The organism is Haloarcula sp. MBLA0163, from assembly GCF_055632435.1.
The window spans coordinates 1643105-1697759 of the sequence record NZ_CM145745.1; the positions used below are offsets into that span (position 1 = coordinate 1643105).

Below are 54655 nucleotides of genomic sequence, written 5' to 3' on the forward strand. Positions count from 1 at the left end.
GTCGTGCTGCGAAATTTGGTTTCATTACGTTACTTGGTTCGGATGCGAACCTATATATCGCTTCCCGGACATAGGAGATACCAGGTATCACCGATGTCATCGGAAGTGTTCACAGAATCCGCCGAGGTCGAGGAAGAGGGGCCGTGTGCTATCGTCGAGTCGCTCGAACAGATCGGGTCGAAGTGGCGGCTGGTCGTCCTCCACGAGCTCCAGAACGGCGAGCGCCGGTTCAACGAACTCAAACGCGCCACAGACGCCAGTTCGCGGACGCTCTCGCGCGTCCTCGACGACTTGCAGGACATGGGGTTCGTCGAACGACGGCTAGAGGAGGACGCGCCCGTCGCGACGTACTACAAGCTCACGGACAAGGGGGAGTCGCTCTGTCCCGTGTTCGACGAGATCGCCTGCTGGGCCGACGAGTGGCTCGCCGCCTGCGACGACTGAGCCGAGCAGAACACAGGATTTTCCATCCCCTGGGCCGTGACACCAACTAATGGGAGTACGGCCACCTGCCGACGACAGCGACGAACCGGACGTCATCGAGTTCGGCATCGCGGCACTCGACGCCAGACTGAGCGAGATAGCCATCGAGTACCCCGCGGACGCTCGGACGGTCCGTGAGCGTGCCGGCCACGTCGAGGTGCCGTACGACGCCACCGGCCACTCCGTGACGGTCGCGGACGCGCTGGACGAGGCGGACGTCCGCGAGTTCGAGAACGAACAGGAACTGCTCAACGCGCTCCACCCCGTGTTCGAGCGCAAGCGCGAGGCCACGGGCACGAGCCTCCTCTCGCAACTGCGCTCGCTCGTCCCCTTCTAACCCTGCCGGTCGCCCGCGGAGACGGCCGTCTCGGTGTCGCCGTCCCCCCCGGTTCCGTCCTCGTCGCTTTCGCCGAACTCGACCGGCGCCGACGGCTGTTGCTGGCCGCCGAGTCTGTGGGCGATGTCCTCCAGCCGGCGGGTTTGTTCCCGGTTGACGGTGACGATCATGTCCGAGAGGACGCCGAACATCAGCAGCTGGATGCCCAGCACGATGGCGATGCCGCCGACCATCGCGATGACCTCGTGTGAGATGCTGTTGACCACCCAGTCGTAGACGACGAACGCGCCCAACGCGACGCCGAGGCCGATGGACCCGAACCCGACGCTCCCGAAGTAGAACAGCGGGTTGTTCGTCTTCGCCATCCGGTAGAGCGTGACGATGATGGTCCCGCCGTCGCGGAACGGCCGGAGGTTCGTCTCGGACTCGTCGGGCCGCGGCTCGTAGGTGATGGGGACCACCTCGGTCCGGACCCCGTGTTTGACACACTCGACGGCCATCTCCGTCTCGATGCCGAACCCCTCCGAGGAGAGCGAGAGCCGCTGGAACGACTCCCGGGTGAACGCCCTGTACCCGGAGAGGATGTCGGTGAAGTAGTGCCCGTGGATGACGGAGAACGCCCAGTTGATGACCTTGTTCCCCACCTGGTTGAGCCGGGTCATCGCGCCCGGTCGCATGTCGGCGAAGCGGTTGCCGATGACGTGCTCGGCCCGCCCCTCGAACAGGGGTTCGAGCATCCGCTCGGCCTCGTCCGGTCGGTACGTCTCGTCGGCGTCGGCCATCAACACGAACGGGGCGTCGACGTGTCGGGCGACGGCCTCGCGGACGGCCTGCCCCTTGCCGCTGCCCTGCTGTTGGACCACCCGGGCGCCGGCCTCGCGGGCGATGTCGCGCGTCCCGTCGGTCGACCCACCGTCTATCACCAGCACGTTGTCGAACCCCTGCTCACGGAACCCCCCGACGACGCGCTCGATCGTCTCGGCCTCGTCGTAGGCGGGGAGCAACACGCAGACGTCGTCACGGTCGGCCATTACCCGAAGTCTACCACGCTCGCCCAAATAAATACGGGTCCGCGGTCGGCGCCGGTCGGGCGTGGACGGGAGGTTGATAACGCCGTGGGACGAGGTCACACAGTATGAGTTCAGTCACGAGCACTGACACGATACCCATCACGCTCGTCAGCGGACCGCTCGGGGCCGGCAAGACGACGCTCGTCAACCGACTGCTCGACGACCCCGGCGGCCGGCGCATCGCCGTCGTCGTCAACGACATGGGCGAGGTGAACGTCGACGCGGAGCTGCTGGCCGAGGACGCCGAGGAGGGTATCGTCGACCTCTCGAACGGCTGTATCTGCTGTCGGTTGCAGGACGACCTCGTCACCGAGGTGACCCGACTGGCCGAGTCGCGCTCTTTCGATTACCTCGTCGTCGAGGCGTCGGGTATCAGCGAACCGCTCCCCATCGCGCGCACGCTCACCGTCGGCACGGAGGCGGGGAGCCTGCCCGAGCGGTTCCGGCTCGACACGACCGTCTCCGTCGTCGACGCCTACGGCTTCTGGAAGGCGTTCGACCCCGAGGCGTCGCTCCCCGAGGCCGCACCCGACCCCGAGCGGCCGCTGACCGACGTGCTCGTCGACCAGATAGAGTTCTGTGACGTCCTGTTGCTGAACAAGTGCGACATGGTCCCCGACGACGCGCTGGATGACGTCGAGGCGGCGATTCGGGAGCTCCAGCCGCGGGCGACCGTCCACCGGACGACCTACAGCGACGTGACGCCGGACGCCGTCCTCGGCACCGGCCTGTTCGATTTCGAGGCGACGAAGCGAGAACAGGGGTGGAAGCAGGCGCTGGCGGAGTCGGAAGCGGACCGCGAGGACGGGCACGACCACGGGCACCGGTCGGCGGCCGAGGCCCACGGCGTCGGCTCGTTCGTCTACCGCCGCGAGCGGCCGTTCCACCCGGGCCGGTTCGACGCCTTCCTCGACGAGTGGGACGGCCGTATCGTCCGCGCGAAGGGGTTCGCGTGGGTGGCGAGCCGGCCCGAGACGGTGCTGGGCGTCAGTCAGGCCGGACCGTCGGTGCAGGCCGGCCCCATCGGCGAGTGGGGCGACGACGACCCGGCGACGCGTCTCGTCTTCATCGGGCGCGACGTCGACGAGACGGCGCTGACGACGCGTCTCGACGACTGTCTGGCGACGGCAGCAGAACGCGAGGCGGCGTACGATTCGGACCCGTTCCCGCGGGAGTCCTGATTAGGTCCCGTAGCCGACCTCGTCTTTCAGGTCGTCCCAGTCCTCGTGGAAGCCGTAGGTGGACTCCGAAGTGCCACCGACGGCGTTCTGGTACGTCTCGTCGTACTCCAGTAACTGCGTCCAGCCGTCGTGGAACCGGTAGCTACAGTACTGACACATGGCTCGTCGTAGTCCGCAGACCGAGTTAGCGGTGTCGGTGCCACCCGGAGGGTGGGGCCGAGCTACGGCTCCAGCAGGACCTTCGTGACGCCCTCCTCGCGGTCGTCGAACTTCTCGTACATCTCCGGGGCCTGCTCCAGCGGGACCCGATGGGAGACGACCCAACTGGGGTCGGCACGGCCCTCGATGATGAGGTCGCGCAGCTGCCGGTTGTAGGCCTTCACGTTACACTGGCCGGTGCCGAGCTTCTGGCCCTTCTCGAAGAGGAGCCCGAAGTCGATGCCGAGACGGCCCTGCGCGGCCATCTCGTCGGGTGCACCGGGGTCTTCCGGGACGTACAGGCCCGGAATCCCGAGTTCGCCGGTGGGTTTGACCGTCCGGATGAGGTTGTTGAGGACCACAGCCGGGTTCTCCCGGGCGGGGTCGTAGGCGTCGTCGGCCTCCTTCTCCGGGTCGATGGCCTGGTACCCGACGGCGTCGACGCCCTTGTCGACCTCCCCGCCGTGTTCGTCCTTGATCTGCTCGACCGGGTCGCCCTCCTCGAAGTTGATCGCCGTCGCGTCGCAGTGCTGCTCGGCGAGCTCGAGGCGGCTCGGGACGCGGTCGATGGAGTAGATCTCGGCCGCGCCCTTGATTTTCGCGCTGTACGCGGCCATCAGCCCGACCGGCCCCGCCCCGTAGATGGCGACGGAGTCGCCCGGTTCGAGGTTGGCGAGTTCCGTGCCGTGCCACCCCGTCGGGAAGATGTCCGCGAGGAGTGAGAACGCGTCCTCGTGCTGGTCGCCCTCCGGGAGTTGCAGCGCGTTGAAGTCCGCGTACGGGATGCGCAGTTTCTCCGCCTGCCCGCCCTTGTACGGCCCCATCGCGACGTAGCCGTAGGCGCCGCCGGCGAACCCGGGGTTGACGTTCGTACAGAACCCTGTGTAGCCGTTCTCGCAGTTCTCGCAGTGGCCGCAGGCGACGTTGAACGGGGCGACGACGCGGTCACCCTCTTCCAGCGTGCTGACCGCCTCGCCCACCTCGCTGACGATTCCCATGTTCTCGTGTCCGAACACGATCCCGGGTTCCGCCGCCGTCCGCCCCTCGTACATGTGGAGGTCGGACCCACAGATGCAACTCGTCGTGATGTCGACGAGTACGTCGTTCGGGTGCTCTATCTCCGGTTCGTCTACCTCTTCGATGGCAACGTCGTGTGGTCCCTGATACACGACAGCGTCCATGGACATACAGTTGACAGCTCCGGCAGGACTGTCGGACGGAGATTATTTACCAATATTCGTTATACACATAGCGTCGCTCGGAGGCGCGTCTCTGTCGGCGCTGGGTCGGCCTGACTCCGACCGAGCTCGTCCTACTCCTCGCGCCGTTCGCTGATGTGTTCCCAGACCTCTACGCAGCCGCATCCATCGTCGACGTCGGCGAGGTGTTCGTCGTCCCGTTCGGCCGCGACCGACTCTTGGTTACTCACGATGCGAGTAACTAATGGCGTCGGTCTGTATATACTTTCCGGCGACACTCCCGCGCGTTTTACTTATCCGGAGGCGAAGGGAGGGCCATGACCGACGCGTCCGACGTGTTCGACAGCGTTGGGCTGACGGAGTACGAGACGACGGCCCTCGAGGAACTGCTGTCGCTCGGCCGGACCACCGCGCCGAATCTCGCGGAGGCCACCGGCATCCCGAAAGCCCGCATCTACGGCGTTCTCGACGCCCTCGCCGACCGCGGGTTCGTCAAGGTGATTCCCGGCCGGCCGAAGGAGTACCAGCCGAAATCCCCCGAGGAAATTCTGGACCGGGCCGTCGAGAACCGCCGGCAGGCTTTCGAGGGGTTCGCCAGCGACATCGACGCCCACCGCGACGCCTTCCTCGCCGAGTACCGGCCGCGCTACGAGCGTGCCAGCGAGGACATCTCCCCGACGGCCGAACTGTTCCACGTCGTCGACGTGGGCGCACCGAGCGAACGGGAGACCCGTCGCCTCTACGACGACGCCGACGAGACGTTACGGGTCATCACGAACAGCTTCGCATACCTCGACAGCGTGGACAGCGCACTTGCAGACGCTGTCGACCGAGGCGTCGACGTCGCTGTCCTCTTTCTCCACCCCGAGAAGTTACCGGCTGAGAAAGCTGCGGTGCAGGAGGAGGTGGTCGACCGGCTTGCAGAGGAGTTTCCCGAAGTGGGCGTTCGCTTCAGTACGGAGAAGCTGCCGTGGCGCGGGACGCTCGTAGACCCGAGCATGGACTACGAGGGCGGGGAGGCGATTCTACTGGTCGAGGAACCGGACGTCCCGAACCACATGCGACAGGCGGCGCTCACCGAGAACGGGTCGTTCGTCGCAGGGATGAAGCGGTATTTCGACTTGGTGTGGGAGTACGAGAGTGTGTCTCCGTCGGCTACAAAATAACAATGCTTTCGGGCCGTCATCGTGAGCGACAACTGTGGCCCACACGACGCCGCCTGTGGTGATAGTCCGTTTGCTCCATCGGGGGGTGATTGACTTGTGCGCATCGGCTATAAGGCCCTGATACATTTCGGCTCGCAGGTACTCGTCTCGATCACTGGATTCGTGGCAACGTTCGCCATTATCAACCTCGGAAGCACATCGCTTCTGGGCCAGTACTCGACAGCCATCGCGCTGGGGTATTTTTGGCTCGTCTTCCCTGCGATGGCGGTGAAGGCCGGTATCACGAAGCGAGTCAGTGAGGGTGTAGACCAAGGAGCGTACCTTGGTGCTGGCATCCTACTGAACACTGTGATTAGCCTAGCCGCCGTCGCCACCGTAGGCATCCTCGTCGGAGCGATGACGGCTCTGGGCGATGAGATCAGGGTCGCTGGTCGCTCCGTTAGCATTGACGACACGGTATTCGGGCAAGTCGTGGGCGACCACGCAGTCATGCTGGCGGCACTCGGCCTCGCAGCCATTGCGTTCGGGACCGCCATAGCCGGCATCGAGGGGCGAAAACGCGTGGGAACGACGGGGCTACTTGAGGCCGCAGAGCGGACGAGTCGAACCGGGATACAGGTCGCAGCGCTACTTGCCGGGTTTGGCCTTGGGACGCTCTTGCTCGGGCCAATCGTCTCCTTGTTTGCGCTCGCAGCCGTTGGCTTCCTCATCGTCGATGTTCGTCCGAAACGCCCCGACCGAATTCACATCCGACGCATCATCGAATACGTTCGGTACGCGTGGCTGGGTACGCTCCGCTCGCGAGTGTACGGTTGGATGGACACGCTGGTCCTCTCCATGTTCGTCGGCGCGTCGCTCATCGGTATTTACGAGGCTGCGTGGGGAGTCGCCTCCCTTCTGTCGGTTTTCAGCATTTCTATCAAACGGACATTATTCCCGGAGGTCAGCGAACTGGCGACGGACGACGACATCAACCGTATCAAGCACTTTCTTGCTGAGAGTTTGGTCTTCGGCGGCCTTGTCGTCATTCCGGGGCTATTCGGTAGTCTCGTCATCGGCCAGCGGGTCCTCCAATTCTACGACCCAGCCATCAAGCGCGGTGCAGATATCCTCGTCATACTCGTCGGAGCCTACGCCGTTGACGTGTACGCCAGCCAGTTCCTCAACGTTGTCAACGCAGTTGACCGACCTGACATTGCCTACCGCGTCAACGCCGCGTTCATCGGCGTCAACGTCGCCCTGAACGTGGTCTTGGTCTGGCGTTTTGGCTGGTACGGCGCGGCGACGGCGACGGCCATCTCGGCCGCACTCCGGACGGTGCTGGCCTACCGCGGTGTCAGGCAGGCCGTCGGGTCAGTCGGCCTCCCGCTGGCAGACATCGGGCGTCAGGTCACCGCCGCCGCGGTCATGGCAGTGGCGGTGCTTACGGTCAACGCCGCAACACCACGCGGCCGGGTATGGACACTCCTACTCGCCAGCAGCGGCGCAGTGGTGTACTTCGGCCTGCTCGTGATCCTCTCAGAACGCATCCGGCAAAAGACATTCTCGGTTCTCCCGTTCAACTACTCCAGATAGCCGAGGTCTCGGAGGCGCTTCTCTGTCGAGGCGTCCATCGACACCTCCGGCACTGCCTCGTTCGAGGCTCGGAGGTCGTTCAGGTGTTCGACCAGCGTCTCCCGCATCGACCCGGCCCGGTCGGTCGCCTCGTCAACGACATTCTCTATCTCAACGGGGTCGGCGTCAAGGTCGTATAGCTCCGTTTGCTCAGCCTCCCGGTCCCAAATATACTTCCAGCTGTCGGTCCGCAGGGACAGCTTGTACTCCTCGTCCATGTCCGTCTCGCTGATGACGACTGGCTGGTCGCCCGTACCAAGGCGGTCCAGCGCCGAGCGGCCCCGGTAGGTCCTCGGTGGCTCAACACCGGCGAAGTCACAGATAGTGGGACACACGTCAAGCAGCTCGACGGCCTCGGTCTGCATTCCGGCGGATTCGATGTCGACACTCTCGGGCGGTGAAACCACGAAAGGGACGTGTAGCAGTTCGTCATACATAGTCGGGCTGTGGCCGTATGCGCCGTGATCGCCGAATTCCTCGCCGTGGTCAGCGGTCAGCACAACTGCGGTCTCTTCCTCGGTATGGCGCTCAACCGTGTCAAGTAGTCGCTCAATCTCCTGGTCTGTGTAACGGATCTCGGCGTCGTAGAGGTCGAGGATCGTCTGGTGTTCTGCGTCGGTCAGCTCGTCGGGCGATTCCAACATCTTTCTGCGCAAGCGGATGGCCTCCTGCTGGGAGCAGTCGAGGTCAATTCCAAACGAGGCGGCGGCCTCCTTCCGGGGAACGTAGGGGTGGTGGACATCCATGTAGTGGACCCAGCAGAAGAACGGCTCCTCGGCGTCGGCCAGCCAGTCGACGGCCCGGTCGGTGATGACTTCGGCGTCCTGGTAGGTGTTACCAACGTTGACGCCGGCCTTCTCCTCGGTGGTGTCGTAGAGGCGCTGGAGCAATCCATAGACTGCGCTGTCCTGTGGGACGTTGAGCTTCACCCACGACCGGAGGCGGGCGAGCAGCGACGGGTCGGTCTTGGAGTCGTAGAAGTGGTCAAACCCGCGGTCGTAGCCGTAGTCACGCGAGAGCCAGAGGTTGGAGTGGAAGCCGGCGGTATGGTATCCAGACTCGGAGAGCGGTTCGGCGACGACCGAACGGCTCCCCGACATATAGCCGGCTCCGCCGAACTCCAGGGGGTAAGTCCCAGTCAGGATTGCGGGGAAGGAGGCCCGAGTCGCGTGGGCGTTCGCGTACCCGTCGAATTGCAGGCCCTCAGCCGCGAGGGTATCAATGGTTGGCGACGTTTCGCGCTTGTGGCCGTAACAGCCGACGTGGTCGGCCCGGAGCGAGTCAACCGTCACCAGAACGATGTTCGTCATTACCTGTCTCTGGACGGATGGTGTGCTTATAGCTGATGTTTCGGCGGACCCTCAGCGGATGTAGCCTAGTTCCTCGAGGTGGTCCTCGACGTTGGGGGCCAGTCCCTCGTCGCCCTCACCCTCGCCGATTGTCACGGGGTCAAGCGCGTCGAAGGCGGCCGCGAGCCGACTGTCGTCGTCCGTGGCCGTTCGATAGGCGGTCTGTGCGTCCCGGACACGAACCGTGGCCGTCGCGTCCCAATGTGTGACCGACTTCCGGACCCCTTCGCCGCCATCGGTGGCGTCGTACACCGCTTGCCACGGTCCGACGTAGCCGTCCGGGTCGTCAAGGTGGGTGGTGAGGCCGCTGCCTGAGATTTGCCGGAACGTCGATGTGAGCACCGGCCGGTCGGTGCGAAACGCCGGCTCCTCAGTACCCTTGCGGACGGCGTCGACTGCTTCCGGGAACGCCGAGAGCGTCGTTGGGGTGGCGACGCGCTCGCCGTCAGACTGGCCGGGCCGCTTGGCCACAAGCGGGACGTGAGTCAGCGGTTCCGGGACACCATAGCGGTGGCCCACCACCCGGATATCCGGCCGAACGTGGGTCGGTTCGCCGAAACACTCCCCGTGGTCGCTCGTGACGACGAGGAAGGTGTCCTCATACAGGCCCCGCTCCCTCAGGTCGGTGACGAGTCGCTCCATCGCGGCGTCCGCCTGCAAGATACAGCCGTCGTACAGTGCCGTCAGTGCCGCCACCTCCCACCATGGCCTGTCGCCGTTGATGTAGTCCGCTATGTCCGATCCCTCTGGGAAGTCGTCGTGGAGAGCATGCAGGCGGTCGTTGCCCCAATCGTCGTACTCGGCCGCCGGCCGATAAGGGTAGTGGGCGTCCATCAGGTTCACGCAGGCCGCCCATGGGTTTTCCCGGTCGTCAGTCCACTTGAGGAAATCGTCCAGATAGCGGTCCGCTGCCTCTGCCACGGGGTCGTGTTCGGCGTGGCTGCCGAACTTCATCCAGAGACCATTGTACAGCGAGCGGACACGGTCGTCCCGGCCCAGCGCCGCCCTGACAAACGTCGCCGGGTCGGCGTCGTCCACGTCGTCGAGCGTCAACGCGTCTGGGTACGGAACGCTCGCTCGTTTCGGACCAGTGACCTGCTCAAACGACTCCCCGAGGTTAGAGGAGCGGGTGATGACAGCATTTGGCGTGAACAACCCGGTGTCGTAGCCGTCGGCCGCAAGGTCCGCCCAGATCGTCGTTTCGGGGTCCAGCCGCGCCCCGTGCTCGGTGAGGCCGTGCTGGTGTACCTCGTGGCCCGTGAAGATGCTGACGTGGCTAGCGATACTGTGGATGCCCGGCGCACGGGTCTGCTCATAGACTGTGGCCGCCTCGGAGAATTCCTCGAGAAACGGCGTCGTCTCGTTGGCGTGGCCGTACAGCGAGCAGTTCCGTGCACGGACGCTATCGAGGACCACGAGGAGGACATTTGGACGGACCATAGCATCTCACCGTGTTCGAGAATCACCAATAGCTCTTTCGTTCACTCACGAGCCACACTGCGTATCATCCGGTCGTACTCAACGGCCACGTCGTGCCATCCGACTGACCTGGCCCGGTTCCGAAGGTTCTCGCCGTATGTCTCCCTGACCTCTCTGTCGTCCAGCGTAGCCAGCGCTGCGGCAAGTGACTTGCCCGTTGGTTCCGCGACTAACACCTCATCGTCGTTGAACCGTTCACTTAGGTCGCCCTGCTGGACGATAGCGACCAGTCCGGCAGCCCCATACTCTGCTATTTTCAGCGGCTGCTCGGCGTCTTTGAGACAGAAGCCTGCGGTTGCGTTCGCGAGGAATCCCGGCATCAGCCGATAATCAAACGCGCCCGGGAAATAGACGTTAGCTATCGACTCGGCGGCCTCCGCGACAATTTCTCGCTGTGGACCGTCGCCGACGAAGACGAACTCCCAGTCAGATCGACGCTCTGCGGCGTCAATGATGTCTGTGAGGTGGTACGTCTCCTCAATCATTCCTCCGATATAGATGGCGACGGGCCTGCTCGTGTCGACACCTTCGCCTTCAAGGATGTCCCGGGCCTCTGCGACTGCTTCGGAATCAGGGTCTGCGAACAGATCGTAGTCGACGGCATTGGGGAGTTTTTTACCCCCGATACCGCGGCGGTCGGCTTCTTCTTTGGTTTCTTCATACGTAAACGCGCATGCGTCCGAGCGCCTGAGGACGAACCACTCGTACCACTGGAGCACCCGGAACAGCGGCCACGGCAAGTCTTCGAAGTCGCTCAACGGGTCACTCACATCGCCAATAAATGGCTTTCCAAGGAGCCGCGCGAGCGGGTACCCTAAATAGAGACCGATTCGGACGTTTCCGATAATGACATCGTAGTCTCCCTCAACGGCCGTTCTCATGGCCGCAAGCGCATCAAGTCCACTCGTGTCGTGAATCTCGGCTTCGATGCCGCGTTCTGCAAGCTTCTCGGCGATACGAGTCCTACGGACGCTGATGTTGTCACCCATCGACGGGCGGAGCCAGAGGACGCGGTAGTCCGGTTCTGCCTCAGCTTCTATACTGTTGACCCTCCCACCATACTTCATTGCCCCATACAGGTAACCTAAACCGACGACACCCGTAAACACAAACAGCATCAAGAACTGCAGAAGTGCTGACAACGAGGGGCTCCGCAGTAGCTCTTTCATCCGACCAGGCACGAACGAGAGCAGCAGGTCTCGGAGGAAGTCCGACTCCGCACCGGTCGATTCGGGGACGAACACCTCCATCCCACGCTTCGAGTATCCCTGCCAGAACGCGCGGTCGACGAGCCACCCCGGGTCCGTGCGGTAGTCGAATATCTTGTGCGCGACGAGCGCGTCAGGGACGTAGTAGACGCCGGTCCCGTACTCGCTCTGCAACCGGGCACACAGCTCCGTCTCGCCGCCCTGCAGGTTCTTCTCGCCCTGCCGGCCGCCGATGTCGTCCTCGAACCCGCCCAACTCGAGGAACACGTCGCGGCGGAACGAGATGTTCGAGCCGAACGTGTTGCGGACCTCGCCGGCCTCGTCCGGGTCGCCGTCCGGGCCGAACCCGCGGTTGGTGACGCCGACGAGCCAGTAGAACTCCTCGGGGAGGAAGGAGGGCTTGCCGGCGACCCACGCCGGGACCATGCGGCCGCCGACGGCGAGTCGGTCCTCGTCGGCCTCGTAGGCGTCGACGAGCTTCGCGACCCATTCCTCGTCGGCGACGGCGTCGTCGTCGATGAACGCGACGACGTCCCCGGTCGCGACCTCGGCCCCGTTGTTCCGGCTCTCGAGCAAGCCGACGTTCTCGTCGTTGCAGTAGGTCACAACGTCCTCGCGGTCACCGAAGTCCGTCTGGTACCGTTCGTAGACGGCCTCGTCCCCGTCCGAGACGAGGACGAGTTCCACGCGCTCGTACGACTGGTCGAGGACGCTCTCGGCCGCCGCCCGGCAGTCGTCGTAGCGCTCCATCGTGTGCGTACACAGGACGACCGAGACGCGCATGCACGGTGGTCCATCCCGGGTGCTGTTAGGCGTTTCCATCCTGCTGTCGGGGAGAGGTCAAAAGGCTTATGCGCGCGTTAGCAGTGATTCGGACCAATGAGTCAATCGCGGGGCTATCTCGACGACTACCCCGAACTCGAGTCCGCCCTGGACTGGGTACAGGAGTGGTACCACGTCCCCACGCTCCTGGTGCTGCTCGGGTTCATGCTGTGGAACAGAGTCAGGAACTACTCGAACTTCGTCGTCGACGGCGAGGTGCTGTTCAGCGGGCAGGACCCGTGGTACCACTTCCGCTCGACGATGTACGTGGTCGAGAACTGGCCGGCGACCATGCCGTTCGACCCGTGGACGTACTTCCCGTACGGCAACGCGTCCGGGCAGTTCGGGACGCTGATGGACCAGGTGGTCGGGACGATAGCGCTCGTCGTCGGCCTGGGGTCGCCCTCCGAACAGACCGTCGGGATGGTCGCCATCGTCGCCCCCGCGGTGATAGGGACCGCGGCCGCGATTCCGACCTACTACATGGGTCGTCGTCTGAGCGGTCGCCTCGGCGGCGTCACGGCCGTCCTCGTGCTCGCGCTGTCCGCCGGCACCTTCCTCCAGCGAGGGCTCGTCGGGACCTACGACCACCAGGTCGCAGAGGGCCTCCTGCAGGTGACGGCCGTCTTCGCGGTGATGGTGGCCATCAGCGTCGCCGAACGGGACAAACCCGTCTACGAGCAGTTCCTAGAGCGCGACGTCGACGCCCTGCGTGACACCGTCGGCTACTCCCTGCTCGCTGGCGTCGCCATGGCGCTGTATCTCTGGACGTGGCCGCCCGCAGTCCTCCTCCTCGGCATCCTCGGCGTCTTCTTCCTCCTCTGGCTGACTATCGAGTTCGTCCGCGGGAAGAGCCCCGAGCACGTCGGCATCGCGGGCGCCGTGATGATGGGGTCGGTGGCCGTCTTCGAACTCGCGGTGATCAACACGCTGTCGATCACGGCGACCGAACACTCGCTGCTCCAGCCCCTGCTCGCTCTCGCGACCGGCGTCGGCGTCGTGTTCATGGCCTGGCTGGCCCGGTTCATGGAAGCAGAGGACTACGACCGGAACCTCTATCCGGTGACGGTGGGCGGCATCATCGCCGTCGTCGCGGTACTGATGGCGATTCTTACGCCGGATCTCCTGAGCTACTTCGTCGACCAGGTGCTCCGCGTCGTCGGGTTCACCTCAAGTCCGTCCGCGACCCAGACCTCCGTCGGCGAGGCGACGCCGCTCCGGGACCCCGGCGTCCTGTACCGGTACTACGGGCTGGCGCTGTTCGTCGCCATCACCGGCGCGCTGTACATCGCCGGGAAGCAACTCCTGAACAGAGACGCCCCCGCAGAGCAGTTCCTCGTGGTCGTCTGGGGCGCGTTCATCCTCGCCGCGTCGTTCACCCAGATCCGCTTCGGCGTCTATCTGGTGTTCCCGGTCGCCGCACTGACCGCCTTCGTCGTGGGACGGGTCGTCGAGTGGATCGACTTCTCGGCCGACGACGGAGTGGAGTTCTATCAGGTTCTCACGGCCGTCGCACTCGTGTTCACCATCGTCGGGCCGCTCGTGTTCGTCGCGCCGTCCGCCGCCGCGGTCGGAGCGAGCGCAGCACCCGGGGACGAGGCGCAGGGCTGGAACGACGGGCTGGACTGGATGGAGGAGAACACGCCCGTCGAGGGAGCGTACGGCACCGGCGGTGACGGGACGCTGGAGTACTACGGCACCTATCGGAAGACCGACGACTACGACTACCAGGCGGGCGAGTACGGGGTGATGTCGTGGTGGGACTACGGCCACCTCATCACCGTCGAGGGCGAACGCATCCCGAACGCGAACCCGTTCCAGCAAGGTGCGACCAACGCCGCCAACTTCCTGCTGGCACCCAACGAGAGTCAGGCCAACGACGTACTTGACCAGGTCGACGAGGACGACGCGAAGACCCGGTACGTCGCCGTCGACTGGAAGATGACGAACGTCTACGGAGGGACGAGCGGTGGGAAGTTCTTCGCCCCGCCCCGGTTCTACGACGCCTCGAACGTCTCGGCGAGCGACTACTACCGCTCTATCTTCACGAACCCACAGACCGGACAGCGCTTCAAGTACCGCACCCAGGCCTACTACGACACGACGGTCGTCAGGCTCTACGAGTTCCACGGGAGCGCGGTCCAGCCACAGCCGGTCGTGCTCGACTGGCGAATCGCCCAGCAGAACGGACGACAGTTCCGTGCGCCGCCTTCGGACGGTCGTACCATCAAGACGTTCAACACAATGGAGCAGGCGCGTGCCTACGTGCAGAACGACTCCACCGCACAGGTGGGTGGCTTCGGGACCGTGCCGAGCGAGCGAGTGCCGGCGATGGAGCACTACCGCTACGTCGGGTCCAGCGAGCGCAACGCCTACGAGTCGAGTGCCCACAACAGAGGGGTGCTCGTCGAGTCACAGAGCATCGGCGTCCGCTTCCGACCCGCGACGAACGGGACCTGTTCGCCGAACGCGACCGTGATGCCGCTCAACGGGCGCACGTTCTGTATGCCCGAGGCGTCGACGAACCTGATGAGTCAGAACAACCCCGCGTGGACGAAGATGTTCGAGCGGGTGCCCGGCGCGACCGTCGAGGGCACCGGTCCCGCGAACACGACGGTGACCGCGTCCGTCCGGATGCGCAACCACCAGACCAACGAGACGTTCGTCTACCGCCAGCAGGCACAGACGGACGCGGACGGGAACTTCGAGATGACCCTCCCGTACTCCACGACCGGCTACGACCAGTGGGGGACCGAGGAAGGGTACACGAACGTCAGCGTGCGTGCCGAGACGCAGTACCAGTTCACCGCGACGGCCACGCAGAACGGGAGTCCGATGCCGTTCGCCGGGACCACGGACGTCTCGGAGGGGCAGGTCATCGGCGAGAACGACACGGCCGCCACGGTCGCGCTGGAGCCGCTCTTCGAGCGCCAACCGGACAACGAGAGCACCAGCAACTCGACCGACGACGCGCTGACCAACGAGACGGCGACGAACGAGACGACGACCGACGAGACGTCGGGCGGCGATTCGTCGACGGAGACGGCCACGCCGACCGAGACGGCGACGGCGACGAGTACGCCCGGCGCGTTGGCCGAGCCGGCGACGGTGCAGGCGCGGCCCTGAGCGTACGACAGGCCCTTTCTCACGTAGTCTCGTCCGGCCCGACGGCAGCAGCTCGCCAGTCACCGAACCGGTCGAGGACGTCGCGCTCGTCGAACCGCTCGATACACGGCACGTCGTACGGATGGCGTTCCTCGACCCGTTCGGCGAGCGCCTCGTACCCGTCGTCGGTCGTCTTCGCGAGCAGTATCACCTCGTCGTCCTCGTGGACTGCCCCGTCCCACCGGTAGACGGAGGTACAGTCGACCAGGTTCACACAGGCGGCGAGTCGGTCGTCGACGAGCGCTCTGGCGATGTCACTCGCGGCGTCCCGCGGTGCAGTGACGAATGCAGTCGGCATGTCGACGCCGACTGCCGCCGTCGAGAAGAACGTTCGGGGTTACTCTGCCAGCGGATTGAACGAGCCGTTGATGTCCCACTCGTGGAGGCAGTGGGGGTTCCCCGAGAGCTTCTCGCCGTCTTCGACGACGATGCGCCAGGTGTTCACGTCCTCGTCCCATACGTCACGTCGGCCACAGCGTTCACACTCCCGTTCGCTGGGCGAGACGATAGCTACCATACGCGAACGGAGTACGTGAGCAGTTATCAGCGTGCCGGTCGCGTGCGGGCGAGAGGTTTTAGCCGTGGGCGAGCTACCACGAACGGATGGGATTCCACACCTTCGACGTCGACCGGGCCGCTGAACTCGAGGACCAGAGCCGCTACGAGTACGTCTCCGTCGACGAGTTGCTCGCGCTGTTCGACCCGGGACCCGACGACGTGGTGGTCGACCTCGGGAGCGGCACCGGGTTCTACACGGACGACGTGGCCGCCGCCGCGGGCACCGTGTACGCGCTGGACGTCCAACCGGAGATGCACGACCTCTACCGGGAGAAGGGGATGCCCGACAACGTGGTCCCGGTCACCGGCGACGTCGAGTCGATGCCGGTCGAAGGGCAGGTCGACGCCGTCGTCTCGACGATGACGTTCCACGAGTTCGCGACGCCGGCCGCGATGGAGGCCGTCGCGGACGTGCTGGCACCGGGCGGACGGGTCGGGTTCGCCGACTGGACGCGGGCCGGCAGCGGCGACGACGGCCCCCCGGTCGACGAGCGCTACGCTGTGGCCGACGCCGTGGAGATGTGCGAGGCCGTCGGTATCGAGGTCCACCGCGCCGAGGACCGCCGCGAGACGTTCGTCCTCGAAGGGTCGCTCTAGAAGTCGGGGAGGTCGCCGGCGTCGACTTCGTCGGGCTCCCAGTCGACGTACTCGTCTTTGATGACGTCACAGACGACCTGCCCGAGTTCGGTGAGTCCCGCGTTGATGGACGACACCGTCTCCCAGGAGTCGATGTCCGGGTGGATGTCGCGTTCGCGCCAGTCTTCGGGGAGGCCCGGCGCGTGGTAACCCACGCGGCCGGCGAACGAGTCCCAGAAGAAGTCGAACTCCGCTATCAGGTCGAGGTCGGTGACGACGTCCCAGGCGCCCTCCTCGAGGGACGTGTCGGCCGCCCAGCGCTCGAACGCGTCGGCCCACGCACCCTCGTCGAGTACGTCGGCCAGTTCGTCGCGCCGATACTCGTCGCCCTGTACCTCCACGTCCTCGTAGTCCTCGGCGCCCATCGTACTGGAGAGCGTCGGGCGGTCCGGGACTGGTACGTCCAGTGCCATAGACCGTGTTCTGCACCGAGCGGCATAAACGTCAACGCTCGCCGTCGAGGGCGGCCGCCCGCAGGTCCCGCCCCCGCTCGGAGTCCACCGTGAGGTCGGGGACGGGGAGGGGGTCGCCCTCGTCGTCGACGGCGACGTAGACGGAGTAGGACTCGGTCGTCGGTTCGCGCTCGCCGGTCCGCGGGTCCTCGCGGGCCGCCTTCAGACGGACCTTGATGCTCGTCGTCCCGGTGTCGTAGACGTACGCCTCGACGACAGCCGTGTCGCCGACCGGAACGGGCCGCTTGAAGTTCACCTGGTCCATGCGGGCGGTGACACAGCTCTCGCCGGCGAAGCGCATCGCGGCCATCGCCCCCAGCTCGTCCATCCACTTCAGCACGTTCCCCCCGTGCGTGGTGCCGAGGTGGTTGGCGTGGTTCGGCTGGACCATCCACCGGTTCTCCAGACGGGTCTCCAGGAGGTCGACCATACAGCCCACTCACCCATCCACTCAGTTCAGTGTACCGACGTCCACCGGTTGTCAGGCCGTGACGTACTGCGACTCCCAGTCCTGTCGGGCGTCGAGCTCGCGCTGACCACGCCGTGTCAACGTGTAGAAGTTCGTCCGGCGGTCGCGCTCGCCCTTCTCGACGAGCCCCTTCTCGACGAGGGTGTCGAGGTTGGGATAGAGTCGGCCGTGGTTGACCTCGCTCTCGTAGTAGTCCTCGAGTTCGTCCTTGATGGCGAGCCCGTGCGGTTCGTCCAATCCAGCTATCACGTACAGCAAGTCGCGCTGAAACCCAGTCAGGTCGTGCATGTTTCCCGATAGGTCACTCGAACCCGAGACGTATGATTATTGCTGAGTAAAAGGTAAGTAGATTACTAATAAGTAAGCCAACGCTGTCATGCATTTGCGCCGTTCATGAAAGCGAAAATTAACGTCGACACGACAGGTATCTGAGATACATCGTTCGCGTATCTGTCTCCGGTCCTACAATAGGTCGTCGCCTGTCGGACGACACACTCGCCGACCCGACAAGAGTAAAGGAAGCGACTGTGTAACGCGGGTGATGACCGAACACGCGGCGTCGGCGGGCGACGACCCACCAGCCCCGTCCGGCGACGGGTCCGTCACCGTCGTCGGGACGGCGCACGTCTCCGAACACAGCGTCGAAGAGGTCCAGTCGACGATAGCGGACCGGCGACCCGACATGGTGGCCGTCGAACTGGACGAAGGTCGCTACCAGCAGATGAAGGGCGAGACGCCCGACGACCTGGACGCGAGCGACCTCCTCCGTGGGAACACCGTCTTCCAGTTCCTCGCCTACTGGATGCTGTCGTACGTCCAGACGCGGCTCGGCGAGCGCTTCGACATCGAGCCCGGCGCGGACATGAAGGCGGCCATCGATACCGCCGAAGAACTGGGCCTCGGGGTCGCGCTGGTCGACCGCGACATCCAGACCACCGTCCAGCGGTTCTGGGCGAGGCTGACGCTCCGCGAGAAGCTCACGCTCGTCGGGAGCCTCATGGCTGAACTCGGACCCCCGCTGACCGTCGGCTTCACCGTCGGCTCCGTCTTCGGCCTGCTGGGTGCCGTCCTCGCGACGACGCTGGGCGGGCCGTTGCTCCTGCCGGCCGGGGTCCTCTCGGGCACCCTCGGCGCCACCGTCGTGGGTATCCTGGACGCGGTGCTGGTCGGCGTCGTCGTCACGTCGCTGGTCGGACTACCCGTCGCGGCCGCGCTGACACGGATGCGGGCCGGCGGCGAGGACGTCGAGGAGTTCGACCTCGAGGAACTGACCGACACCGACGTCGTCGGCGCGATGATGGAGGAGTTCCGTCGGTTCTCGCCCGGCGGCGCCGAGGCGCTCATCGACGAGCGGGACGCCTACATCGCCCACCGGCTCGTCGGCCTCCGCGAGGCAGGGTACGACGTCGTGGCCGTCGTCGGCGCGGGCCACCGCGAGGGCATCGAGCACTACCTCGAACACCCCGAGGAGCTCCCGCCGATGGACTCGCTCACCGGGCGGGAGACGGGGAGCCGGTTCTCGCTGTACAAGGTCGTGGGGTACCTCATCACGCTGGGCTTCCTGGCGTTCTTCGTCTTGCTCGCGATGGCGGGCGTCCGCGACACCTTCCTCCTGCAGGTCTTCGCCGCATGGTTCTTCATGAACGGCATCGCCGCCGCGGGCCTCGCCCGCCTGGCCGGCGCCCACTGGAGCAGTTCGCTCGTCGGCGGCGGCATCGCGTGGATGACGAGCGTCAACCCACTGTTGGCGCCGGGCTGGTTCGCCGGCTACGTCGAACTGCGCTACATCTCGGTCAACGTCGGCGACATCGGCAAGCTCAACGAGATACTCGCCGACGAGGAGGCGCCGATCGCGGACCTCGTCAAGCGCCTGCGGGCCGTCCCGCTGTTCCGACTCATCCTCATCGTCGCGATGACGAACATCGGGAGCATGCTCGCGAGTTTCGCGTTCCCCATCGTGGTGTTGCCGTACCTCGCCACGCAGGACCGCGACGTGGCGTGGGTCGTCTCGAAGATGATAGAGGGCGCGCAGAACAGCGCCGACCTCGTCTGGGGGCTGGCGGTATGAACCTCACCTTCAGCCGAGACGAGGTGCAGGACCTCCTGGTAGCGTGGCTCGCACTCGGGTTAGCTTTCACGCTCCTGCTGGAGCGGGACCTGCGGTCCGCGCTGCTCGGGCAGGTGGGCGGGCTGAGCCTCGGGGCCGTCGTCCAGACGCTGGTCGTCTCCCTGTTGACCGTCGGCGTCGGCTTCCTCCTCCACGAACTCGCCCACAAGGTGGTCGCGGTCCGCTACGGGCAGGTCGCGGCGTTCAAAGCCGACTACCGGATGCTGGGGTTCGCCATCGTCGGTGCGCTGGTCGGCTTCCTCTTCGCCGCGCCCGGGGCCGTCGTCCACCGCGGACGCATCACCGCGCGGGAGAACGGCCTCATCGCGCTGGCCGGGCCGGTGACGAACATCGTCCTGGCCGTCGTCTTCTTCGTCCCGTTCGTCGTGGCGCTCCTCGCGGGCACCGGCGGTATCCTCTGGGACCTCGCGCGGCGCGGCCTCCAGATAAACCTCTTCCTGGCGGGGTTCAACATGCTCCCGTTCGGGCCGCTCGACGGCCGGAAGGTGCGCGAGTGGAGCACGCTCGTCTTCGTCGCCGTCGCGGTGCCGTCCATCCTGCTGGCTATCGGGGCGCTGTTCCTGATTCCGTTCTGAGCGCGGGCGAACGATGCTCTTTTGCCCGCCCCACGCACCGTCTCGGGTATGACCGACGACGCGAGCGAGACCGACGCCTCGGAGGAAGCGGAGGGACTGACCTACGCCGAGACGGGCGTAGACATCGACGCGAGCGAGGCCGCGACGAAGGCGCTCATCGGCGCAGCGGGCGAGTTCGAGGGCGACTACGCCGGGCTCGTCGACATCGGCGACCAGTACCTCGCGCTCGCGACCGACGGGGTCGGGACGAAGCTCCTCGTCGCCGAGGCCGTCGACGACTACTCGACCATCGGCATCGACTGTATGGCGATGAACGCCAACGACCTGCTGGCGGCCGGCGTCGAACCGGTGGCGTTCGTCGACTACCTCGCCGTCGAGACTCCCGACGAGGAGACCAGCGAGGAGATCGGCGCCGGCCTCCGAGCGGGGGCGAAGCGGGCGGGCGTCGCCCTCGTCGGCGGCGAGACGGCCGTGATGCCGGACGTCATCAAAGGGCTGGACATCGCCGGCACCTGTGCCGGTCTCGCGCCGAAGGACGCGGTGTTCCCCGGTGAGGCCGAGCCCGGCGACGTCCTCGTCGGGTGGCCGTCCTCAGGCATCCACTCCAACGGCCTCACGCTGGCTCGCGAGGCCGTGACGCGGAACCACGAGTACACCGACCCCTTCCCGCCGAACCCGGACGTGACCATCGCCGAGGAACTGCTCACCCCGACGCGCATCTACAGCGAGGTACTGGACCCGCTCCGCGACGTCGAGACCCACGCGGCGGCCCACGTCACCGGTGGCGGCTGGACCAACCTCGCGCGGATGGGCGACCACCGCTACGAGATCACGGACCCGTTCGACCCGCAGGCGGTATTCGAGTTCGTGCAGTCCGAGGGCAACGTCGACGACGAGGAGATGCACCGGACGTTCAACATGGGGACCGGGTTCGTCGCGGCGCTCCCCGAGACGGACGCCGAAGCGGTGGTCGGTGCCGCGGAGGACGCACGGGTCATCGGGTGCGTCGAGGACGGTGACGGCGTCGTCGCCGTGCGCGGACTCGAACTGCGGGAGTGAGCGTCTAAATCGAGACGCGGTCGGACTCGGTCTCGTGCTCTGCGATGCGTAGCTGGAGCGCCTGCCGCAGGTGGTAGCGTGCGGCGGGGTCGTCGGCCTCCTCCAGCGCGGCTTCGAGGTGCGAATCGAGGGACGTCTGCGTCGGTTGCATGGGTGTGACGCTCGTGAGTCCGGCGGGGTATATAATGGGCCGACCGTTCTGCCGGCGCTAACCGTTCTTAGTACCTGTATAACGTCTCCGGGCAGGGTCTCAGCGATGACACGGCGAGCACACCGCCCGCAGGAGCCCCTAGTCGTCAGCTAACCGTCCGGGCGAGGTCGGCCTCGGTGATGACGCCGACCGTCTCGCCGTCCTCGACGACCATCACGGCGGCGTTGTGGTTGAGGTAGGCGTCCACCTCGTCGATGGTGGCGTCGGGTTCGACCGTCGCGATGGACTCGTGCATCACCTCGGCGACGGGGAGTTCGCCGACGTTCTCCTCGGGCCGCTGACGGATGTCGGAGTTGCCGATGAGACCCTGCGGCGACCCGTCACGGATGACCGGCACCTGCGAGTACCCCTTCTCGTCCATCAGCGCCTTGCTCTCGTGGACGGAGTCGTCGGGTTCGACGCTGACCACCGGCGAGTTCATCACGTCACGCGCCCGGACGATACCCCCCTCGGCCTCGTCGAGCGCGTTGACGATGCGGCGCAGGGTGGACAGTCGGGGGTCGACGTCCTCCCCCTCGATGCGGGCGATGAGCGGCTGGGAGACGTCCGCTCGCTCGGCGAGTTCGCTCTGGGTCAGCTCCAGTTCGTTCCGCCGCTCCCGCAGGTCCTCGGGCGTCGGTAATTCCATGCGACTCTATAACTATGGGTTATACAAAAAGGCACCGCCTCTCGGCGCAGCTCAGGCCTCGGCGCCGCTCTCCTCGTCTTCCTCGGTCTCGAAGACCTCGATGACCTTCAGCGGGACGTCCCGGAGCGCACCGCCGATCTCGCTCTTCGCGATGCGCTGGGCGTGTTCCATGGACTCGGCGTTGAACACGTCCATCTCCAGCACCAACCCGACGAGCGCGGTGTCGGCGGCGATGAACGCGGAGTCGAACGGTTCCCCACACGCCGGACACCCGGTCGCACCGACCTCGACCTCGACGTAGTCCATCTCGGCCTCGTTGAGGCGCTTCCCTGCTTCGCTCACCGCGACGCCGATGGCGTCGTCGATGTCGTCTACGTCACGGACCAGCCAGGCTGCTTCCATCGCAACGAGGTAGTTCATACCCGTACTCTGGTGACCCGACTATTCGGTAGTTTTGGTTCGCACTCGGCGCGCACCTCACCGTAACTATCGGCATAACTTATGCGAACGCCGACTCGTTCCAACGCGCCCGTTACGCCCGACCGGTCGATTCGCACACATGTAGTTGCGTCCCGTACAAGTCCGGTTTAATCGCCGTACGGCGGCCCGTCGGTCTGTCACGAACGATGCGACGAACACGTGAGTCGGTCCGAAGAATTATATATGGGCTGCTCCCTGCACTCTGCCGAGGGACGATGGAATCCCGACTGTACACCGCAACGCTGCTCGCACTGTATCAACTCGCGCTGATAGCCGGCATCCTGCTGCTGCCGGTCGCGATGGTCACCGAACGGTTCGGTCTCAGCCTCCCGATAGACCGGGCCGTGGAGGGGCTCGGAGAGGCGTACGAGCGGGCGAGCGCGTAGGCGGTGGCGGAGGCGGTCAGCCTCACCACAAGAAGAGGATTTATCAGCGGCGGAGTGGTACCGGGCGACAATGAGAGACACGACTCCCGACTTCTCACGCCCCCCGACCGCAGACGAGTTCCAGACCGACCCCTACGAACCCGAGGTCGGGTCCCTGCCCCAGCAGTCCGGGCAGGACGAGGAGAAGGTCAACAAGACGGGGACGACCACCATCGGCATCTCGACGAGCGAGGGCGTCGTCATCGCGACGGACATGCGCGCGTCGCTGGGCGGCCGGTTCGTCTCGAACAAGAACGTCCAGAAGGTCGAACAGATTCACCCGAACGCCGCGCTCACGCTGGTCGGTAGCGTCGGCGGCGCCCAGTCGTTCATCCGCTCGCTCCGCGCCGAGGTCAACCTCTACGAGGCCCGCCGCGGCGAGGACATGAGCATGCAGGCGCTCTCGACGCTCGCCGGCAACTTCGCCCGGGGCGGCCCCTTCTTCGCCATCAACCCCATCCTCGGCGGCGTCGACGACGACGGCCACCACGTCTACTCCATCGACCCGGCCGGCGGCGTCATGAAGGACGACTACACGGTCACCGGCTCCGGTCTCACCGTCGCCTACGGGACCCTGGAGGACCGCTACGAGGACGACATGACCAACGAGGAGGCGCGCGAAGTCGCCGCCGCATCCATCAAGGCCGCCGCCGAGCGCGACACCGGCTCGGGGAACGGCATCTACCTCGCCGACGTGACCAGCGAGGGCGTCGACATCCAGGGGTACGACTTCGACGAACTGCTGTAGGACCGCACCGCCCGACGCGACGGGACAGAGCGGGAGAACTATACACGGACCGGACGCAGAGACGGTATGGAACTGTTCGGGACCGCCGGAATCCGAGGGGACGTCGTCGAGCGAGTGACGCCCGAACTCGCCCTCGCGGTGGGCCGGGCAGCGGGCCGAGACGCCGACGAGTTCGCGCTGGGCCACGACGGACGGGTGAGCTCGCCGGCGCTGGCCGACGCGCTCGCCGCGGGGCTGGAGAGTGCCGGCACGGACGTGGTCCGCATCGGCGCGGTCCCGACCCCGGCGCTGGCCTACGCGTCGCGGGACCGACGGGGTGCGATGGTCACCGCGAGTCACAACCCGCCGACCGACAACGGTATCAAACTGTTCGACGACGGGGAAGAGTACGACGGTGAGGCTGAGGCGACCATCGAGCGACGCGTCGAGGCGGACGCGGCGGCCGCCCAGTGGGGCGAGTGGGGCCGGTCGGGAGCGGCCGACGTACTGCCGCCGTACCGGGCCGCCGTCGCCGAGTACGCACGCGGCTTCGGGGCCGACCCCGGTGATGTGACCGTCGCGGTGGACTGTGGCAACGGGATGGCGGGCGTCGCGACGCCGCAGGTGCTCCGTGACCTCGGGGCCGGTGTCGTCGCCACGGAGGCCAACGTCGACGGCTACTTCCCCGGTCGAGAGAGCAAACCGACGCCGGAGTCCCTCGCGAAGTTCCGCTCGTTCGTCGCCGCGTCGGACGCGGCGTTCGGGTTCGGACACGACGGCGACGCCGACCGCATCGTCGTCGTCGACGGCGACGGCGCGGTGGTCCACGAGGACACCGTGCTCGCGATGCTGGCCGAACACTACACGCGCGCCTCGGACGCCGGGGACCCCGTCGTGGTCACCACGCCGAACGCCTCGGGTCGCATCGACGAGCGCGTCACAGCGGCGGGCGGTCGCGTCGAGCGAATCCACCTGGGCGCGCTCCACGAGGGTATCGCCCGTGAGCGAACGGCCGGCGGCGAGGAGACGGCGGTGGTCTTCGCGGCGGAACCGTGGAAGCACGTCCACACGGCGTTCAGCGGGTGGATAGACGGCGTCGCGAGCGCGGCCGTCCTCACGCGGCTGTTCGCCGCTGAGGGCCTCCCGGAGCGCCGAGCGGCCGTCACCGAGCGCCCGTACCGGAAGGTCAGCGTCGAGTGTCCCGACGACCGAAAGGCCGATGCGATGGCGACGGTCGGCGAGACGCTCCCCGAGGCCTTCCCCGACGCCGAGGTGTCGACGGAGTACGGCGTGCGCCTCACCTTCCCCGACGACTCGTGGACCCTCGTCCGCCCCAGCGGCACCGAACCGTACGTGCGGGTGTACGCAGAGAGCGACGACGTCGAGGCGCTCGTCGACGAGGTCCGGGCCGTCGTCGCGTCGGCCGTCGATTCCGCCGGCGACGGGTGACGCCGTCGTCGGTGCCTATTTGCCGCGGCCGCCCGACCCGTCGGTATGGACGACCTGATGGACGCGGCACGGGAGGCCGTCGCGGCTTCCTACGCCCCGTACTCGGAGTACCGCGTCGGCGCCGCCATCGAGACGGCCGACGGCACCGTCTACACCGGGTGCAACATCGAGAACGCGAACTACAGCAACAGCCTCCACGCCGAGGAGGTGGCGATCGGGTCGGCGGTCAGGGACGGCCACCGCGAGTTCGCCCGTCTCGCCGTCTCCTCTGACAAGCGCGACGGCGTGACCCCCTGCGGGATGTGTCGACAGACGCTCGCGGAGTTCTGTGACGACGACTTCCCCATCTACACCGACGGCGAGGACGGCGGGGAGTTCACGCTGGGCGAACTGCTCCCGACGACGATCACGCCCGGGCACCTCGATAGATGACGGGCGACAGCGAGGACCCGAACGACGAGGAACAGTACCACCTCGTCGTCGGGCCCGAGGACGTGGCCGACACCGTCCTCCTGCCGGGGAACCCCGAGCGGGTCGAGAAGGTGGTCGCCGACTGGGACGACTACGAGGTGACGGGCGAACACAGGGAGTACCGGACGGCGACCGGGACACACGACGGGACGCCCATCTCCGTCACCTCGACCGGCATCGGGTCGCCGTCGGCGGCCATCGCCGTCGAGGAACTGGCCCGCGTCGGCGTCGACACGCTGCTACGAGTGGGGTCCTGCGGGAGCATCCAACCGGAGGCCAGCGTCGGCGACCTGGTCATCACGACCGGTGCGGTCCGGCAGGAGGGGACGAGCAAGGAGTACGTCCGGGAGGACTACCCGGCGACGGCCGACCACCGCGTCGTCTCGGCGCTGGTAGCCGCCGCCGAGGAGCTGGGCTACGACTACCACCTCGGCGTCACCTGCTCGACCGACAGCTTCTACGCCGGCCAGTCGCGACCGGGGTTCGGCGGGTTCGAGGCCCGCGACAGCGACGCCAAGATAGACGAACTCCGGCAGGCCGGCGTCGTCAACTTCGAGATGGAGGCCGCCAGCATCCTCACGCTCGCCGGCATCTACGGGCTCCGCGCCGGCGCGGTCTGTACGGTCTACGCCAACCGCGAGACTGGGGAGTTCCGGACGGAAGGCGAGCGGAAGGCGACGAAGTGCGCCAGCCTCGCGGTGACCTACCTCGAGCGGATGGACGAGGCTGTCGACGACGCGGGCGCCGACGGGTGGCACGCCGGCCTTTCTATCGAGCGGTAGCCCCGCCATCACGCGTTCGCACACTACCCGAACACTCATCTTCCGGCCCGCTGGAACGACCCGTATGGGGGATACTAATCGGGAGAACCGGAGACTGTGGGACGCGTGGAGTGACGACCATCAGGCGCTGTGGAACGCGGCGACTGCCGAGGGTGGGCTTCCACCGGTGTACTCGCCGTTGCCCGACCCCGAGTCGATGGCGGACTGGCAGGCAGACCAGCTGCCCGCCCGCGAGAACACGGCGTTCGTCGAACTGGGCTGTGGCGGTGGACAGGGGACGGTCGGGGCCGCCCGCGACGGCGTCGAGACGGCCGTCGGTGTCGACTTCTCCGTCGAGCAACTCCGGCACGCGGTTCGCCTCCGGAACCTGTACGGCGTCGACGCCCGGTTCGTCACAGGCGACGTGACGGACGTGCCGCTCGCCGACGACGCGTTCGACGTAGCGTACTCGGGATTCGTCTACTTCATGGTCGAAGACATCGACGCAGCGCTCACAGAGGCACACCGTCTGCTCCGTGACGGAGGCGTTCTCACCTTCGACGTGCCACACCCGTTTCACGAACTGTTCGACCCCGAGACGCTGGCCCTCGAACGGAGCTACCACGTCACCGGTCCCCGCCGCGACAAGCACGACGACGTACTCCACGACGACATCGTCGTGTTCGACCGGACGGTCGGTGACCTCCACGGTGCGCTCGTCGACGCGGGATTCACCGTGAAAGAAGTGTACGAGGTCCCGCGAAGCGACGACCCGGACGACTACGACGAAGACCCCGGCGGCAGTACGTCGCCGGAACTCCAAGCGAAGGTGCCACGAACGCTCGGGTTCTGGGCCGTGGCAGACTGAATTCCCAGTGACGGCCGGGAGCGGCCTCCGTGCCGCGACGACGGGGGAAGGCAGGCTGCCGAGTCGAGCGTCCCGCGCCTCCGTCGCGGGTTCGCTTCAGGCGAGCAAAGCGAGCGTGAGGTATCTTTTAGCGTAGATTTTTGCGAGTGGGGGTTCCCGCAGCGACCGAAGGGCGCGAGGAAACCCCCCGAAGTAAAAAGGTACGTCTACATGTCCGGCCACGCCTTCGCGGCGCGACCGATGCCGGTGACGTCGGCTATCCAGCGGGCGGCGATGCCCTTCTTCAGTACCTTCGCCGGGAAGCCGCCGAACGTGTCGATGGGCATGCCCATCACGTCGTGGGCGACGGCCTCCTCGCCGACAGAGATGACCGTCCCCTTGTCCTTGTGGGTCCACGTCTTCAGGGGCTGGCCGCGGACCGAGCGGGCGAGGTTCTCGCCGGCGACTTCGGCGGCCTGCCAGGCGGCCTGTGCCGTCGGCGGGGCCGGCTGTTCGCCGGGCTGGTCGATGAGGGCGCAGTCGCCGATGGCGAAGACGCGCTCGTCCTCGGTCTGGAAGTCGCCCTCGGAGTGGATGCGGTGGTTGCGCTCGTCCTTCTCCAGGTCGACGTCGCGCACGCAGTCCCGGCCGGTGATGCCGCCGGTCCAGATGAGCACGTCGTAGTCGAGCTCCTCGTCGTCGCCGATGTACACCGTCTCCTCGTCGACCTCACCGATGAAGTCGCCGGTGAGGATGTTCACGTCGGCGTCCTCCAGCCGCTTGCGCAGGGCGCCCTGCAGTTCGGGGTCGTTGCCCGGGAATATCTCGTCGAGGCCCTCGACGAGGTGGATGTCGATAGGCGCGCGGTGGTTGTCGCGGAACTCCGCGATCTCGCCGGCCGTCTGGATGCCGGAGAGGCCGGCACCGCCGACGATGACCTGCGCCGGGTCGCTCTGGGAGGCCTCGCGGGCCGCCGTCTGGACCGCGTCGTGGATGCCCAGCGCGTCGTCGAGGCTCTTCAGCGTGTGGGCGTGTTCCTCGAGGCCCTCGATGCCGAAGAAGGCCGTCTGGGAGCCGAGCCCGACGAGGAGGTAGTCGTACGCGACGTCGTCACCGGACTCGAGCTCGACGAGACGGTCCTCGGTGTCGATGTCGACGACCGTATCCTGGACGAACTCCGTCGTCGGCTGTTTGATCTCGTGGACGGGGATGGCGACCTTCTCCTGGACCGACGGGTCCCGGATGCAGCGATGGGACTCGTGGAGGACGAGGTGGTAGTCCGTGTCGGATATCCACGTGACGTCGGCTTCACCGTTCAGTTCGTCTTCGAGGCTCTTGATGGCGCCAGCACCGGCATACCCCGCACCGAGTACGACGACCTTGTCACTCATAGAGGCGACTCGGGGGGCAGGTGATACAAAGGCTACGAAATCGCCGTCAGAGATGGCAGTAACTGGATAATTAATCGTCGGCGACGCCGGCGCGGGAACCGGACCGTTACCGGGGGTTCGAACGGCGCGAGCAGGCAGAGGAGACAGAGAAGAGACCCGGCGGCGGAGTCAGTGTTCGGGCTCGCCGGCGGGCGCGCGCATGTCGTCGATAGCGAGGATGAGCTTGTTGTTCGTGTCGTCTTTCCCCTCGAGGGTCCCGATGATCTGGAGCTTCGAGAGCGGCGTCGGTCCGACGGTGACCGAGTCGCCCTCGTGGAACTCCGAGAGCGACCCCTGGAGCTGGATCTCGGCGCGGCACTCCTCGGGGTGGTGGACGCTCGTGAGGTCTATCTCCTCGACGTTCGCGTGTTCGACGAGCTCGCCGTTGTGCCGCAGGGGGACCTCCGCCGCCTGGTCCATGTCCTGGATCTGGAGCGCGTCATAGGCCGTCGCCGTCGGCTTGTAACCGCCCTTCGGCCCCGGGACGCCCTCGACCAGCTGCAGGGCCTTCAGGCTCTGCATCTGGTTGCGGATGGTGCCTGGGTTGCGGTCGACCTTCTCGGCGATATCTTCGCCTTTCACTGCAGTCTCGCTCTCCCGGTACAGGTTTACGAGTTCCTGCAGAATGTTCTTCTGACTGGGTGTCAGCTCGATTGAAGACATAGTAGGTCGTTCGGTACAGCCGTTCTTAAAAGCGACGGTGCTCCACGTCGTTCCGGGCTCTCGTCGCCGAGTTTTGCCTTCCGACTGGAAAGAATAAAAGCGCCACCACGCCACCCTGTTGGAGGCCCCGATAGGTGTGTCCCGACACCGATTCCGGTGGCCGGGCGAGCAGGTCCATCAGGGGCGACTCGGAGTGACGCGCCGGCGGCGGCGCTCTCGTCGTGCCCCCTCGATTACCGGGGATTGCCGTGGCGGTAACTTAACTGGTGCCCCCGTTCTTTAGCCGCTGGACGGACAACGGTCGGTATGGACAGGACAGTTCGGGTACTGGGGGTCCCGATGGACCTCGGCGCGGACCGCCGGGGCGTCGACATGGGGCCCTCGGCGATACGATACGGCGGGCTCGCAGACCAGCTGGAGGCCCTCGGGATGACCTGCGTCGACGGGGGCGACCTCGCGGTGCCCCGGGCGGAGGAGCGGGACCCCGACGCCGACCAACCGAGCGGCGGGCGGGCGAAGTTCCGGCGGGAGACGGGCGAGGTGTGTCAGGACGTCGAGACCGCCGTCCGGGCCACACTCGACGACGGGGAGTTCCCGCTCGTCCTCGGCGGTGACCACTCCATCGCCATCGGCACCGTCGCCGGCGCCGCCGACCCCGACGAGTCGCTGGGCGTCGTCTGGTTCGACGCGCACGGCGACTTCAACACCCCGCAGACGACGCCGAGCGGGAACATCCACGGGATGTCGCTGGCCGCTATCCTCGGCAAGGGGTCGCTCGCCGACGAGCCCTGGGCCCACACCCCCGCAGTCAGCGAGGAGAACGTCGTGTTGGTCGGGCTCCGGGACGTCGACAGCGAGGAGCGAGACCTCATCAACGAGAGCGACGTGACGGCCTACACGATGTCGGACATCGACGCGCGGAGCGTCCCGTCGGTGGTGGCGGAGGCGCTGGACATCGCCACCGACGGCACCGACGCCATCCACGTCTCGCTGGACCTCGACTGGCTGGACCCGACGGAGGCGCCCGGGGTCGGGACCCCGGTCCGGGGCGGCGTCTCCTACCGGGAGGCCCACGTCGCGATGGAGTACGTCGCCGAACGGCGCGAGGCGATCCGCTCGATGGAACTGGTCGAGGTGAACCCCATCCTCGACGACCACAACCGGACGGCGGAACTCGCCTGCGAACTGGCCGCGAGCGCCTTCGGTAAGGTCGTCCTCTAGGGACCGACGTAGCCGTCGAGACCGGCGTAGTCCGCGATGATGCCGTCGGCACCGCTGTCGACTGCTCGGCGAGCGTCCTGCCAGTCCTCGACGGTCCAGACGTTCCGGGACGCGTCGAGGTCGGCGGCGACGCTCGCCAGTCGGTCGCCGCTCGCACCGTCGACGGCCGAGAGCGGGAGGTTGACCGCGTCGACATCGTACCGCCGAGCGACCGTACAGCCAGCGGCGACGCTGTCCGGGCCGACGAGGACGCCGACGGGCGCGTCGGGGGCCCGCGTCCGCAGTGCGGAGACGGCCCCCTCGTAGAACGACGAGTAGACGACGTCGGTCTCGAACCGGTCGGCGACGCCGACGACGGACTCGACGAACGGTGCCCACCGCTCGGTCGCCCGTTCTCTCGCTTCGGCGTCGAGCGCCGTCGCCGGCCGGGTGGCGTCGCTCCCGGGGTTCTTCAGTTCGACGTTGACGGTGAGGTGCGCTGGGACGGCGCTCAGCACGGCCTCCAGCGTCGGGACCTGTTCGTCCGTCCCGAGGACCCGCGCTCCGGTCACGGTCGCCGTCGACTGTCGCCAGACGACGCCGGTCCCGTCGGTGATACCGCGGCTCTCCCCCCGGCCGTCGAGTCGCCTGTCGTGGAACACCACCACGTCGCCGTCGGCGGTGGCCTGCACGTCTATCTCGACGGCGTCCGCGCCGTCGGCCGCGGCCGCGCTCGCTGCAGCGACGGTGTTCTCCGGATACTGCCCGGCGAACCCGCGGTGTGCGACGACGGCGGGCGTCGTCACGGCGGTCCCTCCGAATCCGGGGTCGACTGGTGTCGCATAAGCCTCGTTCGCGGGCGCTCGCCGTCAGTGTAGGGGTCGAAGACGACCGACCCGCTCGCGAGTTACGTCTCGTCGGTCGCCGCGGGGACGACGGTCACGCTCGCGACCCGGTCGTCGCCCTCGACGTCCATGATGGTGACGCCCTTCGTGTTCCGGCCGACCTGCGAGACGTCGCCGGCGCGGATGCGCATGATCTGGCCGTCCTCGGACATGATGACGAGGTGGTCGTCGTCGCGGACCGCCTTCGCGGTCGACACCGGGCCGTTGCGGTCGTCGGTCTTGATGTCGATGAGGCCCTGTCCGTAGCGGGACTGCGGACGGTACTCCGAGAGCGCGGTGCGCTTCCCGTAGCCGTTCTTCGTGACGGTCAGGAGCGACCGGTCGTCGTCGTCGCTGGTCGCGACCATCGCTGCGACGCGGTCGCCGTCCTGCAGTTTGATGCCGTGGACGCCGCGGGCCGACCGCCCCATCTCGCTGACCTCGTTCTCGTCGAAGCGGATGGTCATCCCCTGTTCGGTCGCGATGACGAGGTCGCCGGTGCCGTCGGTGACGTCCACGTCGACGAGTTCGTCGCCGTCTTCCAGTTTGGCGGCCCGGATACCCGTCGAGAGGATGTTCTCGAAGTTGTCACAGCCGGTCCGCTTGACGTAGCCCTGCCGGGTGACCATCGTGATGCACTCGTCGGCCTCGAACTCGTCGGTGGAGACGACGGCGGTTATCTCCTCGCCGTCGTCCAGCGAGAGGAGGTTGATGGCCGACTTCCCGCGGGCGGTGCGGGACATCTCGGGCACCTCGTAGGTCTTCAGGCGGTAGACCTGCCCCTGGTTGGTGAAACAGAGCAGGTAGTCGTGACTGTTCGCTCTGAAGACCTTCGAGACGCGGTCGCCCTCCTTGGGGTCGGCGCCGATGATGCCCTTCCCGCCGCGGTTCTGCGGGTCGAACTGCTCGACGGGCATCCGCTTGATGTAGTCGTCCTCGGTGACGACGACTACGCAGTCTTCCTCCGGGATGAGGTCCTCGTGGGTGACCTGCCCCTCGTCCTCGATGATGCTGGTCCGCCGGTCGTCGTCGTACTCCTCTTTGACCTCGCGGAGTTCGTCCTTGATGACGCCGTCGAGTTTCGCCCGACTGTCGAGGACGGCCTCGAGGTACTCGATGGTGTCCTGTACGTCCTCGTACTCCGACTCTATCTCGGCCGACTCCATCGAGGTGAGCGACCCGAGCTGCATCCGGACGATGTGGGCGGCCTGGTCCGCCGAGAAGTCGAACGACTCCTGCAGGCCAGACCGGGCGGCGTCCCGGTCCTCGCTGTTGCGGATGAGTTCGACCACGTCCTCGACGTTCTCGAGGGCCTTCAGGCGGCCCTCGAGGATGTGTGCGCGGTCCTCGGCCTCGGCGAGGTCGTGTTCGGAGCGCCGGCGGACGACCTCGCGGCGGTGCTCGACGTAGTGTTGCAAGCTCTCCTTCAGCGAGAGGACCTGCGGTTGGCCGTCGACCAGCGAGAGGTTGATGACGCCGAAGGTGGACTCGAGGTGATGGTCGAGCAGTCGGTTCTCGACCACGTCGACGTTCGCGCCGCGCTTGAGTTCGACCACGATACGGACGCCGTTGCGGTCCGATTCGTCGCGCAGGTCCGAGATGCCCTCTATCTTCCCCTCGTTGACGTCGTCGGCGATGCGCTCGACGACGCGGGCCTTGTTCTCCTGATAGGGGAGTTCGCTGATGACGATACGGCCGTTCTCGCGGTCGACCTCGTACTCAGCGCGAACGCGCAGGCGACCCCGACCCGTCGTGTACGCCGAGTAGATGGCGTCGCGGCCGACGATGTTGCCGCCGGTCGGGAAGTCCGGTCCCTTGACGTGTTCCATCAGGTCCTCGACCGTGCAGTCGGGGTTGTCGATGAGGTGGACCGTCGCGTCGACGAGCTCGCCGAGGTTGTGCGGCGGGATGTTCGTCGACATCCCGACGGCGATGCCCGAGGAGCCGTTCAGCAGCAGGCTCGGGACCTTCGACGGGAGGACGTCCGGTTCCTGGAGGCGGTCGTCGTAGTTGCTGGAGAAGTCGACGGTGTCCTTCTCGATGTCTTCCAGGAGTTCCTCGGCGATGGGGGCCATCCGGGCCTCCGTGTACCGCATCGCCGCGGGCGGGTCGCCGTCCATCGACCCGAAGTTCCCCTGCCCGTCGACGAGGGGGTACCGCATCGAGAAGTCCTGTGCCATCCGGACCAGCGTGTCGTAGATGGCGCTGTCGCCGTGGGGGTGGTAGTCACCCATCGTCTCGCCGACGATGGAGGAGGACTTCCGGTGGCTCGAGCCAGAGGAGACGCCCATCTCGTGCATCGCGTAGAGGATGCGGCGGTGGACGGGTTTCAGGCCGTCGCGGACGTCCGGGAGCGCCCGACCCGCGATGACCGACATCGCGTAGTCGATGTAGGACTGCTCCATCTCGTCCTCGATGCGGACGTGCTTGATCTGCTCTGCCGGCGCGTTGGCGTCGTCGGAGACGTCTGAACTCATATGTCGACCCACTCCGCTTCGGGCGAGTGCTCCTTGATGAACTCCTTCCGCGGTTCGACGGCGTCGCCCATCAGGATGTTGAACATCCGGTCGGCGGCCGCCGCGTCCTCGATAGTTATCTGTTTGAGAATCCGGTTCTCGGGGTCCATGGTGGTCTCCCAGAGCTGTTCGGGGTTCATCTCCCCGAGGCCCTTGAACCGCTGGACCTGCGTCGGGTTGCCGTCGCACTGCTCCTCGACGATGCGGTCCCGCTCTTCCTCGGTCATCGCGTCGTACGTCTCACCCCGGTAGCGGATGCGGTACAGCGGGGGCTGTGAGGCGTAGACGTAGCCGGCCTCGATGAGCGGCTTCATGTGCCGGTAGAGCAGCGTCAGCAGGAGGGTGCGGATGTGGGCGCCGTCGACGTCGGCGTCCGTCATCATGATAATCTTCTCGTAGCGCAGGTCCTCGATGTCGAACTCGTCGCCGATGCCGGTGCCGAGAGCGGTGATGAGGTTCCGTATCTCGTCGTTCTCGAGGATGCGGTCCAGCCGGTGTTTCTCGACGTTCAGAATCTTCCCCTTGATGGGGAGGATGGCCTGGAACTCGGGGTTCCGGCCCTGTTTGGCGCTGCCGCCGGCGGAGTCGCCCTCCACGACGAACAGTTCGGCCTCCTCAGGGTCGCGGGTCTGGCAGTCGGCGAGTTTGCCCGGCAGGGCCGTCGAGTCCAGCGCCGACTTCCGGCGCGTGAGCTCCTCGGCCTTCTTCGCGGCCTTCCGGGCCTTCGCCGCCTCGACGGCCTTGCCGATGATGGCCTCGGCGGTGTCGGGGTTCTCCTCGAAGAAGGTCGAGAGGCCGTCGTGCATGGCCGACTCGACGATGCCGCGGACCTCGCTGTTGCCGAGCTTCGTCTTCGTCTGGCCCTCGAACTGCGGGTCGGGGTGTTTGACGGAGATGACCGCCGTCAATCCCTCGCGGATGTCGTCGCCCTTCAGCGTGTCGTCCAAGTCCTTCAGGAGGTTGTTTTCCGTCGCGTAGTCGTTGACGACGCGTGTGAGCGAGGTCTTGAACCCGGTGAGGTGGCTCCCGCCCTCGCGCGTGTTGATGTTGTTCGCGAAGGCGTGGATCGACCCTTGCAGGTCCGCGGTCCCCTGCATGGCGATCTCGACCTGCACGACGCCGTCGGCTATCTCCTCCTCGTCCTCGAAGTAGACGACGTCGTCGTGGAGGGGGTCTTTCGTCTCGTTGAGGAACTCGACGAACTCCCTGATACCGCCCTCGTACTCGAACGTCTCCGTCTTGCCGTCGCGTTCGTCGGCGATGGTGATGGCGACGCCGGAGTTGAGGAAGGCGAGTTCGCGCAGCCGGGACTCGAGCGTCGAGAAGGTGAACTCGCCCGTCTCGAAGATGTCGTCGTCGGGCCAGAACCGGACCGTGGTGCCCGTCTCCTCGTCGGGTTCGAGGTCGCGGATGCGCTCGAGTTCGTACTCGGGTTCGCCGTGGTCGAAGCGCTGGCGCCACAGGGCCCCGTCGCGCTTGACGTCGACCTCCAGCCACTTCGAGAGAGCGTTGACCACGCTCACGCCGACGCCGTGGAGGCCGCCGGAGACCTGGTAGGACTTGTTGTCGAACTTCCCGCCCGCGTGGAGGATGGTCATGACGACCTCGACGGCGGGGCGACCGTGCTCCTCGTGTTCGTCGACGGGGATGCCGCGCCCGTCGTCGCTGACGGAGACGGAGCCGTCGTCGTGTATCGTCACCTCGATGTTGTCACAGTAGCCCGCGAGGGCCTCGTCGATGGCGTTGTCGACGACTTCGTAGACGAGATGGTGGAGACCACGGGCGTCCGTGGACCCGATGTACATCGCAGGCCGTTTCCGCACGGCCTCCAGCCCTTCTAAGGTCTGGATAGACTTTGCGCCGTACTCATCAGACTCTCCTGACATAGGAATTGATTCCCCCTAGCAGGGCGCGCTTCATAAAACTCCCGCACGCGCGTGTGCGCGGCGGCCGAAAGCTATTTAATCAGGGCTTACCGACCCCTCCGTCGCCACATCTGCGCCCCTTCACTTTCACTGTGGTGGCGATTACCTTTTAACCCCGACGGCGGTACCTACCGCACGACATGACCTCGTATCAGTCGCGACTCGGGGAAGGCGAGGGCATCGCCGAGGAGTTGGCCGAATCACAGCGGGCCATCTCCATCGCCGAGTTCTTCGAGAAGAACAAGCACATGCTGGGGTTCGACTCGGAGGCCCGGGCGCTCGTCACCGCCGTCAAGGAGGCGGTGGACAACGCGCTCGACGCCTGCGAGGAGGCCGGCATCAAGCCCGACATCTACGTCGAGATACAGGAGGCCGGTGACTACTACCGGCTCGTCGTCGAGGACAACGGCCCCGGCATCACGAAAGAGCAGTTGCCGAAGATCTTCGGGAAGCTCCTGTACGGCTCCCGGTTCCACGCGCGCGAGCAGAACCGCGGCCAGCAGGGAATCGGTATCTCCGCCGCCGTTCTCTACTCTCAGCTCACCTCCGGGAAGCCCGCGAAGATCACCTCCCGGCCGAAGGGGCAGGCCGACGCCCAGTACTTCGAACTCATCGTCGACACCGACACCAACGAACCGGAGATCAGCGTCGACGAGTCGACCTCGTGGGAGCGCCCCCACGGCACTCGCATCGAACTGGAGATGGAGGCCAACATGCGCGCACGGAGCAGCCTCCACGACTACATCCAGGACACGGCCGTCGTCAACCCCCACGCCCGCATCGAGTTCGACGAACCCGGTCTCGACGAACCGCTGAAGTTCGAACGCGTCGAGGGCGCACAGCTCCCCGACGAGACCGAGGAGATTCGCCCGCACCCCCACGGCGTCGAACTCGGGACGCTCCTGAAGATGCTCGAAGCCACCGACTCCTACTCTATCTCCGGCTTCGTCCAGGAGGAGTTCACCCGCGTGGGCGGGAAGACCGCCGACAGCATCATCGCGAACTTCAACGACCGGCACTTCGGCCGCGGGATGGCGTGGAAACCGCCCCAGACACACGAGGACGTCGACGTCGAGACGGCCGTCGAGGACGCCGTCGCCAACAAGGACGCCACCGCGACGGCCGAGTTCGCCGCCGCCGTGAGCGACGCCATCCACGGCCGAGACCGGGTCGCCCATCACGAGATAGAGGCCATCGTGGCCGACGCGGCCGCGACGGTGGAAAGCGACCACGACACGACGTTCGGGTCGACGGTCCGGGAGAACGCGGTCGAGGCGGCGTGGCACTGCGTCACCGCCGAGCGCTCGAGCGACCTCTACGAACTGGTCGACGCGGCGACGACGGTCCGGAAGGACGACGCGGCCGTCGAGGGCCTCGCGAGCAGACTGGCAGAGAAGTTCGACGGCGACGGACCCCACCGACTGACGCGGGACGAGTTCCGGCGCTACGTCGACCGAGCGGCCGACATGACCGAGGAGCACGACGACGCCACCTTCGGCGAGACGGCCCGCGAGAACGTCGTGGACGAACTGTGGGGCGCGGCCGTCCCGGTTCCGGACGACCCGCCGAACGTCTCGGCGGTGGCCGACGACCGGGACACCGCCAGCCGACTGCTGGACGCGATGCGGGAGACGGACATCATCGCGCCGCCGACGGACTGTCTGGCCCCCATCGGGGCCGACCTCGTCGAGGAGGGCCTGCGCAAGGAGTTCGACGCGGACTTCTACGCGGCCTCGACGCGGGACGCGTCGGTCCACGGCGGCGACCCGTTCATCGTCGAGGCGGGCATCGCCTACGGCGGCGACCTCCCCGCCGAGGGCAGCGTCGACGTGATGCGCTTCGCCAACCGGGTGCCGCTGGTCTACCAGCGCGGGGCCTGTGCGACGACCGACGTCGTGAAGACCATCAACTGGCGCAACTACAACCTCGACCAGCCCGGTGGGTCGGGCATCCCGAACGGGCCGGCGGTCATCATGGTCCACGTCGCCTCGACGAACGTCCCGTTCACGAGCGAGTCGAAGGACGCCATCGCGAACGTCCCCGAGATGGAAGACGAGATAGAGCTCGCCATCCGGGAGGCGGCCCGCGAACTCAAGAGCTACCTCAACAAGCGCCGGTCGCTCCAGCAGCGCCGCGAGAAGCAGGACAAACTCGCGACCATCCTGCCGGAGATGGCCGAGAAGCTGACCGAGGTCACCGGCAGCGACGAACTGCACATCGACGACTCGCTGGCCCGAATCATGAACAACGTCCTCGTCGAGCGAGAGGTCGAGGGCGGGACCGTCCGCCTCGCCGTCGAGAACAACGACGACACGAACGCCGACGTCGACCTGACCGACATCGTCACCGCCGAACCGCAGGACACCAACGGGGCGACTGTGGTCGAGATGGACGGCGAGTGGTTCGTGAAGTGGTCGCCGACGGTGGCGGCCGGCGAGCGCGCGGTGCTGGAGTACAGCGTGGCAGACGACGCCGAGTTCACCGTCTCCGTCGACGGTGTCGAGGACGAGAAACTGACGGTGGACGCCTAACATGAGTTCAGAGAGCACCACACCAGACAGCGAGGAGGCCCGCGAGAAGCTCATCGACCTCGCGGCGGAGTTCTACGACCAGTTCGCCGAGGGGGACGTCCCGACGATGACGATTCCCACCCGGACGAAGTCCAACATCGAGTACGACGAGGACAAGGACGTCTGGGTGTACGGCGACCGCACGTCCACGCGGTCGGCCAAGACCGTCTCGGGGGCCGAAAAGCTCCTGAAGGCGACCTACACCATCGACTTCCTCGCCCAGCAGTTAGAGGAGGACCGCTCGTCGACCCTGCGTGAACTGTACTACCTCTCGGAGTCGTGGGACCTCGAGGCGGCCCAGTTCAACAGTCAGGACGAGTCGAACGACCTCGTGGAGGACTTAGAAATCGTCTCCGAGGTCACCCGCGAGGACTTCCACATGCGCCCCGAGGAGTCCGGCGCGACCATCATGGGCCCGCTGAAACTCCGCGAGCAGACCCGCCGGGGCGAACGCGAGATTCACTGCCAGAAGGACGTCGGCGAGGGCGGCTACCAGATCCCGAACAACCCCGACACCATCGAGTTCCTGGAGAACGACGCCGACTTCGTCCTCTGCGTGGAGACCGGTGGGATGCGCGACCGACTCGTCGAGAACGGCTTCGACGAGGAGTACAACGTCATCGTCGTCCACCTCAAGGGCCAGCCCGCCCGGGCGACCCGCCGTATCACCAAGCGACTCCACGACGAACTCGACCTGCCGGTCGTGGTGTTCACCGACGGTGACCCGTGGTCGTACCGCATCTACGGCTCCGTCGCCTACGGCTCTATCAAGTCCGCGCACCTCTCGGAGTACCTGGCGACGCCAGCGGCGCAGTTCGTCGGCATCCGGCCGGCCGACATCGTGGAGTACGACCTGCCGACGGACCCACTGAGCGACTCGGACATCAACGCGCTGGAGTCCGAACTGGAGGACCCGCGGTTCCAGACGGACTTCTGGCGCGAGCAGATAGAACTCCAACTCGACATCGGGAAGAAGGCAGAACAGCAGGCACTCGCCTCGCGCGGGCTTGACTTCGTCACCGACACATACCTGCCCGAGCGGTTGACCGAGATGGAGATTCTCTGAGCGGCGGCGGCCCGACTCGGAGGCCGAGCGGCGACCGTCTCAGTCCCGGTCCAGCACGACCGGCACCCGCCGGCTGGCGACGTCGGCGGCGAACGCCTCGTCGTCGGCCTCCAGCGCCGCGAACGTGTTGTAGTGTATCGGGAGGACGAGGTCCGGGTCCATCGCCTCGGCCAGGTCGGCCGCCGCGTGGCGGTCCATCGTGAAGCTCTGTGAGATGGAGGGGACGAACAGGGAGACGTCGAGTTCGGCGTGGCCCGGGAGCACGTCCGAGTCGCCCGGCCAGAACACCCGGGTGTCGTCGACTGCGAGCAGGAAGCCACAGCCGATGCCTCGCGGGTGGAACGGTTCCCCGTCGGGGCCGACGTTCGGCCCGTCCTCGCGGTTGTACGCCGGCATCGTCCAGATGGGGACGCCGTCGACCAGCAGTTCGTCCTCCATGCCCACCTTCCGGACCTCGTAGTCGAGGTCGGCGAGACGGTCGAGGTCCCGGTCGCTGGCGTGGACGTTGATGCCCTCGAACGCGACGACGGTGGCGTCCTCGGCCGCGACCCGACGGATGCCGTCCGGGTCGTAGTGGTGGATATGCGTGACGCAGACGACGTCGCCGTCCTGCGGCGCGTAGTCCCTCGTCTCGGGGTGGCCGACGCCCGGTGTGTCGGGTTCCCACTCGCCGGTGAGGACGCCGTACCGGCCGGGGTCGAGGTAGACGACGGTGTCGTCGCCTTCGAGTCTGAGCGTGGCGTAGCCGAGCCAGTCGGCCGTGATGCCGTCGTGTCGGATGGTCATGTGCCGGGATAGCGCCACCGGTGGGATACGACTGTCGGTCAGCGCCGGGCGGGACGCCCGTCAGTCGCCGTCCGCGAGGCGTTCGACCCGCGAGAGCGAGTCGGCGTCGGCCGGCGTCTTGTCCTCGCGAACCGCCAGAAAACGCGGGAAACGGAGGGCGTACCCGGAGTCGTACGTCGTCGACGTCTGTATCTCCTCGTACCCGACCTCGAAGACGACCTCTGGAGCGATGGCGACGCGTCGGCCCGTCTCGGCGGTGACGTGCGGCTCGAGGCGGTCGGTCACCGCGTCGAGTTCCGCGTCGGTGATGCCGGTGGCGACGTTGCCGACCTGCGCGTAGCCGTCGTCGGTCCGCACCGACAGTTCGAATGTCCCGAGGACGTTCGCCCGGCGGCCCTCGCCCCACTCCGCCCCCGTCACCACGCAGTCGAGCGTCTCCACGTCGGGTTTCCGCTTTCGCCAACGCTGCCCGCGCTTGCCCGGGGTGTAGGCCGACTCGGGGTCTTTCAGCATGATGCCCTCGTGGCCCGCCTCGAGCGCGTCGGCCTCTAGCGCCCCGATATCCTCGGCGGTAGTCGAGAGCCACAGGTCCGAGACGACCTCGCCGTCGAACAGGCTCGCGAGGCGGTCGTGTCGCTCCCGGAGCGACGCGTCGAGCAGGTCCTCGCCGCCGGCGTGCAGGCAGTCGAACAGGTGGAGGCGGACCGTGACGTCCTCGCGGGCGGCGGCGACGTCGTGTTTCCGGCGGAACCGTCGGAGCACCTCCTGGAACGGGAGCGGCGCGCCGTCGTCGGCCACCGCGACCACCTCGCCGTCGAGGATGGCGGGCGCGTCGAGCGCCTCCTCGACCGTGGCGACGATCTCGGGCAGCGGGTCGGTCACCTCCTCCATGTTCCGCGAGAACAGGCGGGCGGCCGCGCCGTCGTAGTGGACCTGCACGCGGGCGCCGTCGTACTTCCACTCGACCGCGACCTCGTCCCAGTCCTCCAGCGCACCGGTGACGGTGCCGGCCTGCGCGAGCATCGCCTGCACCGGGCGGCCGACCTCGAGGTCGATCGCGTCGAGACCCGCCTCGCCCTCGTCGCGGGCCACCTCGGCGACGTGGCCGTAGTCGTTCGACACCTGCAGCGCGCGCTCGACGGCGTCGACCGGCACGTCGAACGCCGCGGCCACGGCGTCCCGGACCGTCCCGTCGCCCACGCCGATGCGCATCTCCGAGAGGACGAGCCGAGCGAGATAGCGCGCTTCCTCGGGGTCACAGCGGTTGAACAGGCCGAAGAGCAGGTCCACCTTCGTCTCCTGACTCCCGTCGCCGGCGACGGCGGCGAGTTCGGTCAGTTCCCGGTCGACGTCGGCGACGGTGAGCGCGTCGGCCCCGCCACCGCCGAACGCCGCCAGACCCTGCTGGCCGCCGAAGTCGTAGCTCGCGACCACGTCGCCGATTTCACCCGTCTCGGCGAGTCGCGCCTCCACGTCGTCGGCGCTCACGTTCTGCCCGGCGGCGCGGGCGATGGCCTCGTAGCAGAGGCGTGGCCCGACGTCCAGCGTGGTCGACTCGTGGGCCGGGAAGACGCGGCCCTGCACGAACCGGGCGAGGGTCGCGAGGTCGTCGCCGGCCTCGGCCAGCAGGTCGGTGACGGACTCGGTGATGGCGGTGTCGGCACTCTCGGCTTCGATGGCGGCGGCGCGGTCGGCGAAGACGGCGAACTCCATCAGCCACCCCTACCCGACAGGCGACCGTAAAGCCAGCGTCACCGGAGTTCGACTTCGACGGCGACCGTGTCCTGCTGGCCGGGGGCCGGATACGGGGCGTCGCGACTGCCGGGGGCTCCGAAGTCGTAGTCGAACAGTCCGTTGTCGTTCGTGTCCTGATGGACGACGAGGACGACGGTCCGGCCGGAGGCGGGCGGGTCGTCCAGCCGTATCGCCACGTCTCGGTGGGTCCCGGGTTCGAGGTACGATGACACCCCGAGCACCTCGCCGTCGGCGTCGTAGGCGTGGACGACGACGAACCCGCCGGAGGAGAGCGAGGCGGAGTCGACCGTCAGTTCGCCGTCCTGCACCGTCGGCTGGGCCACCGTCAGCGACGCGACCGGCGAGGAGAGCAGGACGAAGGCGAGGTAGGCGATGCCCAGCAGGACGGCGGCGTGCTTCGCGCCGTCCTTGAGCGTCCCCTCGCCGAGCTGGCCGCCGATGAACCCCGTCAGGACGGCCTGTATCAGCGCCGTGTGGAAGAACACGAGCGTGTAGGCGGCCTTGTCGATGCTCCCGAGGCGGGCGAACTGGTCGGTGCCCACGCCCAGGCGGTTACCGGAGGGCGGCGTCGGCACCGACGACGGGAGCGCCGGGACCAGCACCTCCTGCACCGCGACGATGATGACGAGGAAGACGAAGAAGGAGACGTAGATGACGACCAGATAGGTGAGCATCTGCTGGCGGCGACGGTTGCGGAGCCGACGGTCCGCTCTGGCCTGTGTCGCCGCGATACGCAGAACGGACCCGAGTTGCCCCGAGGCCCGCATCGCGTTCGTCAACAGCGTGACCACCCGGGTGATGGAGACGGTGTGGATGCGGCGGCCGAACCGGACGAGCGCGTCGTCGACGTTCGCCCCCATCTGTATGTCCGCACAGATTCGGTCGACCTCGGGGGAGAGGACGCCGACGTCGCTACCCCGGACCCTGCGGACGCTCTCGACGAACGTCATCCCGGCCTCGTTGAGGCTGGCGAGCCGCTCGAGCAGCTCGGGCGTCGCGTCCTCGATGCGCCGGATTCGCCGGGAATACAGTGTCCGAACGACGGCGAACGAGCCGAGGACGAGCAGCACGGACTGCACCACGAGGTCGTCCAGCAACCGGACGTTGAGGACGCTGGTCTGGACGGCCGCGGGGGCACGGACGGCGAACAGGACGAGCGCGACGGGGACGGCGAAGTACAGCACGTTGGTCGGGTTCCAGAGGAGGGTCTGGACCGGAGCCCGGAGCGTCCGTCGGACAGACCGTATCCGGTCGTAGAACCGGAGCCGGGCCCAGTTGGCCTCCGCCCCGGGGACGACGCCACCGTCGGCCAGCCGCGTCTCCCGCCGCTCGGTCGACGGACGGCCGAGCGTCGCCGTCTCCACCCGGTCGAGGACGCTCGTGGTCCCGTCGTCGCCGATACCGAGGGCGTCGAGGGTCTGACTCAGGTACACCATGAACCCGAGGTTCGCCAGCGGGATGGCGAGATACGCGAGCAGCTGGAGGAACCCGAGCGTGTCGGTGGTCGTGAGACCGAAGACGAGCAGTATCGTGATGAGGAACAGCACGCCGGCGACGAAGATGGTGACGTACGCTTCGGCGATTGTGGCGAGCGACTCCAGGAGGTCCGCCTGGCGCTCGGCGGCCTCCTCGTGGTGGCGTTCGTACTGGTTCCGCAGGAACGTCGAGAGCGACTGACCGCTCTGGAGGACGCTCGAGAGGTTCTCCGCGAACGTCTCGAACCGGTCGCTGGGCGTGCGTGTCGACATCCGTTCGATGGCCGATATCATGTCCCGACCGAAGACGTTCATCTCCCGGTAGGCGACGGCCATCTCCCGCGCCGTGTCGCCGTATATCTCGTCGTTCCGGGCCAGCAGCGCCATCACGTCCGGGAACGCGATACCGCCCCGAGAGAGCGCGTACATGAACGCGATGGTCCGGGTCATCCCCTCGTCGATGTTCCGCCGCCGGACCTCGGCGGTGTTCTTCGGGAGCTCCCACCGGAGGGCGTACGTCAGCGCGGCCGTCAGGACGCCCCCGGCGACGCCGCTCCCGACGAGCACGAGCAGCGTCTGCGTGGAGGAGAGGACGAGTTCGAACCCGCGGATGCCCAGCGCGGCCACCATCGTCGGTGGCAGCCCCATCAGCAGGTCGACGATGGCCGGGACGGCGAGCAGGAACCCGCCGACGGTGTAGGCCCCGGCGACGGCCCCGCCGACGGCGGCCAGCCCGGTGTAGAGGTAGGTGCGGGCGGCGTACCCCCGGTACGTCTGGCCGATGTAGGCCGCCTCGAGCTGGCGCTCACGCTCCGGCGACACCCGCACGTAGCGGCCGAACAGCCGGCGGGAGAGGCGCGTCAGCCGCCGGTCGAACCCCTCGTGTACCGACGCGAGGGCGACGACGCCGAGGATGGCGGCGACGACGGCCAGCGGGGCCAGTCCAAGCGGGTTCAGCGCCATGTCAGACCGTCACGTCGGGCCCGATGCGGGCCAGCACCGCGTCCTTGTCCGCGTAGTACTTGTTCACCATCGCCGTGAAGCGCCGGTAGTCGGAGACGCCCTCCTCGTGGAGGTACCGGAGGAAGCGCTTCCGGTGGTTCATCTCCCGGAGCAGTTCGGACTGGCTCCACCCCCGCTCCTGTCGTATCTCGTCGACGAGCTCGCTGTTGCGCTCGGCGAAGCGGTCCTCGGTGGCCTGCCACGAGTAGCTCGTCGAGTAGTCCAGCTCGCCGGTCCGCTGGTCGATGCCCTCTATCTCGGCGAGGGTCTTCGCGCGGCGGACCCGTTCGTCGCCGGACCGGGCCAGCACCTGCACACAGAGGACGTCGAGGCTCTGGACCATCGGTCGCGGGACGTTGATGGGTTCGTTCTCCAGCCTGTTGATGACGGTCTGGACCGAGTCGGCGTGCATCGTCGAGAACGTCGTGTGGCCGGTGTTCATCGCCTGGAACAGCGTGATGGCCTCCTCTCCGCGCACCTCGCCGACGATGATGTACTCCGGGCGGTGGCGCAGGGCCGACCGCAGGAGGTCGTACATCGTGATGTCCGAGTCGTCGAGCCGTTCCCGGGTCACCGAGGAGAGCCAGTTGTCGTGGTACAGCGACAGTTCGCGGGTGTCCTCGATGGTCAGCACCTTCGAGCGCGGCGGGATGAACATCGCCAGCGCGTTCATCGACGTGGTCTTCCCCGCCGCCGTCCCGCCGGCGAAGATGAGCGACTTGTTGGACTCGATGGCGAGCCAGAGGTAGGCCAGCATCTCCAGCGAGAACGTGCCGTACTCCAGCAGGTCGATGGGGGTGAACGGTTCGTCGGCGTACTTCCGGATGGTGAACGCGGACCCGCGCGGGGTCACCTCCTGTCCGAGTGCGAGCTCGATACGCGAGCCGTCCGGCAGCGTGGTCGAGACGACGGGGTCGGAGACGGAGACGTGCTGTCCCGACCGCTGTGCCAGCTGGATGACGAAGTCGTCCAGTTCCCCCTCGTCGAAGACGACGTTCGTCTCGACGTCGGTGTAGCCGTCGTGGTAGACGAAGACGGGGAGGTTCGGCCCGTCACAGGAGATGTCCTCGATGTTGGGGTCGTGCATCAGCGGGTCGATGAGCCCGTACCCCTGGAACGACCGGTAGAGGTAGTAGAACAGCCGGTAGAACGTCTCGGGTTCGACGACGACGCCGTACTCCTCGAGGCGGTTGCGCAGCGCCTCGCGGAGGGCTCGTTCCGGGTCCTCGTCCAGGTCGCTCCGGTAGATGAGCGGGCCCCTGATGTCCTCGAACAGCCGGTCCAGCAGTTCCCGTTCCACGTCGGTCAGCGAGGGCTCGACGACGTGGTAGCGGTGCTCGTCGTTCTCCGGGTCCCGGTTGATGGAGACGAACGCGAACGGCGCGTTGAGCCAGTACCGCTCGACCTCCTCGTACCCGTCGAGCCCGTCGTAGCTGACGAGCGAGCCGTGCCGACTGGGGTCGTAGTTCGACTCCGGGACCGCCGAGCCCGAGAGAATCGTCGCGGTGCGGGAGAGCCACGACTGGACGTGGCCCAGGGGGTCCTTGACGACGTCGCCGGGGTCGGGTGTCTCGGGATCAGACATCGGTAGTGAGAGACGACCGTGGTCGCGAGTTACGTGTCATAGTGTGGCCATCTACTTAAATTCGCTCGCCGGCTCGCCGCTCGTTACGTCCGGTCGACGGTGAGCAGGAGGTACGCGAGCACGGCCGCGACGAGCGCCCCGACCGGGAGCGTCAGCCCCGGGAAGTACCGGAGGAACAGCGCCGTCGCGCCGCCGGTCAGGAGCGCGACGGTCCCCAGGAGCCCACCGAACAGGCGGACTGGGTCCGCGGGGAGCGCCGCGGCGAGGCGGTCCTCCTCGAAGTAGTAGAACAGGCTCAGCGCGAACGGGACCGAGAACACGACGAAGGCGGCGAAGCCGAGGTAGCCGGCCAGCGTGAGTTCCGGCGACGACTGGAAGCCCGCCACCTCCCACGCCCAGAGGAACGGCCGCTCGTCGTCCAGCGCCGCCCCGAAGATGAACTGGAACCGGAACGGGAGGAACCGGAGCGCGACGACCGTGAGGCCCGACACCTCGAATACCGACGCCGACCAGGGCGCGAGCGCGACCAGCCACGTCGACAGCACGGCGAGCTCCCCTGCGTACTCGGACTTGACCCACGCCATCCTGACTGGACGGCCTTCGGGGAGTGGGTAAAAGCTACCGAAAGGGCGGCGACAAGACCCTTGCGGTGGTGCCACCGCCGTTACGTTCATGCCGGGCGGTCCCCAACCACTAATCACCCGAATGAGGCGCGACAACTTCACCGTCGATATCGACAGCGAACCCGACGACGACGGCACTCCCACCATCAGTATCGACTACGACGGTCCGGCGGGGACACTGCGCGAGCGCCTCACGACGACCACGGACGGGACACTCGACGCGGACGAGATAGACGTCACGTTCCGCAGACAGGCCGGCGCGGACAGTGGCGTCCTCTCGCTGACGAACCGCCTGACGGGCGAGTTCATCCTCGAAGTGGTCGCCGACACCGAGGCCATGCAGGCGCTCGTCAGCGCCGCGGAGCGCCACGACGACGACGGCGAGTTCGAGGTCCGACTGACCGACGCCGACGGTAAGTCGCTCGTCTACGAGAAGCGGACGCTCCTCGTCTACGACCACGACGGCAGCCTCCTCCGGCAGCGGAGCCTCATCCCCGGCGGCGTCGAGCTCTAGAGGGCGTCGACGAGCGCCGGCAGCACGTCGGTCACGTCCGCCCGTATCACGTGGTCGGCCGCCGAGTCACGCGGCGTCGCCTCGAAGTTCACGACGACGAGCGTCGCGTCCGCGTCGACGGCCATCTTCGGCAGCAGCGACGCGGGCCTGACGGACAGCGAGGACCCGACGGCGAGGAACACGTCGCTCTCGCGGGCGAGTCGCTGGGCCTCGCTCATCGCCGCGTCCGGCAGGGACTCGCCGAACAGCACCACGTCCGGCCGGTAGACCCCGCCACAGTCACAGCGCGGCGGCAGGTCACCGCCGGCCGCGCGTTCGAACGCCGCGTCGGCCGGCAGTCGGTCGCCGCAGTCGTCACAGCGGACCCGGCGGTTCGTGCCGTGCAGTTCGACGACGCGCTCCGACCCGGCCGCGGCGTGGAGGCCGTCGACGTTCTGGGTCACGACGGCGTCGAGGTGGCCCGCCGACTCCAGCTCGGCGAGCGCCAGGTGCGCCGCGTTAGGTACCGGGTCCACGTCGCCGACGAACTCCTCGCGCAGTTCCAGCCGGTCCCGCCAGAACCCGGCCGGGTCGGCGTCGAGGCGGCGCCGGTGGAAGTCCGTCGGGTCGCGTCGCTCCCAGAGGCCGTCCTCGCCGCGGAACGACGGGATGCCGGACGCCGTGGACACGCCCGCGCCGGTCAACGCCACCGCGTCGTCGGCGTCCCGGAGCGCGTCGCTCACAGCCGAGACCGCGCCGTCGTAGCCCTCGCTCATGCGCGGCCGTAACGGGGCGTCGACCGTGTCTCTGTCGGTCACTCGGCCGCGGCGTCCCCTTCCTCGCGGGCCCGCCGTCGGTACCGGCTCGACTTCGACGCGCGCCTGACGACGTACCAGAACGCGGCCGCCTGCACCAGCGCCGAGAGGAGGTAGAGCCACCAGTTGTCCCCGACGGTCCAGTCCCGGGCGCGGCGCCACGCGGCGTCCTTGTAGACGCAGGCCGCGAAGAACGGGCCGAAGGGGACCCAGAGCACCAGCCCGAGTATCTCGACGCCGCTCTCCGAGAGGGACGGGACGGCCACCGCTATCAGTACCACCACGAGGAAGTACCCGCCGAAGAGGTAGCCGGCGCGGCGGAACCACGGCGAGCCCCGGACGGACGGTTCGTCCCCGCCCTCGTCGGTCCGTGGAGCGGTGTAGTCCGCCGTCGCGTCTACCTCTCGGAACGCCTGCCGTCGCCTGTAGAGGTAGACGCCGCCGGCGACGATGCCGACGATAGGCACGGCCCCGGCGACGGCGTAGGTCCGACTGCGGGGGTCCCAGTCCGTGTACCCCCGGACGCGGACCGCATCGAGCAGGAGTCCCAGCGGGAGCGAGACCCACGTGAGCAGGACGACGAGGGCCAGTGCGTCGACCACCGGCGTCGGTATGGCCCCGTCCGGGACGACGCCGTCGACGACGAACGCCGCCACCCAGAAGCCGACAGACGCCGCGACGACGGTCTCCCAGTGGCGCGAGGGCGGTGTCCGGGTCGCCGCGGCGTGGCGGCGCAGGCAGTACGCCGCCCCGAGCACCACGTTCAGGAACCAGACCAGCGACCCGAGGACCCACAGGGCCGTGGTCGGGGCCCACGCGAGGTCGGCTCCCGAGGTCCGCTGGTCCAGCGCTATCGACACCGGCATCGCCAGCCACGCGACGGCCATCGCGAGGACGACCGGTGCCCCGAGCCGCTGGTCCACGGGCGAGGCGTCCGGAACCACGCCGAGGAACAGCGACCCGACCACCCACACCGCCGTCGAGAGGGCGACGCCGTACCACCACGGTGCGCGCATACGTCTCGCTTTCACCGGCAGGCCATGAATAATCTACGCACGTTCGCGGTGATATTTTCCGACACGACGATTTAAGTCAACACGGTCCTCAGTCGGCCGCATGTGTTACGACAGACTCGTGAACGACGACGAGGTGGCCGAGACGGGCGCCGTCGACCTGCTCCGCACGGAGATGGTCTGCGCGCTCCGGAACGGCGCGATGGCCGGGATCGTCGTCCTCGCGGTGTTGCTGTTCAGGGGCGCGCCGGCGTGGCTCGTCCTCGCGAGCGTCGCCGGCGCCGTCGCGCTCGGGACGACGCTCCACCAGGCGCTGTTGCTCCTCGGCGCGAGTGTGCTCAGGGCCCGGTCGCGACTGCGCGACGGCGACGCGACGACGCCGACCGACTCGGCGTAGCCGGGGGATGTGTGGACCTGGTCGGTCACGGGCCGTCTTTCCGGACGGTTCGCCACTTCTCTCCGGCCGGACTCCCCGGCCACCGCGACCGAGAAAGACGGATTTAAACCGTCGCCGCGCGCCTCATAGTATGACATGCGATTGCACGAATACCAGGCGAAGCAGGTCTTCGCCGACGCGGGTGTTCCGACACCCGCCTCGCAGTTGGCCGAGACAGTAGACGAGGCCGTCGACGCGGCCGAGGAGATCGGCTACCCCGTCGCCATCAAGGCGCAGGTCCACGTCGGTGGGCGCGGGAAGGCCGGGGGCATCAAGCTCGTCGAGAGCAAGGAAGAGGCCCGCGAGGCCGCAGACGCCATCCTCGGGATGGACCTCAAGGGGTACCACGTCTCGAAGGTGCTCGTCGAGGCGGCCGTCGACTTCGTCAACGAACTGTACGTCGGCGTGACCATGGACCGCGGCGAGGGCAAGCCCGTCGCCATGGTCTCGACGAAGGGCGGCGTCAACATCGAGGAGGTGGCCGAGGAGGACCCCGACGCCATCGCTCGCGAACACATCGACCCCGCCTTCGGGATGCACCCCTATCAGGCGCGGAAGGTCGTCTACGAGGCCGGCGTCGACCGCGACGTGGCCAACGACGTGGCCTCGGTGCTGACGACCCTCTACCAGCTCTGGGACGACCGCGACGGCAGCGACGTCGAGGTCAACCCGCTGATGATCACGAGCGACGACGAGGTCGTCGCCGCCGACGCCGTCATGAACATCGACGGCGACGCGCTGTTCCGCCAGCCGGAACTCGCCGAGATGGGCGAGGAGGCCGCAGAGGGCGACGAACTCGAACAGAAGGCCGACGAGTACGGCTTCGACTACGTCCGCCTGTCGGGCAACGTCGGCATCATCGGCAACGGCGCGGGCCTCGTGATGACGACGCTGGACCTCGTGGACTACTACGGCGGCGAGCCCGCCAACTTCCTCGACGTCGGTGGCGGCGCGAAGGCCGACCGCATCGCGAACGCGCTCGACATGGTGTTCTCCGACGACAACGTCGAGTCGGTCGTGTTCAACATCTTCGGCGGCATCACCCGCGGTGACGAGGTCGCACAGGGCATCAACCAGGCCCTCGAACAGTTCGACGAGATTCCCAAGCCGGTCGTCGTCCGCCTCGCAGGGACGAACGCCGAGGAGGGGATGGAGATTCTCAACGAGGAACTGGTCACGGTGGAGTACACGCTGGAGGACGCCGTCCAGCGTGCCGTCGAGTACGCGAAGGAGGTGGAAGCATGAGTGTTCTGGTCGACGAAGACACGCGCGTCGTGGTGCAGGGTATCACCGGCGGTGAGGGGAAGTTCCACACCGAGCAGATGCTGGAGTACGGGACCAACGTGGTCGCTGGGGCCGTCCCCGGCCGCGGCGGCCAGGAGGTCGCCGGCGTCCCCGTCTACGACACCGTCCAGCAGGCCGCCCGCGAGGAGGACGCCAACGCCTCCGTCGTGTTCGTCCCGCCGGCGTTCGCCGCGGACGCCTGTTTCGAGGCCATCGACGCGAAGGGCGTCGACCTCGTCGTCGCCATCACCGAGGGCGTCCCGACCCAGGACATGTCGCGGGTCTACCGCAAACTGCAGGAGACAGACACGCACCTCGTCGGCCCGAACTGCCCCGGTCTCATCACCCCCGGCGTCGCCAAACTGGGCATCCTGCCGGGCAACATCTTCTCGTCGGGCAACGTCGGCCTGGTCTCCCGGTCGGGCACGCTGACCTATCAGGTCGTCGACAACCTCACCGAGCGCGGCCTGGGGCAGTCGACGGCCATCGGCATCGGCGGCGACCCCATCATCGGGACGGACTTCATCGACGCCCTGGAACTGTTCGAGGCCGACCCCGACACCCACGCCGTCGCCATGTGTGGCGAAATCGGCGGCGAGGACGAGGAGGAGGCCGCCCGCTACATCGGCGAGCACATGGACACGCCGGTCGCCGGCTTCATCGCCGGCCGCACGGCCCCGCCGGGCAAGCGCATGGGCCACGCCGGCGCCATCGTCTCCGGCAGCGGCACCGGCACCGCCGAGTCGAAGATCTCAGCGCTCGAGGACAACGGCGTCCCGGTCGGTGACACCCCCGAGGAAGTCGCCGACCACATCGAAGACCTGCTGTAACCCGCCCTTTCTTATCCTCGCTTTTCGTACGTCTGGTGAATGAGTGAGTGGGGCCACCCCAGACACGTCGCGTTGACGGGGCACGATGCCGACGCTCTCGACGGACTGGCGCGTGTACTCGCGGACGCCGACGGGTTCGACACGGCGACGGTCGACCGCTCGGACCTGCTGGACCGCCTCGACGGCGACGAGTTCGACGCCGTCGTCGTCGGAGACCGGCCGCCGGAACAGGACGCCGTGGCGGTGCTCGACGACGTTCGAGCGGCGGGCGTCACCCTCCCCGTCCTCGCCGTCGGGGCCGCCGTCGACGCCGACCGCGTCGAGGCGGCGCTGGTGGCGGGCGTGAGCGACTACGTCCGCTGGCAGGACGACGACAGCGGCGCCGAACTGGCGGGCCGCCTCCGCGCCCTGCTCCGACAACCGTGGCGCGACGGGACCACGCAGGCCGCCCGCTGGGACGCCGTCCTCGGGTCGCTCGCACACGACGCGAAGAACCCCCTGAACGTCGTCACCGGGCGACTCGAACTGCTGGACGTCGAGGCGACCCACAGCGAGGCGATGAACCGCTCCATCAGTCGCGTCGAGGCGATGCTCGACGAGCTGTCGACGGTCGCCACCGTCTCGGGACCAGTCGGAGCCACCGAGACGGTGTCGCTCGGTGACGTCGCCAACGAGGTCTGGGGACGGCTCGATACCCCCGACGCGACGCTCGACGTCGCCGCAGACGGGACGCTCACCGTCGACCCCGACCGTCTGGACGTGGTGCTCGAACGCCTCTTCGAGAACGCGGTCCTCCACGGCGACGACGACGTGTCCATCACCGTCGGCACGGCGGAGGAGGGCTTCTACGTGGCCGACGACGGCCCCGGAATCCCCGAAGGCGACCGCGAGCAGGTGTTCGAACAGGGGTACGGGACGGCGCGGGACGGCGAGGGGTACGGGCTGTTCGTCGTCGCACAGGCCGCGGCGGCACACGGGTGGACCGTCGAGGTAAGCGAGAGCGAGGCCGGCGGCGCCCGGTTCGACGTGGCGGTCCGCTGACCCGTCGCGAGGTAGGGCCGTCTGAACTGTCCGACGGTGCGACCACCGGCGCCACGCGGTGTGTTACCGAGACTGGACAGACGACCACCGTACGGCGGCGAGGTAGTGTGAATCCATACCAAGCTCGCGGAGACGTGAACGTTCCGGTGTAGCTATAAGGCACGAATATCAACGTTCGGGTATGCCCCACACCTGCCGGAACTGCAAGCGGACCTTCGGGACAGAGCTCGAGCTCGAACTCCACCTCGACACCTGCTCGGCGGGCCAGTTGTACTGTGACGAGTGTGGCGACCGGTTCACGGAGCGAGCGGCCACGGAGGACGGCTGGCACTATCGCTGCCCGAACGACGACTGCGACGGGACCGGAATCGACGACGACATCCACCGCGTATCCGACGCTCGCGTCGCCAAACAGTAGTTCTCTACATCGACGTCCCGCTCACTCCCTGTCTCGAGCCTCGGCCGTCGCGATGGCCGCGATACGGCCGCAGGCACGCGCACACACCGGCGCGTAGCCCGTCGCGAGGACCGGTAGCTCGAAGCCGACCACGGCGCCGGCGGGGTGGGACTCGACGAAGTGGCCGGTCGCCGGGACGCCCGCGACAGACCACGTCCAGCGGTGGTTCGCACACGTCGTCACGCGGAACCGCACCCAGAGGCCGCCGACGGTTCGCAGGCGGCCGGTCGTCCCCGCCTCGACGTAGCGGTCCGCACAGTCGACGGCGGTTATCGACGGCCCCCACTCTGGCCACTGCTCGGTGTCGGTCAGGACGTCCCACACGGCCTCGACCGGTGCGGCGACCGCCCGGCGCACGACGAGACGGCGACCGTCGGGGGTCTGTGCGAGTTCGACGTCGGTGTCACCAACCGAGACCATCATTATCAGTTCCAATAGGCCGGAGCCAAAGTATAGGTTGGTCCGGTCGTTACGAAGCGCCAGATGATAGACGCCCGTGACCTTCGGAAGGAGTACGGCGATTTCGTCGCCGTAGAGGGCAGCACCTTCTCGGTCGACAGCGGCGAAGTCTTCGGCATCATCGGCCCGAACGGGGCCGGCAAGACGACGACGCTGAAGATGCTCGCGGGCCTGCTGGAACCGACCGACGGCGAAGCCGAGATCGCGGGTCTCGACACGCAGACGACCGAGATGCGGGAACGGCTGGGTTTCCTCCCCGAGGAGTCCCCGCTGTACGAGGAGATGACGCCCGTCTCGTATCTGGAGTTCTTCGCGGACCTCTACGACGTGCCCGCCGACGTCGCCCACCAGCGGATGCACGACACGCTGGACGAGCTCGACCTGGAACACCGCGACCGGAAGCTCGGCGACATGTCGAAGGGGATGAAACGGAAGGTGGCCATCGCCCGGTCGCTCATCAACGACCCCGACGTCCTCGTCTACGACGAACCGGCGTCGGGACTGGACCCGCTGACGACGAACTACGTCATCGAGTTCACCGAGCAACTCGCCGAACAGGGCAAGACCATCGTCTTCTCCGCGCACAACCTCTTCCACGTCGAGTCTATCTGCGACCGCGTCGTCATCATGAACGAGGGGCAGATAGTCGCCCGCGGCGACCTCGAACAGTTACAGGACGAGTACGGCGAGACGCGCTACCACGTCTACACCACCGTCGACGTCCCGGAGGCCGCGAAGGAGAACGGCCACTACAAGCGGGTCGTCGGCAGCATGGAGGCCGTCGAGGAGACCCGGGCGGCCGCCGAATCCGCCGGCGGCACGGTGGTCGACATCCGGACCGAGGAGTCGAGTCTCGAAGAGGTGTTCCTCAACGTCGCCGAGGCCGGCACCCGCGGGACCCGCTACGTCGGGGAGGACGCGGAGTAGATGCAGTGGGACAAGCTCCGCCGGGTCGCGAAGTGGGAGGTGACCAAGAACGCGGGCGGTATCGACAGACGGACGCTCGCCATCACGGCCCTCGCCGTCGTGGCGATGGGGGGCGTCGCGGCGATAGCCGTCGCGGGCACGAGTCCCGGTCTGGACGCCGACATCTACCGCGTCGGCGTCGAGGAGTCGAGCCCGTACTACGGCGTCGCCGAGGCCGACGGGAGCTTCCGGATACAGGACCCGAACCCGAAGGCGGTCCGCCGCGGCGACCAG

Annotated in this window: 54 protein-coding genes and 1 pseudogene (1 of these 55 only partly in view); 27 read left to right on the forward strand and 28 right to left on the reverse strand. The window is 67.2% G+C overall.

Annotated features, from left to right (window positions below):
- Window positions 1–93 precede the first annotated feature (93 nt).
- Together ACV7GQ_RS08660 and ACV7GQ_RS08665 are read left to right on the forward strand one after the other, a co-directional pair.
- Window positions 94–444: a winged helix-turn-helix transcriptional regulator gene (locus ACV7GQ_RS08660; RefSeq protein ID WP_470313111.1), complete on the forward strand. Its 351-nt coding sequence runs from the start codon at window positions 94–96 to the stop codon at window positions 442–444.
- Window positions 445–493: 49 nt separating this feature from the next.
- Window positions 494–820 (forward strand): DUF5789 family protein, encoded by a 327-nt coding sequence (locus ACV7GQ_RS08665; protein WP_220618106.1) that lies wholly within the window; start codon window positions 494–496, stop codon window positions 818–820.
- Here ACV7GQ_RS08665 and aglJ read toward each other — a convergent pair.
- Window positions 817–1851, reverse strand: coding sequence for an S-layer glycoprotein N-glycosyltransferase AglJ (gene aglJ / locus ACV7GQ_RS08670; protein WP_470313112.1), 1035 nt, complete (start codon window positions 1849–1851; stop codon window positions 817–819). The two genes, ACV7GQ_RS08665 and aglJ, sit on opposite strands and share 4 nt — an antisense overlap.
- 104 nt (window positions 1852–1955) lie before the next feature.
- Here aglJ and ACV7GQ_RS08675 point away from each other — a divergent pair, with 104 nt between their 5' ends.
- Window positions 1956–3071 carry a CobW family GTP-binding protein gene (locus tag ACV7GQ_RS08675; RefSeq protein ID WP_470313113.1) on the forward strand — a complete coding sequence of 372 codons (1116 nt, stop codon included), beginning with the start codon at window positions 1956–1958 and terminating at the stop codon, window positions 3069–3071.
- On the opposite strand, the gene ACV7GQ_RS08680 is transcribed toward ACV7GQ_RS08675, so the two are convergent.
- Entirely contained in the window at window positions 3072–3230 is a 159-nt protein-coding gene (locus tag ACV7GQ_RS08680) for a hypothetical protein (RefSeq protein ID WP_470313114.1), read from the reverse strand.
- Between the two features lie 62 nt (window positions 3231–3292).
- Entirely contained in the window at window positions 3293–4450 is a 1158-nt protein-coding gene (locus ACV7GQ_RS08685; RefSeq protein ID WP_470313115.1) for a glutathione-independent formaldehyde dehydrogenase, read from the reverse strand.
- A 335-nt stretch (window positions 4451–4785) separates the two neighbouring features.
- Between ACV7GQ_RS08685 and ACV7GQ_RS08690 the strand changes: the two genes are divergently transcribed.
- Window positions 4786–5634, forward strand: coding sequence for a TrmB family transcriptional regulator (locus ACV7GQ_RS08690; RefSeq protein ID WP_470313116.1), 849 nt, complete (start codon window positions 4786–4788; stop codon window positions 5632–5634).
- Between the two features lie 96 nt (window positions 5635–5730).
- A complete protein-coding gene (locus ACV7GQ_RS08695; RefSeq protein ID WP_470313117.1) occupies window positions 5731–7209 on the forward strand; it encodes a lipid II flippase MurJ in 1479 nt (492 codons plus the stop codon).
- Here ACV7GQ_RS08695 and ACV7GQ_RS08700 read toward each other — a convergent pair.
- The 4 genes and pseudogenes from ACV7GQ_RS08700 to aglG all read right to left on the reverse strand — a co-directional run.
- Window positions 7197–8558 carry a sulfatase gene (locus ACV7GQ_RS08700; RefSeq protein ID WP_470313118.1) on the reverse strand — a complete coding sequence of 454 codons (1362 nt, stop codon included), beginning with the start codon at window positions 8556–8558 and terminating at the stop codon, window positions 7197–7199. The genes ACV7GQ_RS08695 and ACV7GQ_RS08700 overlap by 13 nt on opposite strands.
- 51 nt (window positions 8559–8609) lie before the next feature.
- Complete coding sequence (locus ACV7GQ_RS08705; protein WP_470313119.1) at window positions 8610–10037, reverse strand: sulfatase-like hydrolase/transferase; 1428 nt, start codon at window positions 10035–10037, stop codon at window positions 8610–8612.
- Between the two features lie 41 nt (window positions 10038–10078).
- Window positions 10079–11143: a glycosyltransferase gene (locus tag ACV7GQ_RS08710; protein WP_470313148.1), complete on the reverse strand. Its 1065-nt coding sequence runs from the start codon at window positions 11141–11143 to the stop codon at window positions 10079–10081.
- Window positions 11132–12067, reverse strand: a pseudogene (gene aglG / locus ACV7GQ_RS08715) (glucosyl-dolichyl phosphate glucuronosyltransferase); the annotation flags it as partial. The gene ACV7GQ_RS08710 and the pseudogene aglG, both read right to left, overlap by 12 nt.
- Window positions 12068–12163: 96 nt before the next feature.
- Between aglG and ACV7GQ_RS08720 the strand changes: the two are divergent.
- Window positions 12164–15232, forward strand: coding sequence for an oligosaccharyl transferase, archaeosortase A system-associated (locus ACV7GQ_RS08720; protein ID WP_470313120.1), 3069 nt, complete (start codon window positions 12164–12166; stop codon window positions 15230–15232).
- A gap of 19 nt (window positions 15233–15251) precedes the next feature.
- Here ACV7GQ_RS08720 and cutA read toward each other — a convergent pair whose 3' ends face one another.
- Together cutA and ACV7GQ_RS08730 are read right to left on the reverse strand one after the other, a co-directional pair.
- Window positions 15252–15569, reverse strand: a complete 318-nt coding sequence (gene cutA, locus ACV7GQ_RS08725) for a divalent-cation tolerance protein CutA (protein WP_470313121.1) — start codon at window positions 15567–15569, stop codon at window positions 15252–15254.
- 39 nt (window positions 15570–15608) lie between these two features.
- Entirely contained in the window at window positions 15609–15788 is a 180-nt protein-coding gene (locus tag ACV7GQ_RS08730; RefSeq protein ID WP_470313122.1) for an HEWD family protein, read from the reverse strand.
- Between the two features lie 86 nt (window positions 15789–15874).
- On the opposite strand from ACV7GQ_RS08730, the gene ACV7GQ_RS08735 reads away from it, so the two are divergent.
- Window positions 15875–16426, forward strand: a complete 552-nt coding sequence (locus tag ACV7GQ_RS08735; protein WP_470313123.1) for a class I SAM-dependent methyltransferase — start codon at window positions 15875–15877, stop codon at window positions 16424–16426.
- Here ACV7GQ_RS08735 and ACV7GQ_RS08740 read toward each other — a convergent pair.
- From ACV7GQ_RS08740 to ACV7GQ_RS08750, 3 genes are read right to left on the reverse strand one after another with little or no spacing between them, the layout of a single operon-like run.
- Window positions 16423–16878 (reverse strand): DUF7992 family protein, encoded by a 456-nt coding sequence (locus ACV7GQ_RS08740; protein ID WP_470313124.1) that lies wholly within the window; start codon window positions 16876–16878, stop codon window positions 16423–16425. The genes ACV7GQ_RS08735 and ACV7GQ_RS08740 overlap by 4 nt on opposite strands.
- A 31-nt stretch (window positions 16879–16909) precedes the next feature.
- On the reverse strand, window positions 16910–17347 hold the full coding sequence (locus ACV7GQ_RS08745) for an acyl-CoA thioesterase (protein ID WP_470309868.1): 438 nt from the start codon (window positions 17345–17347) through the stop codon (window positions 16910–16912).
- A gap of 51 nt (window positions 17348–17398) precedes the next feature.
- A complete protein-coding gene (locus tag ACV7GQ_RS08750) occupies window positions 17399–17674 on the reverse strand; it encodes a PadR family transcriptional regulator (RefSeq protein WP_166969704.1) in 276 nt (91 codons plus the stop codon).
- A 253-nt stretch (window positions 17675–17927) separates the two neighbouring features.
- On the opposite strand from ACV7GQ_RS08750, the gene ACV7GQ_RS08755 reads away from it, so the two are divergent.
- Genes ACV7GQ_RS08755 through purM form a run of 3 tightly spaced genes read left to right on the forward strand, consistent with a single transcriptional unit; the run spans window position 17928 to window position 21148 of the window.
- Window positions 17928–19454, forward strand: a complete 1527-nt coding sequence (locus tag ACV7GQ_RS08755; RefSeq protein WP_470309869.1) for a TraB/GumN family protein — start codon at window positions 17928–17930, stop codon at window positions 19452–19454.
- Window positions 19451–20089, forward strand: a complete 639-nt coding sequence (locus tag ACV7GQ_RS08760; RefSeq protein ID WP_470309870.1) for a zinc metalloprotease — start codon at window positions 19451–19453, stop codon at window positions 20087–20089. Before ACV7GQ_RS08755 ends, ACV7GQ_RS08760 begins: the two co-directional genes overlap by 4 nt.
- Window positions 20090–20137: 48 nt before the next feature.
- The gene (gene purM / locus ACV7GQ_RS08765; RefSeq protein ID WP_470309871.1) at window positions 20138–21148 is read left to right on the forward strand and encodes a phosphoribosylformylglycinamidine cyclo-ligase; all 1011 of its coding nucleotides are present in this window, start codon (window positions 20138–20140) and stop codon (window positions 21146–21148) included.
- A gap of 4 nt (window positions 21149–21152) precedes the next feature.
- Here purM and ACV7GQ_RS08770 read toward each other — a convergent pair whose 3' ends face one another.
- The 3 genes from ACV7GQ_RS08770 to ACV7GQ_RS08780 all read right to left on the reverse strand — a co-directional run bounded on the left by ACV7GQ_RS08770 (window position 21153) and on the right by ACV7GQ_RS08780 (window position 22407).
- Window positions 21153–21299: a hypothetical protein gene (locus tag ACV7GQ_RS08770; RefSeq protein ID WP_470309872.1), complete on the reverse strand. Its 147-nt coding sequence runs from the start codon at window positions 21297–21299 to the stop codon at window positions 21153–21155.
- 145 nt (window positions 21300–21444) lie between these two features.
- Window positions 21445–21987, reverse strand: a complete 543-nt coding sequence (locus ACV7GQ_RS08775; protein ID WP_470309873.1) for a CBS domain-containing protein — start codon at window positions 21985–21987, stop codon at window positions 21445–21447.
- Between the two features lie 51 nt (window positions 21988–22038).
- Window positions 22039–22407 carry a DUF555 domain-containing protein gene (locus tag ACV7GQ_RS08780; protein WP_220618083.1) on the reverse strand — a complete coding sequence of 123 codons (369 nt, stop codon included), beginning with the start codon at window positions 22405–22407 and terminating at the stop codon, window positions 22039–22041.
- Window positions 22408–22682: 275 nt separating this feature from the next.
- Here ACV7GQ_RS08780 and ACV7GQ_RS08785 point away from each other — a divergent pair, with 275 nt between their 5' ends.
- The 6 genes from ACV7GQ_RS08785 (at window position 22683) to ACV7GQ_RS08810 (ending at window position 27168) form a co-directional block, all read left to right on the forward strand.
- Window positions 22683–22853, forward strand: coding sequence for a hypothetical protein (locus ACV7GQ_RS08785; protein WP_470309874.1), 171 nt, complete (start codon window positions 22683–22685; stop codon window positions 22851–22853).
- A 70-nt stretch (window positions 22854–22923) separates the two neighbouring features.
- Complete coding sequence (gene psmB / locus ACV7GQ_RS08790) at window positions 22924–23640, forward strand: archaeal proteasome endopeptidase complex subunit beta (protein ID WP_470309875.1); 717 nt, start codon at window positions 22924–22926, stop codon at window positions 23638–23640.
- A gap of 66 nt (window positions 23641–23706) precedes the next feature.
- Entirely contained in the window at window positions 23707–25068 is a 1362-nt protein-coding gene (locus ACV7GQ_RS08795) for a phosphohexomutase domain-containing protein (protein WP_470309876.1), read from the forward strand.
- A gap of 45 nt (window positions 25069–25113) precedes the next feature.
- Window positions 25114–25500, forward strand: coding sequence for a cytidine deaminase (gene cdd, locus ACV7GQ_RS08800; protein WP_470309877.1), 387 nt, complete (start codon window positions 25114–25116; stop codon window positions 25498–25500).
- Window positions 25497–26321, forward strand: a complete 825-nt coding sequence (locus tag ACV7GQ_RS08805; protein ID WP_470309878.1) for a nucleoside phosphorylase — start codon at window positions 25497–25499, stop codon at window positions 26319–26321. The genes cdd and ACV7GQ_RS08805 overlap by 4 nt, the downstream gene beginning before the upstream one ends.
- Window positions 26322–26385: 64 nt before the next feature.
- Window positions 26386–27168: a class I SAM-dependent methyltransferase gene (locus tag ACV7GQ_RS08810; protein ID WP_470309879.1), complete on the forward strand. Its 783-nt coding sequence runs from the start codon at window positions 26386–26388 to the stop codon at window positions 27166–27168.
- Window positions 27169–27374: 206 nt separating this feature from the next.
- Here the strand turns inward: ACV7GQ_RS08810 and ACV7GQ_RS08815 are convergent, their stop codons facing one another.
- Together ACV7GQ_RS08815 and ACV7GQ_RS08820 are read right to left on the reverse strand one after the other, a co-directional pair.
- The gene (locus tag ACV7GQ_RS08815) at window positions 27375–28538 is read right to left on the reverse strand and encodes an NAD(P)/FAD-dependent oxidoreductase (RefSeq protein ID WP_470309880.1); all 1164 of its coding nucleotides are present in this window, start codon (window positions 28536–28538) and stop codon (window positions 27375–27377) included.
- Window positions 28539–28706: 168 nt separating this feature from the next.
- On the reverse strand, window positions 28707–29240 hold the full coding sequence (locus tag ACV7GQ_RS08820; protein WP_470309881.1) for an HTH domain-containing protein: 534 nt from the start codon (window positions 29238–29240) through the stop codon (window positions 28707–28709).
- Window positions 29241–29546: 306 nt separating this feature from the next.
- Between ACV7GQ_RS08820 and rocF the strand changes: the two genes are divergently transcribed.
- Complete coding sequence (rocF, locus tag ACV7GQ_RS08825) at window positions 29547–30461, forward strand: arginase (RefSeq protein ID WP_470309882.1); 915 nt, start codon at window positions 29547–29549, stop codon at window positions 30459–30461.
- On the opposite strand, the gene ACV7GQ_RS08830 is transcribed toward rocF, so the two are convergent.
- From ACV7GQ_RS08830 to gyrB, 3 genes are all read right to left on the reverse strand, one after another.
- The gene (locus ACV7GQ_RS08830; protein ID WP_470309883.1) at window positions 30458–31246 is read right to left on the reverse strand and encodes a glycerophosphodiester phosphodiesterase; all 789 of its coding nucleotides are present in this window, start codon (window positions 31244–31246) and stop codon (window positions 30458–30460) included. The genes rocF and ACV7GQ_RS08830 overlap by 4 nt on opposite strands.
- A 101-nt stretch (window positions 31247–31347) precedes the next feature.
- Complete coding sequence (gene gyrA / locus ACV7GQ_RS08835; protein ID WP_470309884.1) at window positions 31348–33801, reverse strand: DNA gyrase subunit A; 2454 nt, start codon at window positions 33799–33801, stop codon at window positions 31348–31350.
- Window positions 33798–35726 carry a DNA topoisomerase (ATP-hydrolyzing) subunit B gene (gene gyrB, locus ACV7GQ_RS08840; RefSeq protein ID WP_470309885.1) on the reverse strand — a complete coding sequence of 643 codons (1929 nt, stop codon included), beginning with the start codon at window positions 35724–35726 and terminating at the stop codon, window positions 33798–33800. The genes gyrA and gyrB overlap by 4 nt, the downstream gene beginning before the upstream one ends.
- Before the next feature lie 179 nt (window positions 35727–35905).
- Between gyrB and ACV7GQ_RS08845 the strand changes: the two genes are divergently transcribed.
- Both ACV7GQ_RS08845 and ACV7GQ_RS08850 read left to right on the forward strand, forming a co-directional pair.
- Window positions 35906–38296 (forward strand): DNA topoisomerase VI subunit B, encoded by a 2391-nt coding sequence (locus ACV7GQ_RS08845; protein WP_470309886.1) that lies wholly within the window; start codon window positions 35906–35908, stop codon window positions 38294–38296.
- 1 nt (window position 38297) lies between these two features.
- Complete coding sequence (locus ACV7GQ_RS08850) at window positions 38298–39401, forward strand: DNA topoisomerase IV subunit A (RefSeq protein ID WP_470309887.1); 1104 nt, start codon at window positions 38298–38300, stop codon at window positions 39399–39401.
- Between the two features lie 39 nt (window positions 39402–39440).
- On the opposite strand, the gene ACV7GQ_RS08855 is transcribed toward ACV7GQ_RS08850, so the two are convergent.
- The 5 genes from ACV7GQ_RS08855 to ACV7GQ_RS08875 form a co-directional block, all read right to left on the reverse strand.
- Entirely contained in the window at window positions 39441–40187 is a 747-nt protein-coding gene (locus tag ACV7GQ_RS08855; RefSeq protein ID WP_470309888.1) for an MBL fold metallo-hydrolase, read from the reverse strand.
- A 60-nt stretch (window positions 40188–40247) separates the two neighbouring features.
- Window positions 40248–41900 carry an ATP-dependent DNA ligase LigA gene (gene ligA / locus ACV7GQ_RS08860; protein ID WP_470309889.1) on the reverse strand — a complete coding sequence of 551 codons (1653 nt, stop codon included), beginning with the start codon at window positions 41898–41900 and terminating at the stop codon, window positions 40248–40250.
- A 38-nt stretch (window positions 41901–41938) separates the two neighbouring features.
- On the reverse strand, window positions 41939–44380 hold the full coding sequence (locus ACV7GQ_RS08865) for a type II secretion system F family protein (protein WP_470309890.1): 2442 nt from the start codon (window positions 44378–44380) through the stop codon (window positions 41939–41941).
- A 1-nt stretch (window position 44381) separates the two neighbouring features.
- A complete protein-coding gene (locus ACV7GQ_RS08870) occupies window positions 44382–46004 on the reverse strand; it encodes a type II/IV secretion system ATPase subunit (protein WP_470309891.1) in 1623 nt (540 codons plus the stop codon).
- 83 nt (window positions 46005–46087) lie between these two features.
- Window positions 46088–46588 carry a TIGR04206 family protein gene (locus ACV7GQ_RS08875; RefSeq protein ID WP_470309892.1) on the reverse strand — a complete coding sequence of 167 codons (501 nt, stop codon included), beginning with the start codon at window positions 46586–46588 and terminating at the stop codon, window positions 46088–46090.
- A 121-nt stretch (window positions 46589–46709) separates the two neighbouring features.
- On the opposite strand from ACV7GQ_RS08875, the gene ACV7GQ_RS08880 reads away from it, so the two are divergent.
- Entirely contained in the window at window positions 46710–47141 is a 432-nt protein-coding gene (locus ACV7GQ_RS08880; RefSeq protein ID WP_470309893.1) for a DUF5793 family protein, read from the forward strand.
- Here ACV7GQ_RS08880 and ACV7GQ_RS08885 read toward each other — a convergent pair.
- Entirely contained in the window at window positions 47138–47896 is a 759-nt protein-coding gene (locus tag ACV7GQ_RS08885; protein ID WP_470313149.1) for an NAD-dependent protein deacylase, read from the reverse strand. The genes ACV7GQ_RS08880 and ACV7GQ_RS08885 overlap by 4 nt on opposite strands.
- Window positions 47897–47934: 38 nt before the next feature.
- Entirely contained in the window at window positions 47935–48951 is a 1017-nt protein-coding gene (locus ACV7GQ_RS08890) for a hypothetical protein (RefSeq protein ID WP_470309894.1), read from the reverse strand.
- Between the two features lie 100 nt (window positions 48952–49051).
- On the opposite strand from ACV7GQ_RS08890, the gene ACV7GQ_RS08895 reads away from it, so the two are divergent.
- The 5 genes from ACV7GQ_RS08895 (at window position 49052) to ACV7GQ_RS08915 (ending at window position 52957) form a co-directional block, all read left to right on the forward strand.
- Window positions 49052–49345, forward strand: a complete 294-nt coding sequence (locus ACV7GQ_RS08895; protein ID WP_470309895.1) for a hypothetical protein — start codon at window positions 49052–49054, stop codon at window positions 49343–49345.
- Between the two features lie 135 nt (window positions 49346–49480).
- Window positions 49481–50629 carry an ADP-forming succinate--CoA ligase subunit beta gene (sucC, locus tag ACV7GQ_RS08900; protein WP_470309896.1) on the forward strand — a complete coding sequence of 383 codons (1149 nt, stop codon included), beginning with the start codon at window positions 49481–49483 and terminating at the stop codon, window positions 50627–50629.
- Window positions 50626–51498, forward strand: coding sequence for a succinate--CoA ligase subunit alpha (gene sucD / locus ACV7GQ_RS08905; protein ID WP_470309897.1), 873 nt, complete (start codon window positions 50626–50628; stop codon window positions 51496–51498). Before sucC ends, sucD begins: the two co-directional genes overlap by 4 nt.
- Before the next feature lie 39 nt (window positions 51499–51537).
- Window positions 51538–52539 (forward strand): sensor histidine kinase, encoded by a 1002-nt coding sequence (locus tag ACV7GQ_RS08910; RefSeq protein WP_470309898.1) that lies wholly within the window; start codon window positions 51538–51540, stop codon window positions 52537–52539.
- 181 nt (window positions 52540–52720) lie between these two features.
- Window positions 52721–52957 (forward strand): HVO_2901 family zinc finger protein, encoded by a 237-nt coding sequence (locus ACV7GQ_RS08915; RefSeq protein WP_470309899.1) that lies wholly within the window; start codon window positions 52721–52723, stop codon window positions 52955–52957.
- A gap of 21 nt (window positions 52958–52978) precedes the next feature.
- Here ACV7GQ_RS08915 and ACV7GQ_RS08920 read toward each other — a convergent pair whose 3' ends face one another.
- Complete coding sequence (locus ACV7GQ_RS08920; protein ID WP_470309900.1) at window positions 52979–53419, reverse strand: SRPBCC family protein; 441 nt, start codon at window positions 53417–53419, stop codon at window positions 52979–52981.
- Between the two features lie 60 nt (window positions 53420–53479).
- On the opposite strand from ACV7GQ_RS08920, the gene ACV7GQ_RS08925 reads away from it, so the two are divergent.
- Together ACV7GQ_RS08925 and ACV7GQ_RS08930 are read left to right on the forward strand one after the other, a co-directional pair.
- Entirely contained in the window at window positions 53480–54382 is a 903-nt protein-coding gene (locus ACV7GQ_RS08925) for an ABC transporter ATP-binding protein (protein ID WP_470309901.1), read from the forward strand.
- Window positions 54383–54655, forward strand: partial view of an ABC transporter permease gene (locus tag ACV7GQ_RS08930; protein WP_470309902.1) — the start only. The gene runs 1638 nt beyond the window's last position; only the first 273 of its 1911 coding nucleotides appear in the window; the start codon lies at window positions 54383–54385; its stop codon lies beyond the right edge, outside the window.

What these genes read in the sequence shown, in the direction of transcription:
- sucC (WP_470309896.1), top strand. Translation starts at nt 49,481, where the DNA reads ATGCGATTGCACGAATACCAGGCGAAGCAGGTCTTCGCCGACGCGGGT.
- ACV7GQ_RS08795 (WP_470309876.1), top strand. Translation starts at nt 23,707, where the DNA reads ATGGAACTGTTCGGGACCGCCGGAATCCGAGGGGACGTCGTCGAGCGA.
- ACV7GQ_RS08820 (WP_470309881.1), bottom strand. Translation starts at nt 29,240, where the DNA reads ATGTCTTCAATCGAGCTGACACCCAGTCAGAAGAACATTCTGCAGGAA.
- ACV7GQ_RS08740 (WP_470313124.1), bottom strand. Translation starts at nt 16,878, where the DNA reads ATGGCACTGGACGTACCAGTCCCGGACCGCCCGACGCTCTCCAGTACG.
- ACV7GQ_RS08760 (WP_470309870.1), top strand. Translation starts at nt 19,451, where the DNA reads ATGAACCTCACCTTCAGCCGAGACGAGGTGCAGGACCTCCTGGTAGCG.
- ACV7GQ_RS08665 (WP_220618106.1), top strand. Translation starts at nt 494, where the DNA reads ATGGGAGTACGGCCACCTGCCGACGACAGCGACGAACCGGACGTCATC.
- ACV7GQ_RS08845 (WP_470309886.1), top strand. Translation starts at nt 35,906, where the DNA reads ATGACCTCGTATCAGTCGCGACTCGGGGAAGGCGAGGGCATCGCCGAG.
- ACV7GQ_RS08745 (WP_470309868.1), bottom strand. Translation starts at nt 17,347, where the DNA reads ATGGTCGACCTCCTGGAGACCCGTCTGGAGAACCGGTGGATGGTCCAG.
- rocF (WP_470309882.1), top strand. Translation starts at nt 29,547, where the DNA reads ATGGACAGGACAGTTCGGGTACTGGGGGTCCCGATGGACCTCGGCGCG.
- ACV7GQ_RS08690 (WP_470313116.1), top strand. Translation starts at nt 4,786, where the DNA reads ATGACCGACGCGTCCGACGTGTTCGACAGCGTTGGGCTGACGGAGTAC.
- cdd (WP_470309877.1), top strand. Translation starts at nt 25,114, where the DNA reads ATGGACGACCTGATGGACGCGGCACGGGAGGCCGTCGCGGCTTCCTAC.
- ACV7GQ_RS08850 (WP_470309887.1), top strand. Translation starts at nt 38,298, where the DNA reads ATGAGTTCAGAGAGCACCACACCAGACAGCGAGGAGGCCCGCGAGAAG.
- ACV7GQ_RS08710 (WP_470313148.1), bottom strand. Translation starts at nt 11,143, where the DNA reads ATGAAGTATGGTGGGAGGGTCAACAGTATAGAAGCTGAGGCAGAACCG.
- ACV7GQ_RS08910 (WP_470309898.1), top strand. Translation starts at nt 51,538, where the DNA reads ATGAGTGAGTGGGGCCACCCCAGACACGTCGCGTTGACGGGGCACGAT.
- ACV7GQ_RS08785 (WP_470309874.1), top strand. Translation starts at nt 22,683, where the DNA reads ATGGAATCCCGACTGTACACCGCAACGCTGCTCGCACTGTATCAACTC.
- ACV7GQ_RS08890 (WP_470309894.1), bottom strand. Translation starts at nt 48,951, where the DNA reads ATGCGCGCACCGTGGTGGTACGGCGTCGCCCTCTCGACGGCGGTGTGG.
- psmB (WP_470309875.1), top strand. Translation starts at nt 22,924, where the DNA reads ATGAGAGACACGACTCCCGACTTCTCACGCCCCCCGACCGCAGACGAG.
- ACV7GQ_RS08735 (WP_470313123.1), top strand. Translation starts at nt 15,875, where the DNA reads ATGGGATTCCACACCTTCGACGTCGACCGGGCCGCTGAACTCGAGGAC.
- ACV7GQ_RS08875 (WP_470309892.1), bottom strand. Translation starts at nt 46,588, where the DNA reads ATGGCGTGGGTCAAGTCCGAGTACGCAGGGGAGCTCGCCGTGCTGTCG.
- aglJ (WP_470313112.1), bottom strand. Translation starts at nt 1,851, where the DNA reads ATGGCCGACCGTGACGACGTCTGCGTGTTGCTCCCCGCCTACGACGAG.
- ACV7GQ_RS08870 (WP_470309891.1), bottom strand. Translation starts at nt 46,004, where the DNA reads ATGTCTGATCCCGAGACACCCGACCCCGGCGACGTCGTCAAGGACCCC.
- ACV7GQ_RS08770 (WP_470309872.1), bottom strand. Translation starts at nt 21,299, where the DNA reads ATGCAACCGACGCAGACGTCCCTCGATTCGCACCTCGAAGCCGCGCTG.
- ACV7GQ_RS08915 (WP_470309899.1), top strand. Translation starts at nt 52,721, where the DNA reads ATGCCCCACACCTGCCGGAACTGCAAGCGGACCTTCGGGACAGAGCTC.
- ACV7GQ_RS08880 (WP_470309893.1), top strand. Translation starts at nt 46,710, where the DNA reads ATGAGGCGCGACAACTTCACCGTCGATATCGACAGCGAACCCGACGAC.
- ACV7GQ_RS08705 (WP_470313119.1), bottom strand. Translation starts at nt 10,037, where the DNA reads ATGGTCCGTCCAAATGTCCTCCTCGTGGTCCTCGATAGCGTCCGTGCA.
- ACV7GQ_RS08675 (WP_470313113.1), top strand. Translation starts at nt 1,956, where the DNA reads ATGAGTTCAGTCACGAGCACTGACACGATACCCATCACGCTCGTCAGC.
- ACV7GQ_RS08755 (WP_470309869.1), top strand. Translation starts at nt 17,928, where the DNA reads ATGACCGAACACGCGGCGTCGGCGGGCGACGACCCACCAGCCCCGTCC.
- ACV7GQ_RS08855 (WP_470309888.1), bottom strand. Translation starts at nt 40,187, where the DNA reads ATGACCATCCGACACGACGGCATCACGGCCGACTGGCTCGGCTACGCC.
- ACV7GQ_RS08720 (WP_470313120.1), top strand. Translation starts at nt 12,164, where the DNA reads ATGAGTCAATCGCGGGGCTATCTCGACGACTACCCCGAACTCGAGTCC.
- ACV7GQ_RS08805 (WP_470309878.1), top strand. Translation starts at nt 25,497, where the DNA reads ATGACGGGCGACAGCGAGGACCCGAACGACGAGGAACAGTACCACCTC.
- ACV7GQ_RS08920 (WP_470309900.1), bottom strand. Translation starts at nt 53,419, where the DNA reads ATGATGGTCTCGGTTGGTGACACCGACGTCGAACTCGCACAGACCCCC.
- ACV7GQ_RS08750 (WP_166969704.1), bottom strand. Translation starts at nt 17,674, where the DNA reads ATGCACGACCTGACTGGGTTTCAGCGCGACTTGCTGTACGTGATAGCT.
- sucD (WP_470309897.1), top strand. Translation starts at nt 50,626, where the DNA reads ATGAGTGTTCTGGTCGACGAAGACACGCGCGTCGTGGTGCAGGGTATC.
- ACV7GQ_RS08885 (WP_470313149.1), bottom strand. Translation starts at nt 47,896, where the DNA reads ATGAGCGAGGGCTACGACGGCGCGGTCTCGGCTGTGAGCGACGCGCTC.
- ACV7GQ_RS08775 (WP_470309873.1), bottom strand. Translation starts at nt 21,987, where the DNA reads ATGGAATTACCGACGCCCGAGGACCTGCGGGAGCGGCGGAACGAACTG.
- gyrA (WP_470309884.1), bottom strand. Translation starts at nt 33,801, where the DNA reads ATGAGTTCAGACGTCTCCGACGACGCCAACGCGCCGGCAGAGCAGATC.
- ACV7GQ_RS08925 (WP_470309901.1), top strand. Translation starts at nt 53,480, where the DNA reads ATGATAGACGCCCGTGACCTTCGGAAGGAGTACGGCGATTTCGTCGCC.
- ACV7GQ_RS08865 (WP_470309890.1), bottom strand. Translation starts at nt 44,380, where the DNA reads ATGGCGCTGAACCCGCTTGGACTGGCCCCGCTGGCCGTCGTCGCCGCC.
- ACV7GQ_RS08700 (WP_470313118.1), bottom strand. Translation starts at nt 8,558, where the DNA reads ATGACGAACATCGTTCTGGTGACGGTTGACTCGCTCCGGGCCGACCAC.
- purM (WP_470309871.1), top strand. Translation starts at nt 20,138, where the DNA reads ATGACCGACGACGCGAGCGAGACCGACGCCTCGGAGGAAGCGGAGGGA.
- ACV7GQ_RS08810 (WP_470309879.1), top strand. Translation starts at nt 26,386, where the DNA reads ATGGGGGATACTAATCGGGAGAACCGGAGACTGTGGGACGCGTGGAGT.
- ligA (WP_470309889.1), bottom strand. Translation starts at nt 41,900, where the DNA reads ATGGAGTTCGCCGTCTTCGCCGACCGCGCCGCCGCCATCGAAGCCGAG.
- ACV7GQ_RS08730 (WP_470313122.1), bottom strand. Translation starts at nt 15,788, where the DNA reads ATGGTAGCTATCGTCTCGCCCAGCGAACGGGAGTGTGAACGCTGTGGC.
- ACV7GQ_RS08660 (WP_470313111.1), top strand. Translation starts at nt 94, where the DNA reads ATGTCATCGGAAGTGTTCACAGAATCCGCCGAGGTCGAGGAAGAGGGG.
- gyrB (WP_470309885.1), bottom strand. Translation starts at nt 35,726, where the DNA reads ATGTCAGGAGAGTCTGATGAGTACGGCGCAAAGTCTATCCAGACCTTA.
- cutA (WP_470313121.1), bottom strand. Translation starts at nt 15,569, where the DNA reads ATGCCGACTGCATTCGTCACTGCACCGCGGGACGCCGCGAGTGACATC.
- ACV7GQ_RS08680 (WP_470313114.1), bottom strand. Translation starts at nt 3,230, where the DNA reads ATGTGTCAGTACTGTAGCTACCGGTTCCACGACGGCTGGACGCAGTTA.
- ACV7GQ_RS08895 (WP_470309895.1), top strand. Translation starts at nt 49,052, where the DNA reads ATGTGTTACGACAGACTCGTGAACGACGACGAGGTGGCCGAGACGGGC.
- ACV7GQ_RS08815 (WP_470309880.1), bottom strand. Translation starts at nt 28,538, where the DNA reads ATGAGTGACAAGGTCGTCGTACTCGGTGCGGGGTATGCCGGTGCTGGC.
- ACV7GQ_RS08685 (WP_470313115.1), bottom strand. Translation starts at nt 4,450, where the DNA reads ATGGACGCTGTCGTGTATCAGGGACCACACGACGTTGCCATCGAAGAG.
- ACV7GQ_RS08780 (WP_220618083.1), bottom strand. Translation starts at nt 22,407, where the DNA reads ATGAACTACCTCGTTGCGATGGAAGCAGCCTGGCTGGTCCGTGACGTA.